The organism is Amycolatopsis sp. NPDC049252 (genome assembly GCF_043197175.1).
GTDB lineage: Bacteria > Actinomycetota > Actinomycetes > Mycobacteriales > Pseudonocardiaceae > Amycolatopsis.
The window spans coordinates 1-57,671 of sequence record NZ_JBICSQ010000007.1; the positions used below are offsets into that span (position 1 = coordinate 1).

15 protein-coding genes and 2 tRNA genes (1 of these 17 running past the window's edge) are annotated in these 57,671 nt (G+C 73.0%); 4 read left to right on the top strand and 13 right to left on the bottom strand.

Features of this window, described 5'->3' with window-relative positions; genetic code table 11:
- The 5 genes from ACGFMK_RS12150 to ACGFMK_RS12170 form a co-directional block, all read right to left on the bottom strand.
- Positions 1–25,256, bottom strand: a 25,256-nt coding sequence (locus ACGFMK_RS12150; RefSeq protein ID WP_392761098.1) for a type I polyketide synthase, incomplete at its 3' end; no start/stop codon positions are given.
- A gap of 43 nt (positions 25,257–25,299) precedes the next feature.
- Positions 25,300–34,692, bottom strand: coding sequence for a type I polyketide synthase (locus tag ACGFMK_RS12155; RefSeq protein ID WP_392761100.1), 9,393 nt, complete (start codon positions 34,690–34,692; stop codon positions 25,300–25,302).
- A gap of 37 nt (positions 34,693–34,729) precedes the next feature.
- The gene (locus tag ACGFMK_RS12160) at positions 34,730–42,856 is read right to left on the bottom strand and encodes a type I polyketide synthase (RefSeq protein ID WP_392761103.1); all 8,127 of its coding nucleotides are present in this window, start codon (positions 42,854–42,856) and stop codon (positions 34,730–34,732) included.
- 207 nt (positions 42,857–43,063) lie between these two features.
- Positions 43,064–43,720, bottom strand: a complete 657-nt coding sequence (locus ACGFMK_RS12165) for a response regulator transcription factor (RefSeq protein ID WP_323331878.1) — start codon at positions 43,718–43,720, stop codon at positions 43,064–43,066.
- Entirely contained in the window at positions 43,684–45,021 is a 1,338-nt protein-coding gene (locus tag ACGFMK_RS12170; protein ID WP_392761106.1) for a histidine kinase, read from the bottom strand. Before ACGFMK_RS12170 ends, ACGFMK_RS12165 begins: the two co-directional genes overlap by 37 nt.
- Positions 45,022–45,206: 185 nt before the next feature.
- Between ACGFMK_RS12170 and ACGFMK_RS12175 the strand changes: the two genes are divergently transcribed.
- Both ACGFMK_RS12175 and ACGFMK_RS12180 read left to right on the top strand, forming a co-directional pair.
- The gene (locus ACGFMK_RS12175) at positions 45,207–45,878 is read left to right on the top strand and encodes a VC0807 family protein (RefSeq protein ID WP_392761109.1); all 672 of its coding nucleotides are present in this window, start codon (positions 45,207–45,209) and stop codon (positions 45,876–45,878) included.
- 57 nt (positions 45,879–45,935) lie between these two features.
- A complete protein-coding gene (locus ACGFMK_RS12180; protein ID WP_392761112.1) occupies positions 45,936–47,141 on the top strand; it encodes a macrolide family glycosyltransferase in 1,206 nt (401 codons plus the stop codon).
- Between the two features lie 95 nt (positions 47,142–47,236).
- Here the strand turns inward: ACGFMK_RS12180 and ACGFMK_RS12185 are convergent, their stop codons facing one another.
- Both ACGFMK_RS12185 and ACGFMK_RS12190 read right to left on the bottom strand, forming a co-directional pair.
- Positions 47,237–49,966: an AAA family ATPase gene (locus ACGFMK_RS12185; RefSeq protein WP_392761114.1), complete on the bottom strand. Its 2,730-nt coding sequence runs from the start codon at positions 49,964–49,966 to the stop codon at positions 47,237–47,239.
- Positions 49,963–50,262 carry a hypothetical protein gene (locus ACGFMK_RS12190; protein ID WP_323331883.1) on the bottom strand — a complete coding sequence of 100 codons (300 nt, stop codon included), beginning with the start codon at positions 50,260–50,262 and terminating at the stop codon, positions 49,963–49,965. The genes ACGFMK_RS12185 and ACGFMK_RS12190 overlap by 4 nt, the downstream gene beginning before the upstream one ends.
- Positions 50,263–50,613: 351 nt before the next feature.
- On the opposite strand from ACGFMK_RS12190, the gene ACGFMK_RS12195 reads away from it, so the two are divergent.
- Entirely contained in the window at positions 50,614–51,591 is a 978-nt protein-coding gene (locus tag ACGFMK_RS12195) for a LuxR C-terminal-related transcriptional regulator (RefSeq protein ID WP_392761117.1), read from the top strand.
- A gap of 500 nt (positions 51,592–52,091) precedes the next feature.
- Here the strand turns inward: ACGFMK_RS12195 and ACGFMK_RS12200 are convergent.
- The 4 genes from ACGFMK_RS12200 to gltX all read right to left on the bottom strand — a co-directional run bounded on the left by ACGFMK_RS12200 (position 52,092) and on the right by gltX (position 54,816).
- Positions 52,092–52,167, bottom strand: a tRNA-Glu gene (locus ACGFMK_RS12200).
- 101 nt (positions 52,168–52,268) lie between these two features.
- Positions 52,269–52,340: transfer RNA gene (locus ACGFMK_RS12205), tRNA-Gln, on the bottom strand.
- 60 nt (positions 52,341–52,400) lie between these two features.
- Complete coding sequence (locus ACGFMK_RS12210) at positions 52,401–53,135, bottom strand: HAD family hydrolase (protein ID WP_392761494.1); 735 nt, start codon at positions 53,133–53,135, stop codon at positions 52,401–52,403.
- 202 nt (positions 53,136–53,337) lie between these two features.
- Positions 53,338–54,816 carry a glutamate--tRNA ligase gene (gltX, locus tag ACGFMK_RS12215; RefSeq protein WP_392761120.1) on the bottom strand — a complete coding sequence of 493 codons (1,479 nt, stop codon included), beginning with the start codon at positions 54,814–54,816 and terminating at the stop codon, positions 53,338–53,340.
- Between the two features lie 105 nt (positions 54,817–54,921).
- Here gltX and ACGFMK_RS12220 point away from each other — a divergent pair, with 105 nt between their 5' ends.
- Positions 54,922–56,163 carry an FAD-dependent oxidoreductase gene (locus ACGFMK_RS12220; protein ID WP_392761122.1) on the top strand — a complete coding sequence of 414 codons (1,242 nt, stop codon included), beginning with the start codon at positions 54,922–54,924 and terminating at the stop codon, positions 56,161–56,163.
- On the opposite strand, the gene ACGFMK_RS12225 is transcribed toward ACGFMK_RS12220, so the two are convergent.
- Both ACGFMK_RS12225 and cimA read right to left on the bottom strand, forming a co-directional pair.
- The gene (locus ACGFMK_RS12225; RefSeq protein WP_392761124.1) at positions 56,160–56,930 is read right to left on the bottom strand and encodes a fumarylacetoacetate hydrolase family protein; all 771 of its coding nucleotides are present in this window, start codon (positions 56,928–56,930) and stop codon (positions 56,160–56,162) included. The genes ACGFMK_RS12220 and ACGFMK_RS12225 overlap by 4 nt on opposite strands.
- A 31-nt stretch (positions 56,931–56,961) precedes the next feature.
- Positions 56,962–57,671, bottom strand: partial view of a citramalate synthase gene (gene cimA, locus ACGFMK_RS12230; RefSeq protein WP_392761126.1) — the 3' portion only. 895 nt of this gene lie beyond the right edge of the window; only the last 710 of its 1,605 coding nucleotides appear in the window; its start codon lies beyond the right edge, outside the window — the gene reads right to left on this strand; its stop codon occupies positions 56,962–56,964.

Genomic DNA, 57,671 nt, shown 5'->3' on the forward strand with positions numbered 1-57,671 from the left:
CCGATCGAGTGGCCGACCAGCACGTCCGGCCGCAGGCCCCACGACTCGTACAGCCGGAACAGGGCGACTTCCAGGGCAAACAGGGTCGCCTGGGTGTACTGCGTCCGGTCGATGTCCCCGTCGAGATCCAGTTCGGCGGCGATCGCGTCGAACGCGGCCGCGAACACCGGGTAGGTCTCGTACAGCTCGCGGCCCATGCCGAGCCGCTGGCTGCCCTGGCCGGTGAACAGGAACGCCGTCCCGCCCGTCCCGGCTTCGACGGCCTCGGCCGTGGCCAGGCCGGTCAGCAGCTCGTCGGGGCCGGTGCCGGTGATCACGGCGCGGTGCTCGAACCGCGTGCGGACGTGCAGCGAGGCCGCGACGTCCGCCGGCTCGAAACCGGCCGCCAGGTGCTCACGCAGCCGCGCGGCCTGCTCGGCCAGGGCGGCCGGCGACTTCGCCGACAGCACCAGCGGGACCACCGCCGGCGCCGGGACCTGCGGCTTCGGCGCGGGTTCCGGGGCCTGCTCGATGATCGCGTGGGCGTTGGTGCCGCTGAACCCGAAGGACGACACCGCCGCGCGGCGCGCCCGGCCGGTCTCCGGCCAGGCCCGCGCCTCGGTCAGCAGCTCGACCGCCCCGGACGTCCAGTCGACGTGCGGCGACGGCTCGTCGGCGCGCAGCGTCTTGGGCAGTTCACCGCTGCGCAGTGCCATGACCATCTTGATCACGCCGCCGACCCCCGCGGCCGCCTGGCTGTGCCCGATGTTGGACTTCAGCGAGCCGAGCCACAACGGGTCGCCGGTGCGCTCGGCGCCGTAGGTCGCGAGCAGCGCCTGCGCCTCGATCGGGTCGCCGAGTGACGTCCCGGTGCCGTGCGCCTCGACGACGTCCACATCGGACGGTGCGAGACCGGCGTTGGCCAGCGCCTGCCGGATCACCCGCTGCTGCGAGGGACCGTTCGGCGCGGTCAGGCCGTTGGAGGCCCCGTCCTGGTTGATCGCGCTGCCGCGCACGACCGCCAGTACCGGGTGGCCGTTGCGCTGCGCGTCCGACAAGCGCTCCAGCAGGATCATGCCCGCGCCCTCGGACCAGCCCGTGCCGTCGGCGTCCGCGGAGAACGCCTTGCACCGGCCGTCGGCGGCGAGACCGCGCTGGCGCGAGAACTCGATGAACGCGTTCGGCGTCGCCATGACCGTCACACCTCCGGCGAGCGCCATGGTGCATTCGCCGTTGCGCAGCGCCTGAAGCGCCCAGTGCAGCGCGACCAAAGAGGACGAACAGGCGGTGTCCACCGTGACCGCCGGGCCTTCCAGCCCGAAGGTGTAGGCGACCCGGCCGGAGGCGATGCTGCCCGCATTGCCTGTGCCGAGGTGGCCTTCGTAGTCCTCGTCCGCGCCGTCGAGCAGCGCGGAGTAGTCGTGGTACATCACGCCGGCGAAGACGCCGGTCCTGCTGCCGCGCAACGCTTCCGGCGCGATGCCGGCCCGTTCGAAGGCCTCCCACGACGTCTCCAGCAGCAGCCGGTGCTGCGGGTCCATCGTGACCGCCTCGCGCGGCGAGATCCCGAAGAACACCGGGTCGAAGCCGCCCGCGTCGTGCAGGAACCCGCCTTCCCGCGAGTAGCTGGTGCCGGGGTGGTCGGCGTCCGGGTGGTACAGCGCGTCGAGGTCCCAGCCGCGGTTGTCCGGGAACGTCGTGATGGCGTCCCCGCCGGCCGCGACGAGGTTCCACAGCTGTTCGGGGGTCGTGACACCGCCGGGGTACCGGCAGCTCATCGCGACGATGGCGATCGGGTCGTCGGAGCCGGTGGCCGCGACGACCTCCGCCGCGTCTTCGCCACCGAACAGTTCGGTGTGGACGTGCCCGGCGAGCGCGTCCGGGGTCGGGTAGTCGAACACCAGCGTCGCGGGCAGCCGCAGCCCGGTGGCCGCGTGCAGGCGGTTGCGCAGCTCGATCGCGGTCAGCGAGTCGAAACCGGCGTCGCGGAACGCCTTGGCCGGGTCGACCTCGGCACCCAAGTCGTAGCCGAGCACACCCGCGACCTCGCCGCGGACCAGCGTCACCAGCCGGTCGAGCTGCTCACCGGCGGCCAGCCCGGACAGGGTGTCCGCGAACGCCCCGGCCGCGCCGGTCGTCGCCGCGACCCGCCGCGCCGGAGCGCGGACCAGGCCGCGCAGCAGCGGCGGGACCTCGCCGGTGGCGGCGCGGATGGCCGCCGGGTCGAGGTGCACCGGCAGCAGGACCGCGCGGTCCGTCGCCAATGCCGCGTCGAACAGCGCCAAGCCGTCCTCAGTGGACAGTGGTGCGGTGCCCGCCCGGACCAGCCGGGCGAGGTCGGCCTCGCTGAGGCTGCCCGCCATGCCGCCGTCCCACAGACCCCAGGCCAGGGACGTCGCGGGCAGCCCAGCTTCGCGACGCTGCTCGGCGAGCGCGTCGAGGTAGGCGTTGGCCGCGGCGTAGTTCGCCTGCCCCGCGCCGCCGAACGTGCCGGCGACCGAGGAGAACAGGACGAACGCGTCGAGGTCGGTGGTCAGGTCGTGCAGGTTCTGCGCCGCGTCCGCCTTCGCGGCCAGCACGGCCGCGAGGCGTTCGGGGGTGAGGGATTCGACCAGGCCGTCGTCGAGGACACCGGCGCTGTGCACGACCGCCGTCACCCGGTGTCCCGACAGCAGCGCCGCGAGGGCGTCACGATCGGCGACGTCGCAGGCCGCGAGCGTCACCGTGGCGCCGAGGTTCTCCAGCCGTTGGACGAGTTCGGTCGCGCCGGGCGCGTCCACGCCGCGACGGCTGGTGAGCAGCAGGTCCCGGACGTCGTGCCGGGTGACCAGGTGCTCGGCGAACAGCGCGCCAAGCGCTCCGGTGCCGCCGGTGACCAGGACCGTGCCGGCTCCGAAGTGGACGTCCGTTTCGGACAGTGCGGCCCGCGCGAGGCGGGGCACCGTGAGCACGCTGTCACGCACCGCGATCTGCGGTTCGCCGGTGGCCACCGCGGCGTACAGCTCCGCGGGACCGGCCGTCGCGTCCAGGTCGACCAGGACGAACCGGCCCGGGTGCTCGGCCTGCGCCGAGCGGACCAGGCCGTGGGCCGCCGCGGCGGCCGGGCCGGCGTCGCGGGTCACGACGACGACCGTCGTCTCGGTCGGCAGCCACGTCTGGACCACGGCGAGCGCGGACGCGGCGTCGGTGACCGGCTCGATGACCAAGCCGTCGACCTCCGGCCAGCCCTCCGGGACAGCCGTCTCCGGTGTCGGGACAGCCGTCCAGTCGAGCTGGAACAGCGAGCTCCGTGCCACCCCGCCGGCGAGCTGAACGGCGGAAACCGGGCGCAGCACCAGGGAGTCGGCCGAGAACACCGGCGCCCCGGCCGGGTCGGCGACGCGCACCGACACCGCCTCGGCGCCAGTCGCGGCCAGGTGGACGCGCAGGGCGCGGGCACCGGAGGCGTGCAGCGAGACGCCGGACCAGACGAACGGCAGGCGCGCGCCGCCCTCGGCCGGGAGCGCGCCGAGGCCGATGCCGTGCAGGGCCGCGTCGAGCAGCGCCGGGTGCAGGCCGAACCCGGACAGTTCGACGTCTTCCGGCAGGCTGACCTCGGCGAACACCTCGCTGCCGCGGCGCCAGGCCGCGGTCAGGCCCTGGAAAAGCGGGCCGTAGGACAGGCCGGCCGACAGCAGGCCGTCGTACAGCTCGGTGACGTCGACGGCTTCGGCACCGGCGGGCGGCCATTCGGCCGGGGTCGCCGGGACCGGGGCACCGGTCGCGGCGAGCACACCACCGGCGTGCCGGACCCACGGTTCGCCGTCCGGTCGCGAGTGGACGGACAGGGTCCGGCGCCCGGACGTGTCGGCCGCGCCGACGGTGATCTGGACGGCGACGCCGCCCTGGGCCGGGATGACCAGCGGCGCTTCGAGCGTCAGCTCTTCGAGTCGGTCGCAGCCGACCTCGTCACCCGCGCGGATCGCGAGCTCGACGAAGGCCGTCCCCGGCAGCACGGTCACACCGTGCACCGCGTGCTCGGCCAGCCACGGGTGCGTCTGCGCGGACAGCCGCCCGGTGAAGACCAGGCCATCCCCTTCGGCCAGCTCGACCGACGCGCCCAGCAGCGGGTGGTCGGCCTTGCCGAGCCCGAGGCCGGAGGCGTCCGCGGCGGACGCCGCGCTGTGCAGCCAGTAGCGGCGACGGCGGAAGGCGTAGGTCGGGAGGTCGATCGTGCGCGCTCCCGAGCCGGCCCACAGGCGAGTCCAGTCGACGTCGGCGCCGCGGACGTCGGCCTCGGCCAACGCCGTGAGCAGGGTGTCCGGCTCGGTCCGGCCCTTGCGCAGGGCCGGGACGAACGTCGCGTCCGGAGTGATTTCCTGGCCGAGCGCGGACAGCACGCCGTCCGGGCCAAGTTCGACGAACGTCTTGACCCCACGGCTTTCCAGCGTGCGCACCGCGTCGAGGAACCGGACGGCGCCGCGGACCTGGTCCACCCAGTAGCCCGGCGACGTGGGATTTCCATCCACAGTGGACACAATCGGGATGCGCGGTTCGGCGAAGGTCAGCGTCTCCGCGACCGCGCGGAACTCCTCGAGCATCGGGTCCATCAGCGGCGAGTGGAACGCGTGGCTGACCGTGAGCCGCTTGGTCTTGCGGTCCGCGAACTGCGCCGCGACCGCCAGCACGGCATCTTCGTCGCCGGAGACCACAGTGGACATCGGGCCGTTGAGCGCGGCGATGCTCACCGCGTCCGACAGGTGTGGCGTGATCTCGTCCTCGGTCGCCTGGATCGCGACCATCGCACCGCCGGTCGGCAGCGCCTGCATGAGACGTCCTCGGGCCGACACCAGCTTGACCGCCTCGGCCAGGGAGAAGACGCCGGCGACGTGCGCCGCAGCCAGCTCGCCGATCGAGTGCCCGGCCACGAAGTCCGGCCGCACACCGAAGTGCTCGAAGAGCCGGAACAGTGCCACTTCCAGGGCAAACAGCGCGGCCTGGGTGTGCTGGGTCTGGTTTAGTTCGTCGGTGTCGAGGGCCACATCGAAGTCGAACGCGGCGCGGATCTCGTCGAACGCCGCGGCGAACACCGGGTAGGTCTCGTACAGCTCACGGCCCATGCCGAGCCGCTGGCTGCCCTGACCGGTGAAGAGGAACGCGAGCGAACCCGGCGACACCGCACCCGTCACGACACCGCCGGCTTCCCCGGCGGCCAGCGCGGCCAGGCCGCGCAGCAGCTCGTCACGGTCCACACCGGACACCACCGCGCGCAGCGGCATCCGGCTGCGCGTGGTCACCAGCGAGTGGGCGACGTCGAGTGCGTCCTGCTCGGTGGCGACGGCGTGCAGGCGCGACGCCTGCTCGCGCAGGGCGTCCGCGTCGCGTGCCGACAGCACGAACGGCGTGGCGATCGCGGGCGTCTCCCCCGCGACCGGCTCGGCGAAGTCCGGGGCCTGCTCGATGATCGTGTGCGCGTTGGTCCCGCTGATGCCGAAGGACGACACCGCGGCGCGCCGCGGCCGTCCGGTCTCCGGCCACGGGGTCCGCTCGGTGAGCAGCTCGACCGCGCCCGCTTCCCAGTCGACGTGCCGCGAGGGCTCGTCGACGTGCAGGGTGGCCGGCAGTTCGCCGTGCCGCATGGCCATGACCATCTTGATGATCCCGGCGACACCCGCGGCGGCCTGGCTGTGGCCGATGTTGGACTTGATCGAGCCGAGGTACAGCGGGTCGCCGGTGCGCTCGGCGCCGTAGGTGGCCAGCAGCGCCTGGGCTTCGATCGGGTCGCCGAGCGTGGTGCCGGTGCCGTGCGCCTCGACGGCGTCGACGTCCGATGTGGACAGTCCGGCGGAGGCGAGGGCCTGCCGGATCACGCGTTGCTGCGACGGGCCGTTGGGGGCGGTCAGGCCGTTGGACGCGCCGTCCTGGTTGATCGCGCTGCCGCGGACCACCGCGAGGACCTGGTGGCCGTTGCGGCGGGCGTCGGAAAGCCGTTCCAGCAGCAGGAGGCCGGCCCCCTCGGACCAGCCGGTGCCGTCCGCCGCCTCGGCGAACGACTTGCACCGGCCGTCGGCGGCGAGGCCGCGCTGACGGGAGAAGTCGACGAACGTCGTCGGCGTGGACATCACCGTGACACCGCCGGCCAGCGCCAGTTCGCACTCGCCGTTGCGCAGGGCCTGCGCCGCGAGGTGCAGCGCCACCAGCGAAGACGAGCACGCAGTGTCGACCGTGACGGCCGGACCTTCGAGCCCGAAGGTGTAGGCCAGCCGTCCGGAAAGGACACTGCCCGCGTTGCCGGTGCCGAGGTAACCCTCGACCTCCTCCGGGATCTCCGGCAGGCGCGCGGCGTAGTCGTGGTACATCAGGCCGGCGAACACACCGGTCCGGCTGCCCCGCAACGCTTCCGGCGCGATACCGGCGCGTTCGAAGACCTCCCAGGACGTCTCCAGCAGCAGCCGCTGCTGCGGGTCCATGGCGAGGGCCTCACGCGGGGAGATGCCGAAGAACTCGGCGTCGAACTCGTCCGCCTCGTGCAGGAACCCGCCCTCGCGGGCGTAGCTCGTGCCGCTGTGGCCGGGCTCGGGGTGGAACAGTTTCTCCAGGTCCCAGCCGCGGTTGACCGGGAACGGCGAGATCGCGTCGGCGCCGGTCGACACCAGCCGCCAGAGGTCCTCCGGCCCGCGGATGCCGCCGGGGTACCGGCAGCTCATCGCCACGATGGCGATCGGCTCGTCGACGTCCACCGCCCGCACCGGCGCCACCGCGACCGGCTCGGCCGCGCCGAGCAGTTCGGTGCGCAGGTACGCGGCGAGCGTCGTCGCGTTCGGGTAGTCGAACACCAGGGTCGCGGGCAGCCGCAGGCCGGTGGCGGTGTTGAGGCGGTTGCGCAGGTCGACCGAGGTCAGCGAGTCGAAACCGAGCTCCTTGAACGCCTTCCCGGCGTCCACGGCGTCGGCCGAGTCGTAGCCGAGCGCGGCCGCGACGGTCTGGCGGACCACACCGAGCAGGGTGCGCTCGCGTTCCGCTTCGTCCATCGTGGACAGCCGGTCGGCCAGCGCCGAGCCGCCCGCGACGGTTTCGGCCGTCACCACCCGGCGGGTGGTGGTCCGGACGAGACCGCGCAGCACGGCGGGCACCGTGGTGCCCGGGTCGCGCAGGGCGGCGGCGTCCATCCGCATCGGGACGAGTGCGGCCTCGCCGGACGCGAGCGCGGCGTCGAACAGCGCGACGCCCTCGTCCGCGGTCAGCGCGGCGACGCCGGCGCGGTTCATCCGCCGCCGGTCCGCCTCGCCGAGGCCGCCGGCCATGCTGCCGCCGTCGGCCCACAAACCCCAGCCCAGCGACGTCGCCGGCTGCCCGGCGGCACGACGGCGCGCGGCGAGGGAGTCGAGGAACACGTTGGCGGCCGCGTAGTTCGCTTGGCCGGCGGCGCCGAACACGCCGGAGGCCGAGGAGAACAGCACGAACGCCGTGAGGTCGGTGGTGAGTTCGTGCAGGTTGAGGGCCGCGTCGACCTTCGGCCGCAGCACGGTGTCGATCCGCTCGGGGGTGAGCGTGCCGACGACGCCGTCATCCAGCACACCGGCGGTGTGCACGACGGCGGTCAGCGGGTGCTCGGCCGGGATCGCCGCGAGGACCGCGGCGAGGGCGTCGCGGTCGGCGGCGTCACAGGCCGCGAACCGGACTTCGGCGCCCAGCTCGGCGAGTTCCGCGGCGAGGGCGTCCGCACCTTCGGCGGCGCCACCGCGGCGGCTGAGCAGCAGCAGGTGCCGCGCGCCGTGACGCGTGACCAGGTGGCGGGTGAACAGCGAGCCGAGCGCACCGGTACCGCCGGTGACCAGCACCGTGCCGTTGACGTCCACAATGGACTCTTCGGTGACCGGGAGCGCGGCGCGGGCCAGGCGCGGGACGTACGTCTCCCCCGCGCGCAGGGCGAGCTGCGGTTCGCCGGTCGCCAGGGCGGCGGCAACGGCCTGCTCGTCATCGTCATCGGTGTCCAGCAGGACGAGGCGGTCCGGGTTCTCGGACTGCGCCGACCGGGCCAGGCCCCACACGGTGGCGGCGGCCAGGCCGGGGACGTCGTCCTCCGGCTGGACGGCGACCGCGCCGCGGGTGACGAGCACGAGCTTCGCGTCGTCGGAGCCGTCGATCCACTCCTGGACCAGGGCCAACGCCCGGTGTGCCGCTTCGTGGGCTCCGGCTGCCGAGTCCTCGGCGTCCACGGTGGCCAGCACGAACTCGGGCCGGGTGTCGCCGAGCCGGCCGAGGTGGCCGATCTCGGCCGTCCCGGACGGCTGGACCGGCGTCCACTCCAGACGGAACATCGACTCGGTCCGGGCGGTGTCGAGCGCGTCGGCCGAGACCGGGCGCAGCACCAGGGAGTCGACCGTCGCGACCGGCTGCCCGGCGGCGTCGAACAGTTCGAGCGAGACGCCGCTGCCGGACGGGGACAGCTTGGCCCGCAGCGCGGACGCGCCCGAGGCGTGCAGCGTGACGCCGGTCCAGGCGAACGGGATGCCCGTGCCTTCACCGGTGAGCCGGCCGCTCAGGCCGATCGCGTGCAGGACCGAGTCGAACAGGCCCGGGTGCAGTCCGAAGGCTTCATCCACTTCGGACTCAAGCGAGACTTCGGCGTAGACGTCGTCACCGAGCTGCCACGCGGAACGCAGGCCGCGGAACGCCGGGCCGTAGCCGAAACCGGCTCCGGCGAGGTCGTCGTAGAGCCGCGACGTCTCCAGTGCAGTGGCTCCGGCGGGCGGCCATTCGGCCAGTTCGGCGGGCGGCGCGGTGCCGGTGGTGCCGAGCAGACCGGTGGCGTGGGTCGTCCACGGATGACCGAACGTGGTGCCCTCCGGTCGCGAGTGGACGGTCACCTCGCGGCGGCCGTCCGCGTCCGGTTCGCCCACGGTGACCTGCAGCTGCACCCCGCCGTCGGCGGGCAGCACGAGCGGCGCCTGCAGGGTGAGTTCTTCGAGGTGGTCGCAGCCGACCTGGTCGCCGGCGCGGACGGCCAGCTCGACCAGCCCGGTGCCGGGCACGAGCACGGTGCCGTGCACGGCGTGGTCGGCCAGCCACGGGTGGGTCAACGTCGACAGCCTGCTGGTGAACAGCACGCCATCACCGCCGGCCAGCGAGACGGCCGCGCCGAGCATCGGGTGCCCGGCCGCGTCGAGGCCCAGCCCGGCGGCGGCACCTCGGCTCGACGCGGTCGGCGTCGGCCAGAAGCGGGTCCGCTGGAAGGCGTACGTGGGCAGGGAAATCCGGCGCGCGCCGGTGGTCAGCGCGGCCCAGTCGACGTCCGCGCCGTGGGTGTGGACGGTGGCGAGCGCGGTGAGCAGGGTCCGGCGTTCCGGCCGGTCGCCGCGCAGGACGGCGGTGAACACGGCGGGTTCGTCCAGGCAGTCCTGGCCGAGCGCGGACAGCACGCCGTCCGGGCCCAGCTCCACGAACCTGGTCACACCCTGGGCGGCCAGCGTCCGCATGCCGTCGACGAACCGGACGGCCTCGCGCACGTGGCGCACCCAGTAGTCCGCGTCGAACTCGCTGATCAGCCGCCCGGTGACGTTCGAAACGATTGGTATAACCGTCTTACCGTAAGACAGAGACTCGGCTATACCGCGGAACTCGTCGAGCATCGGGTCCATCAGCGGTGAGTGGAATGCGTGGCTGACCGTGAGCCGCTTGGTCTTGCGGTCCGCGAAGTGCTCCGCCACGGCCAGCACTTCAGCCTCGTCGCCGGAGATTACGATCGAGATCGGGCCGTTCAGCGCGGCGATGGTCACACGGTCAGACAGATATACCGAAACCTCGGCCTCGGGCGCCTGGATCGCCACCATCGCGCCACCGGACGGCAGCGCCTGCATCAACCGGCCACGGGCGGCGACCAGCGTGACGGCGTCAGTCAGCGTCAGCACGCCCGAGACGTGCGCGGCCGCCAGTTCGCCGATCGAGTGGCCGACCAGGAAGTCCGGCCGGACGCCCAGGCTCTCCACCAGCCGGAACAGCGCCACCTCGATCGCGAACAGCGCGGCTTGGGTGTAGGCGGTCTGGTCGAGCAGGCCGGAGTCCTCGAACACGACCGTCCGGAGTGGACGGTCCAGGTGGGTGTCGAACTCCGCGCACACCGCGTCCAGCGCGTCCGCGAACACCGGGAACGCCGCGTACAGCTCGCGGCCCATCCCGGCGCGCTGGCTGCCCTGGCCGGTGAACAGCAGCGCGGTGGCGCCGTCGGCGACGACGTCGGTCACCAGCTGCGCGGCGGGTTCGCCGCGGCCCAGCGCGCCGAGGGCGGCGAGCAGCTCGGCCCGGTCCCCGGTCAGCACCGCCCGGTGCTCCTGCCGGGCGCGGGACGTGGCGAGCGAGAAGGCGACGTCGTCGACCTCCCAATCCGTGCCGTCGAGCCGCGTCTGAAGACGGATCGCCTGGTCACGCAGGGCGTCGGCGTCGCGGGCGGAAAGCACCCACGGTGCCGATTCCCCAGCGGGCACGCGCTCCGTCTCCACGACCTCGGGCGCCTGCTCGAGAACGACGTGGGCGTTGGTGCCGCTCATGCCGAACGACGACACCGCGGCGCGGCGCGGGCGGTCCACCGCCGGCCACTCGCGTGCCTCGGTCAGCAGCTCGACCGCACCCGCGGCCCAGTCCACCTTGGACGACGGCTCGTCGACGTGCAGCGTTTTCGGCAGCAGACCGTGCTGCATCGCCTGGACCATCTTGATGATCCCGCCGACACCGGCCGCCGCCTGCGTGTGACCGATGTTGGACTTGAGCGAACCCAGCAGCAGCGGGTCACCCGCCCGGTCCTGCCCGTAGGTCGCCAGCAACGCCTGCGCCTCGATCGGGTCACCCAGTGTCGTGCCGGTGCCGTGGCCCTCGACCGCGTCGACGTCCGAAGTGGACAGACCGGCACTCGTCAGCGCCTGCCGGATCACGCGTTGCTGCGCGGGTCCGTTGGGCGCGGTCAGGCCGTTGGAGGCGCCGTCCTGGTTGATCGCGCTGCCGCGCACGATCGCCAGGACCGGGTGGCCGTTGCGCTGCGCGTCGGACAGCCGCTCCAGCAGGAGCATGCCGACGCCTTCACCCCAGCCGGTACCGTCGGCGGCCTCGGCGAACGGCTTGCACCGGCCGTCTTCGGCCAGGCCGCGCTGGCGGCTGAACTCGATGAACGCGTTCGGTGTCGACATAACGACAACGCCGCCCGCCAGGGCCAGCGAGCACTCGCCCGCCCGCAGGGCCTGCGCCGCGAGGTGCAAGGCGACCAGCGAAGACGAGCACGCCGTGTCGACCGTGACCGCCGGGCCTTCGAGCCCGAAGGTGTAGGAGAGCCGGCCGGAGACGACCGCGGCCGCGTTGCCGGTGGCCAGGTGCCCTTCGAGGCCGGGCTGTCCGGTCAGCAGGGTGCCGTAGTCCTGCAGGTTCGTCCCGGCGAAGACGCCGGTCCGGCTGCCGCGCACGGCGTGCGGGTCGATCCCGGCGCGCTCGAACGCCTCCCAGGTCGTCTCGAGCAGCAGCCGCTGCTGCGGGTCCATGGCGAGGGCCTCGCGCGGGCTGATCCCGAAGAATCCCGCGTCGAAACCGTCGACCCCGTCGAGGAACCCGCCGGTGCGGGCGTAGCTGGTGCCGGTGTTGTCCGGGTCCGGGTCGAACAGCGCGCCCAGGTCCCAGCCGCGGTCGGCCGGGAAGTCGCCGATCGCGTCGACACCGTCGGCGACGAGGCGCCACAGCTCCTCCGGCGACCGGACACCACCGGGATACCGGCAGCTCATGGCCACGATCGCGATCGGGTCGTCGGCCACCACGGACACGACGTCCGCGCCGGCGGTTTTCTGGCCACCGGTGAGTTCGGTGCGCAGGTGACCGGCGAGGACAGTGGCGTTCGGATAGTCGAAGACCAGCGTCGCGGGCAGGCGGATGCCGGTCGCCGCGGTGAGCCGGTTGCGCAGCTCGACGGCGGTCAGCGAGTCGAACCCGAGCTCCTTGAACGCGCGGCCGGGCACGACCGCGTCGGTGCCGGTGTGGCCGAGCACCGCGGCGGCCTCGGTCCGGACCAGGTCGACGAGCAGCCGGTCCTGCTCGGCCTCCCCCAGCCCGGCCAGGCGGCCGGCCAGCTCGGAGACGTCGGCGGACGTCGTGTCCACAGTGGATTCCGCCGGCACCCGGCGCACCTCGGGCACGCCGTCGAGCAGCGGCCGTGGCCGGGCGGCGGTGAACGCGGGAGCGAACTTGGCCCAGTCGACGTCGGCGACCACCACGGCGGTCTCGTCCGCGCCGACCGCGCGGCCGAGTGCGGAGATCGCCGAGGCCGGTGCCAGCGGCTCGAGACCGCGGCGGCGCAGCTGGTCGATCGCGTCGCCGCGGGCGGCCATACCACCCCCGGCCCATGGACCCCAGGCCACAGCGGTGGCGGCGAGCCCGCGGGCCCGCCGGGCCTGGGCGAGGGCGTCGAGGTAGGCGTTCGCCGCCGCGTAGGCGGCCTGCCCACCCGAGCCCCAGATGCCCGAGATCGACGAGAAGAGCACAAAGGCGTCCAGTTCGGACGCGCCGAGCACGGCGTCCAGGTGGGCGGCGCCGGTCACCTTCGCGGACAGCACGTCGGCGAACCCGGCGACGTCCACAGTGTCCAGTGGCGTCGCCCATTCGACGCCGGCCGCGTGCACAACGGCGTCGGCCGGGTACTCGGCGACGAGCGCCGCCAGGGCGTCACGATCGGTGACGTCCAGCGCGGTGATGACGACGTCCACACCGGACTCGGCGAGTTCGTCACGCAGTTCTTCGGCGCCCGGCGCGGCGAGTCCGGCGCGGCTGGTCAGCACCAGCCGCTCCGCACCACCCACGGCCGCCCAGCGGGCGACCTCCGCACCCAGCGCGCCGGTGCCCCCGGTGATCAGCACGGTGCCGCGCGGGGTCCACGACGTGCTTCCGGCCGGCAGCGGCGCGGGCACGAGCCGGCGCACGTAGACGCCGGAGCCGCGGACGGCGACCTGGTCTTCGGTGCCGGCCAGCGCGCCGGCGACCCGGGCGAGCACCCGGTCGTCCAGCTCCGCGGGCAGGTCGAGCAGGCCACCCCAGCGGTGCGGCAGCTCCAGGCCGGCGACCTGGCCGATGCCCCAGACGAGCGCCTGGGACACCGAGCCGAGGACGTCGGCGCGGCCGGTCGAGACCGCGCCGCGCGTCACCATCCACAAGGGAGCGTCGATCCCGGCCTCGCCGAGCGCACGGACCAGCGTGAGGTTCGCGGCGGCGCCGAGCGTGACGCCCGGGTGTTCGGGGTGCGGCCGGTCATCGATTCCGAGCAGCGAAACCACACCGTCGAACGCGGTGTCCGACGGGATCTCGCCGCCGGTGACGACGACGTCGGCTCCGGCGCGGGTGAGCGCACCGCACAGCGGGTGCTCGGCGTCGCCGACGACCAGCCAGGTGCCACGTAGCACGGGGGCCGCGAGGTCGGTCACCGGCTGCCAGGTGACGCGGTAGCGCCAGCCGTCCACAACGGACTCGACGCGTTGCTGCCGGTGCCAGGCGGAGAGGGCGGGCAGCACGGCGCTGAGCGGCTGGTCGCCGTCCAGGGCCAGGGTGCCGGTGACGGCGGCGAAGTCGGCGTTCTCGACCGCGGCCCAGAACTCGGCCTCGGCCGGGCTCGCCGACCCCGTCGCGATGACGGCGTCCGGCTGCTCCGGCCAGTAACGCCGCCGCTGGAAGGCATACGTCGGCAGTTCGACACGCCGGGACGGGACCCCCGCGAACACGGACGTCCAGTCGACGTCGGCACCGTGCACGTGGGCCTCGGTCAGCGCGGCCAGCACCGACGCGGTCTCGGCGCGGCCACCACGCAGCGTGGCGGTGAAGTCGCCGGGCACGCAGTCCTGGCCCGCCGCGGTGAGCACGCCCTCGGGGCCGAGTTCGACAAACGTCGTCACGCCGCGGCTTTCCAACGTGCGCATCGCGTCGAGGAACCGGACCGTGCCGCGGACCTGGTCCACCCAGTAGCCCGGGTCGGTCAGGCCGGTCGCCAGCTCACCGGACACAGTGGACACGATCGGGATGCGTGGTGCGTGGAAGGTCAGGGTTTCGGCCACCGCGCGGAAGTCGTCGAGCATGGCGTCCATGCGCGGCGAGTGGAACGCGTGGCTCACCGTGAGCCGCTTGGTCTTGCGGCCTTCGAACCGCGCCACGAGGGCCAGGACGGCGTCTTCGTCGCCGGAAACGACCGTCGACTCGGGGCCGTTCAGGGCCGCGATGCTGACCGCCTCCGACAGGAACGGCGTGATCTCCTCCTCGGTCGCCCGGATCGCGACCATCGCACCACCGGTCGGCAGCGCCTGCATGAGACGTCCGCGAGCCGAGACCAGCTTCACCGCGTCCGCCAGCGAGAACACCCCCGCGACGTGCGCGGCGGCCAGCTCGCCGATCGAGTGCCCGGCCAGGAAGCCCGGCCGCACGCCCCAGGACTCGAAGAGCCGGAACAGCGCCACTTCCAGCGCGAACAGGTTCGCTTGGGCGTACTGCGTCTGGTCGAGGTCGCCACCGTCGAGGTCGAAGTCGAACGCGGCGCGGATCTCGTCGAACGCGGCCGCGAACACCGGATAGGTCTCGTACAGCTCACGGCCCATGCCGAGGCGCTGGCTGCCTTGACCGGTGAACAGGAACGCGAGGCCACCGCCGGTCGCGGTGCCGTGAGCGCCCTCGCCCCGGGCGACGGCGGCGAGTCCGGCCAGCAGTTCGTCGCGACTCGCCGCGACGAACGCGGCGCGGTGCTCCAGCGCGGAGCGGGTGACGGCGAGCGCGGCGGCGGCTTCGGCCGGCTCGAAGTCGTCGAGGTGGGCGGCCAAGCGGCGAGCCTGGGCGCGAAGTCCGTCTTCGTCCGCGCCGGAGACGACCACCGGCACCAGTGCGGGTAGCGAGTCCGCCGCCGGTTCCGGTGTGGTTTCGGGGGCCTGCTCGATGATCGTGTGCGCGTTGGTGCCGCTGAACCCGAACGACGAGACACCGGCCCGGCGCGGGCGGCCGGTCTCCGGCCAGGCCGTGGCCTCGGTGAGCAGCCGGACGGTGCCGGCCGACCAGTCGACGTGCGGGGTCGGCTCGTCGACGTGCAGGGTCGCGGGCAGGACGCCGTGGCGCATCGCCTCGACCATCTTGATGATCCCGCCGACACCGGCGGCGGCCTGGGTGTGCCCGATGTTCGACTTGACCGAGCCGAGCCAGAGCGGCGTCTCCCGGTCGGTGCCGTAGGTCGCGATCAGGGCTTGCGCCTCGATCGGATCGCCTAGGGTCGTGCCGGTGCCGTGCGCTTCGACGGCGTCGACGTCCGAAGTGGACAGACCCGCGTTGGCCAAAGCCTGGCGGATGACGCGCTGTTGCGCGGGGCCGCTGGGGGCGGTGATGCCGTTGGACGCGCCGTCCTGGTTGATCGCGCTGCCGCGCACGACGGCCAGCACTTGGTGACCGTTGCGCTGGGCGTCGGAAAGCCGTTCCAGCAGCAGCATGCCGGCGCCTTCACCCCAGCCCGTGCCGTCGGCCGCGGCGGCGAACGCCTTGACGCGGCCGTCCTCGGCGAGGCCGCGCTGGCGTGAGAACTCGACGAACGTGGTGGGTGTCGCCATCACGGCGACACCACCGGCAAGCGCCAGGGAGCACTCGCCCGAACGCAGCGACTGCGCGGCGAGGTGCAGGGCCACCAGCGAAGACGAACACGCGGTGTCGACGGTGACCGCCGGGCCCGTGAAGCCGAAGGTGTAGGACAGCCGGCCGGACACCACGCTGCCCGCGTTGCCGGTGGCCAGGTAACCCTCGACGTCCTCGCCGGAGCTCTGCAGCAGCGTGGCGTAGTCCTGGCTGTTGGTCCCGGCGAACACACCGATTTCCTGGCCGCGCACCGACTTCGGGTCGATGCCGGCGCGTTCGAAGGCCTCCCACGACGTCTCGAGCAGCAGCCGCTGCTGCGGGTCCATGCCCAGCGCCTCGCGCGGCGAGATGCCGAAGAACCCGGCGTCGAAGTCGGCGACGTCGTAGAGGAACGCGCCGTGCCGCGCGGCGGAGGCACCCAGGCCGTCGCCGAACAGCGCGTCGAAGTCCCAGCCGCGGTCACCGGGCAGCTCGGAGACGGCGTCGCGGCCGTCGACGATCATCCGCCAGAGGTCTTCGGGCGAGTGGATGCCGCCGGGGTACCGGCAGCTCATCGCGACGATGGCGATCGGGTCGTCGTCCTCGGCCGCGTGCGCCCGGACGACCGCGCCGGCGGTCTCGCCGGCCAGCTCCGCGCACAGGTGCTCGGCGAGCGCGGCGGGCGTCGGGTGGTCGTAGACGAGGGTCGAGGGCAGGGTCAGGCCGGTCGCCGCGGTGAGGCGGTTGCGCAGCTCGACCGCGGTGAGCGAGTCGAAACCCAGCTCGGTGAACGCCTTGTTCTCCGGTACGTCGGCGATCCCGGCGTGGCCGAGAACAGCCGCGACACCGCCGCGGACGAAGTCGACGACCAGCAGCCGGCGCTCGGTTTCGGGCAGTCCGGCGATCCGCTCGGTGAGCGATTCCGGTTGCGCTTCGTCCACTGTGGACTTGAGCGCGCGGACCTCCGGGAGGTCCCCGATGAGCGGGCTTGGCCGCGCGGCCGTGAAGCCGGGCGCGAACTTGGCCCAGTCGACGTCGACGACGCAAACCGTCGCCGCGTCCGACGCGACCGCGCGGTCCAAAGCGGACAGCGCCAGCTCCGGGTCCATCTGCGGGACACCGCCGCGGCGCAGGCGTTCACTGACGCCGTCGTCGGTGGCCATGCCGCTGCCCGCCCAGGCACCCCAGGCGATGGACGTCGCGGGCAGGCCGTCGGCGCGGCGGCGTTCGGCGAGGGCGTCGAGCCCGGCGTTGGCCGCGGCGTAGTTGCCCTGGCCGGCCGCGCCGAACACCCCGGCGGTCGAGGAGAACAGCACGAACGCGGTGACGGGCAGGTCGCGGGTGAGCGCGTCCAGGTGCCCGGCGGCGGTGACCTTGGCCCGCGCGACCGTGGCGAACCGGTCGGCGTCGAGCGAGTCGACCACACCGTCGTCGAGCACGCCGGCGGTGTGGACCACGGTGGTCAGCGGGTGCTCGGCCGGGATGGCGGCGACGACCTCGGCGAGGGCGTCGCGGTCGGCCACGTCGCAGGCGGCGACGGTGACGGAGACCCCGAGCGCGATGAGTGCGTCGCGCAGCTCGGCCGCGCCGGGGGCGTCGAGGCCGCGACGACTGGTCAGCACCAGGTGGTCAACACCGCGTCCGGCCAGGTGGCGGGCCACGCGGGCGCCGAGCGCGCCGGTGCCGCCGGTGATCAGCGCGGTGCCCGTGGGCTGCCAGTCGGCGGCCGGGGCACCGGTCGAGCGGACGATCCGGTGGCCGAAGACGCCGTGGTCGCGGACCGCGACCTGGTCTTCGTCGTGGCCGCCGGCCAGCACCGCGGCCAGCCGGGTGCCGGTCCGGTCGTCGAGCCGTTCCGGCAGGTCGAGCAGGCCGGCCCAGCGCTGCGGCTGCTCCAGGGCGGCGACCCGGCCGAGGCCCCAGACCTGGGCCCGGCCGGCGTCGCGCAGGATTTCCCCGCAGGTGACGGCCCCGGACGTGACGGTCCAGAGCCGCAGGTCGGAGCCCGCCTCGGCGAGCGCTTGCAGAGCGACGACCGTGTCCGGCAGACCGGCGTCACCCAGGGCCAGCAGGGAAAGCACACCGGCGGCCGGGGTTTCGGCGAGCGCGACACGGACCTGCGTGGCCAGGGTGTCGCGGTCGGTCACCACGATCCGGCGCACGGTCGCGCCGTTCGCGGTCAGCGCGGAAGCGACGTCGTCGACCAGGTCGTGCGCGGTCTCGGGGGTCAGCAGCAGCCAGCCGCCGGTGAGGCGGCCGTCGAGGTTCAGCGGGGCCCAGTCCGTGCCGTACCGCCAGTTGTCCACTGTGGACGCGGCGAGGCGGCGACGGCGCCAGCCCGCCAGCGACGGGACGAGGTCGGTCAGGGCGTCGGCGGGGAGGTCGAGCGTGTCGGAGACGGTGTCGAGGTCGCCGGACTCGATCGCGGCCCAGAACGCGGCCTCGATCGGATCGACGACCGCGTCGGCCACGCGCTCACGCGGCCAGAAACGCCGGTGCTGGAACGGATAGGTGGGCAGCTCGACGCGGGTGCCGGCGCCGCCGAGCACGGCGTCCCAGCTGACCGGCACCCCGCGGACGTACGCCTGGGCCAGCGCCGTGACGGCGGCCTGCGGCTCGGGGCGTCCCCGGCGGGTGGCCGCGGCGAAGGTGCCGCCGGACACGCAGTCCTGGGCCATCGCCGACAGCACGCCGTCCGGGCCCAGCTCGACGTAGGTCGTGACCCCGGCGGCTTCGAGGGTCCGCATCCCGTCGAGGAAGCGCACCGCGTCGCGGACGTGCCGGACCCAGTACTCGGCGTCGAACTCGGTCACCAGTTCGCCGGTGACGTTCGAGACAATCGGTATAACCGTCTGACCGTAAGACAGAGACTCCGCTATACCGCGGAACTCCTCGAGCATCGCGTCCATCAACGGCGAGTGGAACGCGTGGCTCACCGTGAGCCGCTTGGTCTTGCGGTCGGCGAACTGCGCGGCCACGGCCACGACGGCGTCTTCGTCACCGGAGATCACCGTCGACATCGGGCCGTTCAGCGCGGCGATGGTCACACGGTCAGACAGATATACCGAGACCTCGGCTTCGGTCGCCTGGATCGCCACCATCGCGCCACCGGTCGGCAGCGCCTGCATCAACCGGCCGCGCGCCGCGACCAGCTTGATGGCGTCAGTCAGCGTCAGCACGCCCGAGACGTGCGCGGCCGTCAGCTCGCCGATCGAGTGGCCGACCAGGTAGTCGGGCGTCACGCCCCAGTGCTCGAAGAGCCGGAACAGCGCGACTTCCAGCGCGAACAGGGCGGCCTGGGTGTAGCTCGTCTGGTCCAGCAGGGCTGCGTCGGGCGAACCGGCGTCGGCGAACATGACCATCCGCAGCGGCCGGTCCAGGTGCGCCTCGAACCCGGCGCAGACCTCGTCCAGGGCGTCGGCGAACACGCCGAACGCGTCGTACAGCTCACGCCCCATCCCGGCGCGCTGGCTGCCCTGTCCGCTGAACAGGAACGCCGACGCGCCGGCCGTGGCCGTGCCCGACACCCCGGCCCCGGCGGCCAGCGCGGCCAAGCCGTCCAGGAGTTCGTCCCGGTCCGCACCGGCGACGACCCCGCGGTGCTCGAACCGAGCCCGCGTGGTCAGCGACGCGGCGACGTCCGCCGACGCGACGTCGGGGTGTTCGGCCAGGTGCGCGTGCAGGCGCCCGGCCAGTGCGTACAGCGCGTCCTCGGTCTTGGCCGAGAGCGTGAGCGGCACGATCGACGGCGCCGCGACGTCCTCTGCGACCTCCGGTTCTTCGGCCTGCTCGAGGATGACGTGCGCGTTTGTCCCGCTGATACCGAACGACGAGACACCCGCGCGGCGCGGCCGTCCGGTCTCCGGCCACGGCGTGGCCTCGGTGAGCAGCGCGACCGTGCCGTCACTCCAGTCGATGTGCGGCGATGGCTCGTCGGCGTGCAGGGTCTGCGGGAGCAGGCCGTGGCGCATGGCCAGGACCATCTTGATCACGCCGGCGACACCCGCGGCGGCCTGCGTGTGCCCGACGTTGGACTTGATCGAACCGAGCCACAGCGGGTCACCCGCGCGGTCGGCGCCATACGTCGCGATCAGGGCCTGGGCCTCGATCGGGTCACCCAGCGAGGTTCCCGTGCCGTGCGCCTCGACGGCGTCGACGTCCGAAGTGGACAGTCCAGCAGAAGTCAGCGCCTGGCGGATGACCCGCTGCTGCGAAGGGCCGTTGGGGGCGGTGAGGCCGTTGGACGCGCCGTCCTGGTTGACCGCGCTGCCGCGGACCACGGCGAGCACCGGGTGGCCGTGGCGGCGGGCGTCCGACAGGCGCTCCAGCACGAGCATGCCGACACCCTCGCCGGAACCGAACCCGTCGGCGGCCGCGCCGAACGCCTTGCACCGGCCGTCGGCGGCCAGGCCGCGCTGCCGGCTGAACTCGACCAGCATCTCCGGCGTCGACATCACGACCACACCGCCGGTGAGCGCCATCTCGCACTCGCCGTTGCGCAGGGCCTGAGCGGCGAGGTGCAGGGCGACCAAAGAGGACGAACAGGCCGTGTCCACAGTGACCGCCGGGCCTTCGAGTCCCAGGGTGTAGGAGATCCGGCCCGACGCGACACTCGCGGTGTTGCCGGTGCCGAAGTAGCCCTCGACGTCCTCATCGGACGCGTGCAGCCGGGTGCCGTAGTCGTGGTAGGTCAGGCCGACGAACACACCCGACCGGCTGCCCCGCAGCGTCGCGGGGTCGATGCCGGCGCGCTCGACCGCCTCCCAGGACGTCTCCAGGAGCAGCCGCTGCTGCGGGTCCATCGCCATCGCCTCGCGCGGGCTGATCCCGAAGAAGGCGGGGTCGAAGTCGGCGGCGCCGTCGAGGAAACCGCCCTCACGGACGTAGCTGGTGCCGGCCGCGTCGGGGTCGGCGTTGTACAGGGCGGCCAGGTCCCAGCCGCGGTCGGCCGGGAACGGCCCGATGGCGTCACCGCCGCCGGCGACCAGGTTCCACAGGTCGTCGGGGTTCCGGACGCCGCCGGGGAACCGGCAGCTCATCGCCACGATGGCGATCGGCTCGTCGGTCGTGGCGGCCACGGCCACCGCGGTCGTCGGCGCGGGGGCGGCACCGGCCAGCTCGCCGCGGATGTGGCGGGCCAGCACGTCGGCCGTCGGGTAGTCGAACACCAGCGTCGCGGGCAGCTTCAGCCCGGTGGCCGCGGTCATCCGGTTGCGGAAGTCGACCGCGGTCAGCGAGTCGAACCCGAGGTCGCGGAAGGCCAGCCCGGCGTCGATCGTGTCGGCGGACGCGTGCCCGAGCACCCCGGCCGCCTGGCCGAGCACAACCTCGAGCACGGCCGCGTGCTGGTCCTTTTCGGACAGTCCGGCGATCCGCGCGGCCAGCCCGGTCGGAGCCTCGGCCGCGGCGGCCGGCTTGGCGGCCAGGATCGCGGCCGCTTCCGGGATTTCGCTGATCAGCGGCCGGGCGCGGCCGGCGCTGAACGCGGGCACGAACTTGTCCCAGTCGATGTTCGCGATCGCCAGGAACGTGTCGTCGTGGTCGAGCGCCTGCTGGACGGCGCCGATCGCGACGTCCGGCGCCATGTCGGCGCTGCCGCGGCGGCGCAGGACCTCTTCGACGACGCCTTCGGCCATGCCGCCACCGGACCAGTGCCCCCAGGCGAGCGACGTCGCGGGCAGGCCGAGCGCCCGCCGCTGTTCGGCGAGCGCGTCGAGGAAAGCGTTGCCCGGCGCGTAGTTGCCCTGTCCGGCCAGGCCGAACGTGCCGGCGAACGAGGAGAACAGGACGAACGCGGACAGGTCGAGCTCGCGGGTCAGCTCGTCGAGGTTGACCGCGGCGGTGACCTTGACCCGCAGGGTGCGCTCGTACTGCTCGACGGTCAGCTCGTCCAGGATGTTGTCGTCGAGCACCGCCGCGGTGTGCACCACCGCGGTGAGGTCGGGAACGGACGCGATCAGGGCGGCCAGCGCGTCGCGGTCGGCGACGTCGCAGGCCGCGGTGGTGACGCGGGCGCCGAGCGCGACGAGTTCGGTCTCCAGCTCGGGTGCGCCCGGGGCGTCGAGGCCCCGGCGGCTGGTCAGCAGGATGTGCTCGGCACCGGCCCCGGCGAGCCAGCGGGCGACGTGCCCGCCGAGCGCCCCGGTCCCGCCGGTGACCAGCACCGTCCCTTCGGGACGCCACTGGCGCGCGGCCGGCGGCCGAGCGTGACTCGGGTCGCGGACGAGCCGCCGCGCGAACGCCCCGGCGGCGCGCAGCGCGACCTGGTCCTCGCCGTCGTTCGCGGCGAGCACCCCGGCGAGGCCGCGCAGGTCGGTGGCCCCGGCCAGGTCGGCGAGGCCGCCCCAGCGCTGAGGGTGCTCCTGGGCGACCACACGGCCGAGGCCCCACAGCAGGGCTTGGTGCGGGTGGGTCAGGGCGTCCGCCGGGTCGACCGAGACCGCGCCGTTCGTGGTGATCCACAGTGGAGCGTCGATCCCGGCATCGCCGAGGGCCTGGACGAGGGTCAGCGTGCCGGCCACGAACGCGGGCACGGCGGGGAACCCGGGGTGCGGCCGGTCGTCGGCCGCGAGGAAGGAGACGACACCGGACGGCACGGCGTCCGGGCAGGCGTCACGCAGAAGCTCGGTCAACGTGGCGCGGTCGATCGTGGCGGCGTCGACGACGACTGGCACGACCGTGGCGCCGTCGAGCGCGGGGGTCTCGCCGGCCTCCGGGACGACGGCGATCCAGATCCCCTTCGGAGTCGTTCTCTTCTCCGGTAACGGTTTCCAGGTGACGCGGTAGCGCCACGAGTCCAGCTCGGACCGTTCCTGCTCCTGGCGCCGCCAGGACGACAGCGCGGGCAGGAGTGCCCCGACAGCACCGTCGTCCACAGCGAGGGTCCGTGCGAGCGCGTCGACGTCACCGGCGTCCACCGCGGACCAGAACCGGGCCTCCGGTTCGGAGACGGTGACCGGCGCGACGGCATCCGGGTCCTCCTCCAGCCAGAACCGCTCACGCTGGAACGGGTAGGTGGGCAGGTCGTGTTCCGGCGCGGGCCGCACGCCGAACGTATGTGCCCAGTCGGGCGTCGCGCCGTGCACGTGGGCCTGCGTCAGCGCGCCGAGGAACTGGTCGGCGCCGCCTTCGTTGCGGCGCAGCGTGCCGACGGCCGTCGCGTCCGCGCCCAGGTCGTCCACGGTGTCCTGGACGCCGACGGTGAGCACCGGGTGCGGGCTGCACTCGACGAACACCGAGTGTCCACGCGCGATGAGTTCGCGGGTGACCGGCTCGAAGCGGACGGTGTTGCGGAGGTTCTCGTACCAGTACCGGGCGTCCAGGCCGGTGGTGTCGATCGGCTCGCCGGTCACCGTCGAGTAGAACGGCACGTCGGCCTGCCGCGGCCGGATCGGCGCGAGCAGGTCGAGAAGTTTGGTCTCCAGAGACTCGACGTGCGCGGAGTGCGACGCGTAGTCGACGGGGATCTTCTTGGCCCGGATGTCCCGCTCGGCGCAGTGGGCGACCAGTTCGTCGACCGCGTCGGCGTCGCCGGAGACGACGGTGGAGCGCGGGCCGTTGACCGCGGCCACCGACAGGCGCCCATCCCAGGTCGCGACCAGTTCGACAACGGCGTCGTGCCCGAGCGGCACCGACACCATCCCGCCCCGGCCGGCCAGCGCGAGGATTGCCTTGCTGCGCAACGCGACGACCAGCGCACCGTCCTCAAGAGACAGCCCACCGGAGACGACCGCGGCCGCGATCTCACCCTGCGAGTGCCCGACCACAGCGGACGGCTCGACGCCGTGCGCACGCCACAAAGCGGCCAGCGAGACCATCACCGCCCAGAGCACCGGCTGGACGACGTCCACCCGGTCGAACCCCGGTGCACCTTCGACACCGCGCAGGACGTCGAGCAGCGACCAGTCCACATGGGACGCCAGCGCCGCTGCACATTCCTCGATCCGTGCGGCGAACACCGGCGACGCGTCGATCAGCTCGACGGCCATGCCGGCCCACTGCGAGCCCTGGCCAGGGAAGACGAAGACGGACTTGACGTCACCTCGCGCGGTCCCGGTGCCCAGTTCGCCGCGGACGGCCGCGTCGAGGGCGGTAAGCGCTTCCTGGTGGTCGGCCGCCAGGAAGGCGGAGCGGTGTTCCAGAGCTGCCCGCGAGACGGCGAGCGCCCGGCCCACCGACGTCAGGTCGGCGTCCGGGTGGCGGGTCAGGTAGGTGCGCAGCTGCGCGGCCTGCTCGGCCAGCGCGGCGGGCGTGCGGCCGGACAGCACCAGCGGCACGGCCCCGCCGACCAGGCCTGGCTCGGCCAAGACCGGCTCGGTCTCCGGCGCCTGCTCCAGGATGATGTGCGCGTTCGTGCCGCTGACGCCGAACGCGGAGACCGCGCCGCGCCGGGCGCGCCCGGTCTCCGGCCACGGCGTCCGCCCGGTGAGCAGGGACACCGCGCCCGAGTTCCAGTCCACATGGGACGAGGGCTGGTCGACGTGCAGCGTCTGCGGGAGCACGCCGTGTTCGAGGGCCTTGACCATCTTGATCACGCCGGCCACGCCGGCGGCGGCCTGGGTGTGCCCGATGTTCGACTTCACCGAGCCGAGCCACAGCGGGTCGCCCGGCCGGTCCTGGCCGTAGGTGGCCAGCAGGGCCTGGGCCTCGATCGGGTCGCCGAGCACCGTGCCGGTGCCGTGCGCCTCGACGGTGTCCACATCGGACGGGCGCAGCTTCGCGTTGCCCAGCGCCTGGCGGATCACGCGCTGCTGCGACGGGCCGTTGGGCGCGGTCAGGCCGTTGGACGCGCCGTCCTGGTTGATCGCGCTGCCGCGGATCACCGCGAGGACGGGGTGGCCGAGCCGCTGGGCGTCCGAAAGCCGCTCGACGAGCAGCATGCCGACACCCTCGCCCCAGCCGGTACCGTCGGCGCCCTCGGCGAACGCCTTGCACCGGCCGTCCGGGGAAAGCCCGCGCTGGCGGGAGAATTCGACGAACGCCCGCGGCGTCGACATCACCGTCACACCACCGGCCAGGGCCAGCGAGCACTCGCCGGTGCGCAGCGCCTGGACCGCGAGGTGCAGCGCCACCAGCGACGCCGAGCACGCGGTGTCGATCGTCATGGCCGGGCCCTCGAGCCCGAAGCTGTAGGCAAGGCGGCCGGAAACGACCGCAGCCGAGTTGCCGGTGGCCAGGTACCCCTCGATCTCGTCGGCGACGCTGTCGACGACGCCCGCGTAGTCCTGGCCGTTGGTGCCCACGAAGACCCCGGCCCGGCTGCCGCGCACGCTGTCCGGATCCACCCCGGCGCGCTCGAACGCCTCCCACGAAAGCTCGAGCAGCAGCCGTTGCTGCGGGTCCATCGCCACGGCTTCCCGCGGCGACACCCCGAAGAACCCGGCGTCGAAGCGGTCCGCGCCGGAGATGAACCCGCCCTCACGGACGTAGCAGGTGCCCGCGTGGTCGGGGTCCGGGTGGTACAGCCCGGGCAGGTCCCAGCCGCGGTCGGCCGGGAACCCGCCGATCGCGTCGCCGCCGGAGTCCAGCAGCTCCCACAGGTCCTCGGGGCTGCGGACCCCGCCGGGGAACCGGCAGCTCATCCCGACGATCGCGATCGGTTCCCTGGCCTTCTCGTCGGCCAGCCGCAAGCGGTCCTGCGCCTCCTGCAGGTCACGGGTGACCCGCTTGAGGTATTCGCGCAGCTTCTGCTCGTTCGCCATGTTCAGTCCTGTCGCAGTTCGTGGGTACGCCGGGCCGCCTCGGTCACGAGGTGCCGAACTTCTTGTCGATCAGCGCGAAGATCTCGTCGTCGGTCGCGTCGTCCAGCTCGTCGCCGAGGGCGGCGGGGACGTCCGCGGCCTGGTGCCAGGCCGTGCCCAGGTCCTTCAGCCGGGTGCCGATCCGGGTGCGGGTCTCGTCGTCGGGGGCCAGGTCCGCCACCTCGTCCGGGCCGAGAGCGGCGAGCGCCGCCTCCAGCCGGTCCAGTTCGTCCAACAGGGACACCGGGCCGGGGCCCTGTGCGGGCATCAGTTCGGCCCGCAGGTGCGCGGCCAGTGCCCGCGGGGTCGGGTGGTCGAACACGAGCGTCGCGGGCAGGGACAGCCCGGTCGCCGCGTCGAGCCGGTTGCGCAGCTCCACTGCGGACAGTGAGGTGAAGCCGAGTTCTTTGAAGGGCCGGGCGGGTTCGATCGCGCCGGTGTGCCCGAGCACCAGTCCGGCGGTCTCGCGGACGAGGTCCTCCAGCAGCCGGGTGCGTTCGGCGTCCGGCACGGCGGCGAGCCGCTCGGCGAACCCGCGTTCGTCCACTGTGGACACCTCGGGTTGTGGCGCGAGGTCGGCCAGCAGCGGGCTGGGCCGCGACGCGGTGAACCCGGGCGCGAACACCGGCCAGTCGATGTCCGCGACGGCGACGAGCGCGGACGGCTCGGCGACGCCCAGCGCGGTGACGGCGACCCGCGGATCCATGGCGGTGAACCCCGCGCGCCCAAGCCGGTCGCCGACCGCGCCGGCGGCCATGCCCTCCCCGGCCCAGGCACCCCAGGCGATCGAGGTGGCGGGCAGGCCGTCCGCGCGGCGCTGTTCGGCGAGCGCGTCGAGGTAGGCGTTTGCGGCGGCGTAGGACGCCTGGCCGGCGTTGCCGACCGTCCCGGCGAACGCGCTGAACAGCACGAACGCGCTCAGGTCGCCGGTCAGCTCGTGCAGGTTCGCGGCGGCGGTCGCCTTCGCCCGCAGGACGTCGGTGAACCGGTCGGCGGTCAGCGCGTCGAGCACGCCGTCGTCGAGCACGCCGGCCGTGTGCACCACCGCACCGACGGCGTTCTCGGCAAGGAACGCGGCCAGCTGCGCGCGGTCCCCGGCGTCGCACGCGGCGATGGTGACGTCGGCGCCGAGCGAGGTCAGTTCGGCTTCGAGCGCGGCCGCGCCGGGGGCGGCGGGGCCACGACGGCTGATCAGCAGGAGACGTCCGGCCCCTTGCCCGGCCAGGTACCGGGCGACGGCCGAGCCGAGCGCGCCGGTGCCGCCGGTGACCAGCACCGGACCCGCGCCGGCCCAGTCGACGTCACCGCGTCCCGGCCGGGCCGGGGTGAGGCGGCGGGCGAAGAGGCCGTTGGCGCGCAGGGCGAGCTGGTCTTCGCCGGTGTTGCCGGTCAGGAGGCCGGTTAGGCGGGAGGCGGTCCGGTCGTCGGCTTCGGTGGGCAGGTCGATCAGGCCGCCCCAGCGGCGCGGGTGCTCGAGGGCGGCGGTGCGGCCGAGGCCCCAGAGCATGGCCTGGTCCAGGTTGGACACCCGGTCGGCCGGGTGGGTGGCGACCGCGCTGCGGGTGGCAACCCACAGCGGTGCGTCGATGCCCGCGTCGCCGAGGGACTGCAGCAGCGTCGTGGTCACCTGCGGGCCGAGGCTGCCGAGGGCGAGGACGCCGTCGACGTCGTCGAGCGAGGCCAGGCGGATGGTCAGGGTTTCGCGGTCGGTGTCGTCGGTTTCGAGGACGATCACCGACGCGGCCTTGGCGAGTGCGTCGATCGCCGGGTCGTTCGTCTCGCCCGGTGGGACGACCACCAGCCATGCGCCGAGGTCGCCGGGCACCGGCTCGTCGATCGGGCGCCAGGCGATGCCGTAGCGCCAGGAGTCCACTGTGGACACCTTGGCCGCGCGGGGTGCGGTGGTTTCGAGCCAGAACCGTTCACCCTGGAACGGGTAGGTGGGCAGGTCGAGCAGCGGGCGCGCGCCGCCGAAGACCGCGGCCCAGTCGGGCTCGGCGCCCGCGACGAACAGCGTCGCCAGGGCGGTCCGCAGCGCGAACGGTTCTTCGCGGTCACGGCGTTGCGCGGCGACGAACACCGCGGGTCCGGTCACGCAGTCCTGGGCCATCCCGGTGAGCACGCCGTCCGGTCCCAGCTCGACGAACGTGTCCACGCCGGAGGCTTCCAGCGTGCGGACGCCGTCGAGGAACCGGACGGCCTCGCGCACGTGCCGGACCCAGTAGTCCGCGTCGAACTCGGTGATCGGCTCGCCGGTGACGTTGGAGACGATCGGTATAACCGTCTTACCGTAAGACAGAGACTCCGCTATACCGCGGAACTCCTCGAGCATCGGATCCATCAGCGGCGAGTGGAATGCGTGGCTGACCGTGAGCTGCTTGGTCTTACGGTTGGCGAAGTGCTCCACCACGGCTTCTACGGCAGCTTCATCACCGGAGATGACCGTCGAGTTGGGACCGTTGAGCGCGGCGACGGTCACACGGTCTGACAGATATACCGAAACCTCGGCTTCGGTGGCCTGGATCGCGACCATCGCGCCGCCGGAGGGCAGCGCCTGCATGAGCCGGCCACGTGCGGCGACCAGGGTCGCGGCGTCGGCCAGCGTCAGGACCCCCGCGACGTGCGCCGCGGCCAGCTCGCCGATCGAGTGGCCGAGCAGCTGGTGCGGGGTGACGCCCCAGTGTTCGAGCAGGCGGAACTGGGCCACTTCCAGCGCGAACAGCGCGGCCTGGGTGTAGACGGTGCGGTCGAGCAGCGCGGCGGCTTCGGTAGCGCCGGCGACCTCGGTCTCGGCGCGCGTGCCAGCGGCGGCGGTGCCGGTGCCAGCGGCGGCGTCGGTCCCAGCGGCGGTGCCCGTGCCAGCGACGGCTTCGGTGCCGGAGGCGGCCTCGGCGCGGGTGCCGACCTCGGCGCTGGTACCAGCGACGGCGCCAGTGCCAGTGCCGGTGCCAGCGGCGGCGGCTTCGGTGCCGGAGGAGGCCTCGGTGCAGGTGCCGACCTCGGCGCCGGTACCAGCGACGGCGCCAGTGCCAGTGCCGGTGCCAGCGGCGGCGCCGGTGTCAACGGCAGCGCCCGTGCCAACGGCAGCGCCCGTGCCGGTGGCAACGGCGGCGTCGGTGCCGGTGCCGGAGGCGGCCTCGGTGCGGGTGCCGACCTCGGTGCCGGTACCGGTGCCAGCGACGGTGCCGGTGCCGGTGCCGGTGCCAGCGGCGGCGTCGGTACCGGTCTCGGCGAACATGACCTCCTTCAGCGGCCGGTCCAGGTGGGCGTCAAGGTGGGCGCAGACGTTGTCGAGCGCGTCGGCGAACACCGGGAACTCGCGGTACAGCGCCCGGCCCATCCCCGGCCGCTGGCTGCCCTGGCCGGTGAACAGGAAGCCGATCCGGCGACCTTCCGAAGCTTCGCCGGTGGGCACGGAAGCCGACCCCTCGGCGAGGGCGGTCAGCCCGGCCAGCAGCTCGGCCCGGTCGGCCGCGACCAGCGCGGCGCGGTGCCGGTGCGCGGCGCGGGTGGTGCTCAGCGCGTGCCCCAGCTGAGCCGGCGAAAGGTCCGGCGACGCGGTCACGTACGCGGCGAGCCGGGCCGCGAGGGCACGCAAGGCCGGGGCCGATCGTGCGGAGAGCACGACCGGACCGTCCTCAAGGGACTCGTCGGTGGCTTCGAGCGCCGGAGGCGCTTCCAGGACCACGTGCGCGTTCGTGCCGCCGATGCCGAACGACGACACACCCGCGCGGCGCGGGCGTCCGGTGTCCGGCCACGGCGTCGCCTCGGTGAGCAGGGCGACCGTGCCGTCGCTCCAGTCGACTTCCGGGGTCGGCTCGTCGACGTGCAGCGTCTTCGGCAGTACGCCGTGGCGCATCGCGAGGATCATCTTGATCACCCCGGCCACGCCGGCCGCGGACTGCGTGTGCCCGAGGTTCGACTTCACCGAGCCGAGCCACAGCGGCGCGTCCGCGCGGTCCCGCCCGTAGGTCGCGATCAGGGCCTGGGCCTCGATCGGGTCGCCCAGCGAGGTACCGGTGCCGTGCGCCTCGACGGCGTCCACATCGGACGGTGCCAGTCCGGCGTCGGCCAGGGCCTGCCGGATCACGCGCTGCTGTGACGGGCCGTTCGGGGCGGTCAGGCCGTTCGACGCGCCGTCGGAGTTCACCGCGCTGCCGCGCAGCAGCGCGAGGACGCGGTGGCCGTTGCGCTGCGCGTCGGACAACCGCTCCAGCAGGATCAGGCCGACACCCTCACCCCAGCCCGTGCCGTCGGCACCGGCGGCGAACGCCTTGCAGCGGCCGTCGGCGGAAAGGCCGCGCTGGCGGGAGAACTCGACGAACGCGCCCGGCTTGGACATCACCGTCGCGCCGCCGGCCAGGGCCAGCGAGCACTCGCCGTTGCGCAGTGCCCGGGTCGCGAGGTGCAGGGCCACCAGCGACGCCGAGCAGGCGGTGTCCACCGTGACCGCGGGGCCCTCGAGCCCGAAGGTGTAGGCGACGCGGCCGCAGACGACCGAGGCCGCGTTGCCGGTCAACAGGTAACCCTCGACGCCTTCCGGCGACTCGTGCAGACCGGGTGCGTAGTCCTGGCCGTTCGTCCCGACGAACACGCCGGTTTCGCTGCCCCGCAACGAGTCCGGGTCGATCCCGGCGCGTTCGAACAGCTCCCACGAGGTCTCCAGCAGCAGCCGCTGCTGCGGGTCCATCGCCAGCGCCTCGCGGGGCGAGATGCCGAAGAAACCGGCGTCGAACTTGTCGGCGTCGTAGAGGAACCCGCCTTCGCGGGCGTAACAGGTGCCCTTGTGGTCGGGGTCCGGGTCGTAGAGCGCGTCGAGGTCCCAGCCGCGGTTGGCCGGGAACGGCGCCATCGCGTCCCGCCCCGCCGCCAGCAGCTCCCACAGGTCCTCGGGGCTGCCGACCCCGCCGGGGTACCGGCAGGTCATCGCGACGACGGCGATCGGGTCGTCGGTCACGGCCTTGACGACCGGCGCGAAGTCGCTCTCCCCCGCTTCGCCGCCGAGCATCGCGGCCAGCTCGGCCGGGGTGGGGTGGTCGAACGCGACGGTCGCGGGCAGTTTCCGCCCGGTCGCGGCGCTGAGCCGGTTGCGCAGCTCGACCGAGGTCAGCGAGTCGAAACCCAGCTCGCGGAACGCGCGGCGCGGCTCGATCGCGCTCGGGGAACCGTGCCCGAGCACCCCCGCGACGTGGCCCAGCACGAGGTCGAGCAGGAACCGCTCGCGGTCGGCGCCGGTCAGCGCGGCCAGCTGCCCGGCGAACCCAGCGGGTGCGGGAGTGTCCGTTGTGGACGGTGCGAAGCCGCCGAGCAGCGGGCTCGGCCGGGACGCGGTGAACGCCGGGACGAACCGCTCCCAGTCGACGTCGGCGACCACCGAGACGGGGTCACCCTGCTCGATCGCCCGCGTGATGCCGGTGACGGCGAGCGCGGGGTCCATCGCGACGAGTCCGTCGCGGCGGAGGCGGTCGCCGCGCAGGGTGTCGTCGGCCAGGCCGCCGCCCGCCCAGTGCCCCCAGCCGATCGCGGTGGCCGGGAGCCCGTCGGCCGCGCGTTGCTCGGCAAGGGCCTCCAGGAACGCGTTGGCGGCGGCGTAGTTGGCCTGGCCCGAGTTGCCGACCGTGCCCGCGAAGGAGGAGAAGAGGACAAACGCGTCGAGGTCGCCGGTCAGCTCGTGCAGCGCGAGGGCCGCGTCAAGCTTGGGACGCAGGACGCCGTCGAAACGGTCGTCGGCCAGGGACGTGATGACACCGTCGTCGAGGACACCGGCGGTGTGGACCACCGCGGTCAGGTCGAGGCCGTCGAGCAGGGCGGCGAGGGCGTCGCGGTCGGCGACGTCGCACGCGGCGATCGTCACCTCGGCTCCGAGCGCGGTCAGCTTCTCGCGCAGCTCTTCGGCCCCCGGCGCGGCCGCACCGCTGCGGCTGGTGAGCACGAGGTGCTCGGCGCCGTTCGCCGCGAGCCACTCGGCGACCTGGCCGCCGAGCGCACCGGTACCGCCGGTGACCAGCACGGTTCCGCGCGGCTGCCAGCCGCCTACGGCCGGACGCGCCTTGGCCCGCACGAGCCGGCGGGCGAAGACACCGGAGTCGCGCACGGCGAGCTGGTCCTCACCGGTCCCGGCGAGCACCGCGGCGAGCCGGGCCGCGGCCCGGTCGTCGAGGGTCTCCGGCAGGTCGAGCAGACCGCCCCAGCGGTCCGGCTGCTCCAGCGCGGCCACCCGGCCAAACCCCCAGGCCAGAGCCTGGTCCGGGTGCCGGACGCGGTCGCCGCGACCGGTGGTGACCGCGCCGGAGGTGATCGTCCACACGGGAGCTTCGAGGTCGGACTGCAGCAGCTTCGTCGTCGCGGCGAGCGCTTCCCGGCCGTCACCGACCAAGGAGACGATCCCGGCCAGCGGTTCGCCGGTGGGCTCGCGACGGACGTCGGCACCGTGCGCGGTCAGCGCCTCGGCGACGCCGAGGTCGTCCTCCCCCAGCACCAGCCAGACACCGGACAGCTTCGTGCGCTCGACGTCGACCGGCTCCCAGCTGACGCGGTACCGCCAGCCGTCCACGGTGGACGAATCCAGGTGACGCCGGCGCCACGCGGCGAGCGCGGGCAGCACGTCGCGGAGGGTGTCCTCGGGCAGGCCGAGGTCGAGGTCCGCGCGGTCGACGGCGGCCCAGAACCCGCCGTCCGAGCCGCCGGCACTGGGCGCGGGGGCGTCGAGCCAGTACCGGTCGCGCTTGAAGGCGTAGGTGGGCAGGTCGACGACCCGGCCGCCGCCGAACACCTTCGCCCACTCCGGCGAGACGCCGTGGACGTGGGCGTCGGCCAGCGCGGTCAGGAACCGGCGGAGGCCGCCTTCGTCGCGGCGGAGGGTGCCGAGCGCGACGCCGAGATCGTCCACAGTGTCCTGAAGACCGATCGTGAGCACCGGGTGCGGGCTGCATTCGACGAACACCGAGTGGCCACGGGCGAGCAGGGCGCGGGTGGCGTCCTCGAACCGGACCGTGGTGCGGAGGTTGTCGTACCAGTAGCGGGCGCCGACGATCGTGGTGTCGATCGGCTCGCCGGTCACCGTGGAGTAGAAGGGGATCTCGGACGTGCGGGGCCGGATCGGGCCGAGCACGTCGAGGAGTTCGGCTTCCAGGGACTCGACGTGCGCCGAGTGCGACGCGTAGTCCACCGGGACGCGCTTGGCGCGGATCTCGCGGTCCGCGCAGCGGTCCATCAGCTCGTCGAGGGCGTCCGCGTCACCGGAGACGACGGTCGAGCGCGGCCCGTTGACCGCCGCGATCGAGATCCGGCCGTCGATCAGCTCGGTGACCTCGGCGTGCGGCAGCGGGATCGAGACCATCCCACCGCGTCCGGCGAGCGCGAGGATCGCCTTGCTGCGGAGGGCGACCACGCGGGCACTGTCCTCGAGGGACAGCGCACCGGCGACGACCGCCGCCGCGATCTCGCCCTGCGAGTGGCCGACCACGGCCGACGGCTCGACGCCGTACGACCGCCAGAGCGTCGCCAAGGAGACCATCACCGCCCACAGCACCGGCTGCACGACGTCGACCCGGTCGAACCCGGGCGCACCCTCGACGCCACGCAGGACGTCCGTCAGCGACCAGTCCACAAAGGACGACAAGGCGGCTTCACATGCGGCCATCCGGGCCGCGAACACCGGCGACTCGTCGAGCAGCCCGACGGCCATGCCGGCCCACTGGGAGCCCTGGCCGGGGAAGACGAACACGGACTTGGCGCCGCCACGGGCCAAGCCGCGCACCGCGGCCGGGACGACGTCGCCGCGGCCCAGACCGGCCAAGACGTCGTGAGCTTCCTCGCGAGAGGCGGCCACGAACGCGACCCGCTCCGGCAGCGCCGCGCGGGTCGTCGCCAGCGACCAGGCGAAATCGGGCAGTTCGAGGTCCGGGTCGGCCAGTCGCTCGGCGAGCCGGGCGGCCTGTTCGGTAAGCGCTTCCGCCGTCCGGGCCGACAGCACGACCGGAACGACACCGGCGGCTTCGGACCGGATGCTCTCGACGGCCGGCGCCTGCTCCAGCACCGCGTGCGCGTTCGTGCCGCTGACCCCGAACGACGACACCGCCGCGCGGCGCGGCCGGTCGGCCTCGGGCCACGGCCGGGCTTCGGTGAGCAGTTCGACGGCGCCGGTGGACCAGTCGACGTGCGGCGTCGGCGCGTCGACGTGCAGGGTCCGCGGCAGGGCGCCGTGGCGCATCGCCATGACCATCTTGATCACGCCGCCGACACCCGCGGCGGCCTGGCTGTGCCCGATGTTGGACTTCAGCGACCCCAGCCAGAGCGGCGTCTCACGCTCACGGCCGTAGGTGGCGATCAGGGCCTGCGCCTCGATCGGGTCGCCCAGGGTGGTTCCGGTGCCGTGCGCCTCGACCACGTCCACTTCGGACGGTGTGAGCCCCGCGTTGGCCAGCGCCTGCCGGATCACCCGCTGCTGCGCGGGGCCGCTCGGCGCGGTCAGGCCGTTGGACGCGCCGTCGGAGTTCACCGCGCTGCCGCGGACGACGGCGAGCACGCGGTGCCCGTTGCGCTGCGCGTCGGACAGCTTCTCCAGCACGAGCATGCCGGCGCCCTCGGCCCAGCCGGTGCCGTCCGCGGCGGCGGCGAACGGTTTGCAGCGGCCATCGGCGGAGAGCCCGCGCTGGCGGGAGAACTCGATGAACGTCGCGGTCGTGGACATCACGGCGACACCGCCGGCGAGCGCGAGCGTGCACTCGCCGGACCGCAGGGCCTGGCCGGCCAGGTGCAGGGCGACCAGCGAAGACGAGCACGCCGTGTCGACGCTGACCGCGGGCCCTTCGAGGCCGAGGGTGAAGGCGACCCGGCCGGACGCGACGCTGCCCGCGCTGCCGTTGCCGAGGTAGGCCTCGACGTCGGCGGGCGCGTGCGGCAACCGGGAGCCGTAGTCGTGGTACATCACCCCGGCGAACACCCCGGCGCGGGTGCCGCGCACCGACTCCGGCGGGATGCCCGCGCGTTCCAGGGCTTCCCAGGAGATCTCGAGCAGCAGGCGCTGCTGCGGGTCCATCGCCAGTGCCTCGCGCGGCGAGATGCCGAAGAACTCGGCGTCGAACTCGTCGGCATCGTGCAGGAACCCGCCCTCACGGGCGTAGAACGTGCCCGCGTGGTCGGGGTCCGGGTGGTACAGCTCGCCGAGGTCCCAGCCGCGCCGCTCGGGGAACGCGCCCACGGCGTCGCGGCCCTCGTCGACCAGTTCCCACAGGTCTTCAGGCGAGCGGACGCCGCCGGGGTAGCGGCAGCTCATCCCGACGATGGCGATCGGTTCGGCGTCGCGCTCCCGCTCCTCGCGCAGCTCCCGCCGGACCTGCCGGAGATCGGTGGTCACCCGCTTGAGATAGTCCCGCAGTTTGTCCTCAGTGGACATTCAGCTCACCCCAGCCCGTCGGCATGTCGCCCATCCCTCACACAGTCCCGAGTTCGCTGTCGATCAGCGCGAACATCGCATCGTCGTCGGCGGTGTCGATCTCGACGTCGTCCGCCGGGTGCTCGTCTTCGGTCCATTCGGCCAGCAGGGTCCGCAGCCGCGCGGTGATCCGCGCGCGGTCGGGGTCGCCGGAGTCCACCGTGGACAGTGCGCCGCGCAGGTGGTCCAGCTGCGCCAGCACCGGCAGGTCCGAGACCGACGGCGCGGCCGGTGCCAGCTCGGTCAGCACGTAACCGGCCAGGGCGCGCGGGGTCGGGTGGTCGAAGATCAGCGTCACCGGCAGGCGCAGGCCGAGCGCCGCGGTGAGCCGGTTGCGCAGCTCGACCGCGGTCAGCGAGTCGAAGCCGATCTCCTTGAACGCCTGGTCGCCGTCGATCGTCGCGGCCGAGGCGAAGCCGAGCACGGTCGCGGTCTCGGCCAGCACGGCGTCCAGCGCCAGCTGCGGCCGGTCCGCGTCCGGGGCCGCCGCCAGCCGGCCGGCCAGTGACGCGGTCTCCACCTGGTCGTCGGCACGGCGAGAGCGGGTCCGGATCAGCTCCCGCAGCAGCGGCGGGACGTCCCCGCCGGCGCGCGCCCGGAGCGTGGCCAGGTCCAGCCGGGCCGGGACCAGCGCGGCGTCGGCTTGGCGCAGCGCGACGTCGAACAGCGCGAGTCCTTCGGCGCTGGGCAGCGCGCCCACGCCGGACCGCGTCATGCGGCTGAGGTCGGCGTCGGCGAGGTGCCCGGTCATGCCGCTGCGCTCGGCCCAGAACCCCCAGGCCAGCGCGGTGCCGGCCCGGCCGCGAGCCCGCCGCCGCGCGGCGAGCGCGTCCAAGAACGCGTTGGCGGCGGCGTAGTTGCCCTGCCCCGCGGTGCCGAGTGTCGCGGCCACCGAGGAGAACAGCACGAACGCCGTGAGCGGCCGGTCCGCGGTCAGCTCGTCCAGGTGGACGGCCGCGTCGACCTTCGGGCGCAGCACCGTGGCCAGGCGCTCGGGGGTCAGTGAGGCGAGGACGCCGTCGTCGAGCACCCCGGCCGCGTGGACCACGCCGGTGAGGTCGGGCAGCCCGTCGAGCAGGCCGGACAGCGCTTCCCGGTCGGCGGCGTCGCAGGCGGCGATCGTGACGTCGGCGCCGAGTCCGCGCAGCCGCTCGGCCAGCTCCGGCGCACCCGGTGCGTCCAGACCCCTCCGGCTGGTCAGGACCAGCTTGCGGACGCCGTGCCCGGTGATCAGGTGCTCGGCCAGCAACGCGCCGAGCGTGCCGGTGCCGCCGGTGACGAGGACCGTGCCGTCGAGCACCGGCAGGTCACCCTCGGCGGGCTTGACCCGGCGCAGCCGCGGCACGTACGTCGTACCCGCGTGCACGGCGACCTGCGGCTCTCCCGAGGCGAGGGCCTGCGGCAGGAGGTCTTCCTCCGCCGGTGAGACGTCGGCGAGCACGAACCGGCCGGGGTGCTCGGACTGCGCCGCGCGGATCAGGCCCCAGACCGCCGCCCCCGCCGGGTCGTCCGCCCGGGCACCCGAGGTTAGCAGCACCAGCTTGGCCGCCGCGAACCGCTCGTCGGACGTCCACCGCCGGGCCAGGTCCAGCGCCCGAGCGGCGGCCGCGTGGGTTCGCTCCGCCAGCTCGTCCACCTCCGGCGCGACCCGGACGGCGACAAACCCTTCCGGCGTTTCCAGCTCGTCGAGATCGTCACACCGAAGGACAGCAGAGTCTGCTTCGGACAGTTCGAGTTCGGTCCAGTCCACCCGGAACAGTGAGTCGGGCGCGGCACCGGTGAGCGTCCGCGTCAGCGGTCGCAGCAGCAAGGAGTCCACTGTGGCCACCGGTGCGCCGGTCTCGTCGGCCACGGCGAGCGCCAGCTCCCCCTCACCCACGGTCAGCCGGACGCGCAACGCGGCCGCGCCAGTGCGGTGCAGGGTGATGCCACGCCAGGAGAACGGGATGCTGCTCGTGCCGTCGGCGCCGATCAGGACGTCGTGCCCGGCGCCGTGGAGCGCGGCGTCGAGCAGGGCCGGGTGCAGCCCGAACCGGGCGGCGTCGTCGGTCGGCAGGACCACCTCGGCGTAGACCTCCTGGCCGGAGCGCCAAGCCGCGCGCAGGCCCTGGAACACCGGGCCGTACCCGAACCCGGCGTCCGCGAGGGCCTGGTAGAGCGCGTCGACGTCGATCGGTTCGGCCGCGGGCGGCCACTCGGTCAGGGCGGTACCGGCGGCCGACGAGGTGCCGAGCACGCCGGTCGCGTGCCGGGTCCAGTCGCCCTGATCGTCCTGGCGGGAGTGGAAGGTGATCGCGCGGCGGCCGTCGTCGTCGGCCGGGGCGACCGCGACCTGCACGGTGACCGCACCGCGCTCCGGCAGGAGCAGCGGGCCCTCCAGGGTCAGCTCTTCGAGCGCGTCGCAGCCGGTGTCCTCGGCCGCGCGCAACGCCAGTTCGACGAACGCGGTCCCGGGCAGCAGCACGGTGTCGAACACCGCGTGGTCGGTCAGCCACGGGTGGGTCCGCTGGGCCAGCCGCCCGGTGTAGAGCAGACCACCGGTGCCGGCGAGCCGGACGGCGGCACCGAGCAGCGGGTGCCCGGCCTCGCCCAGCCCGGCCGAGGACAGCTCGCCCGCGCCCGCGTCGGCTTCGAGCCAGAACCGCTGCCGCTGGAACGGATACGTCGGCAGGTCTTCGACGACCCGGCCGCCGGGCAGCACCGTGTTCCAGTCCGGGGTGGCGCCGCAGACGTGGGCCTGCGCCAGCGCGTTCAGGAACCGGGCCGGGCCACCGTCGTCACGCCGCAGGGTGCCGACGGCGACCGCGTCCGCGCCGAGTTCGTCCACAGTGTCCTGGACGCCGATGGTGAGGACGGGGTGCGGGCTGCACTCGACGAACACCGAGTGGCCCCGCTCGGCCAGCTGCCGCACGACCGCCTCGAACCGGACCGTGTTGCGCAGGTTCTCGTACCAGTACCGGGCGCCCATCACGGTCGTGTCGAGCGGGTCGCCGGTGACCGTCGAGTAGAACGGCACCTCCACGGCGCGTGGGCGAATCGGGGCCAGGACGTCCAGCAGCTCGGCTTCCAGGGATTCGACGTGCGCCGAGTGGGACGCGTAGTCCACCGGGATCCGCTTCGCCCGGATTTCCCCGGCCTCGCAGCGGTCCATCAGCTCGTCGAGGGCGTCGGCGTCGCCCGAGACGACGGTGGACCGCGGGCCGTTGACCGCCGCCACCGAGATCCGGTCGTCGATCAGCGCCGTCACCTCGTCGTACGGCAACGGGATCGAGACCATTCCACCGCGTCCGGCCAGGGCCAGGATCGCCTTGCTGCGCAACGCGACGACCAACGCACCGTCCTCAAGGGACAACGCTCCCGCGACGACGGCCGCCGCGATCTCGCCCTGCGAGTGTCCGACGACGGCGGACGGCTCGACCCCGTGCGCACGCCACAACGCGGCCAGCGAGACCATCACCGCCCACAACACCGGCTGCACGACGTCCACCCGGTCGAACCCCGGCGCGCCCTCGACACCCCGGAGGACGTCGAGCAGGCACCAGTCCACATGGGACGCAAGGGCGTCCGCACACTCGTCGAGCCGTGCCGCGAACGCGGGCGACGACTCGGCCAGCTCGACCGCCATCCCGGCCCACTGCGAACCCTGGCCCGGGAAGACGAACGCCGTCCGCCCGGAACCGCGCACCGAGCCCGTGACGACGTCGGGCGAACTGCCACCATCGGCCAGGGTGCGGAGCTGGTCGCGGAGGTCGGCGCCGAGCAGCACGGCACGCTGGGGGAACCGCGCCCGCGTCGAGGTCAGTGTGTGCGCGATGTCCACATCGGACACGGACGCGTCGGTCAGGTAGGCCAGGAGGTTCTTCGCCTGGTCACGCAGTTCGCTTTCGGTCCGCGCGGACAGCACGACCGGCGCCGGGCCCGGTGTGGACTCCGGCGCGTCGGTCGCCGGGGCCTGTTCGAGCACGGCGTGGGCGTTGGTGCCGCTGACGCCGAAGGACGACACGGCGGCTCGACGCGGCCGGCCGGTCTCCGGCCACGGTCGCTGCTCAGTGAGCAGGGCGACGCTCCCGGCGGACCAGTCGACGTGCGGGGTCGGCTCGTCCACGTGCAGCGTGCGCGGGAGGACACCGTGACGCAGGGCCTGGACCATCTTGATCACGCCGCCGATGCCCGCGGCCGCCTGCGTGTGCCCGATGTTGGACTTCAGCGACCCCAGCCACAGCGGCGTCTCGCGGTCCCGGCCGTAGGTCGCGATCAGCGCGTCGGCCTCGATCGGGTCGCCCAGGGTCGTCCCGGTGCCGTGCGCCTCCACAGCGTCGACGTCCGATGTGGACAGCCCGGCGGCGGCGAGCGCGCGGCGGATGACCCGTTGCTGCGAAGGGCCGTTGGGTGCGGTGAGACCGTTGGACGCGCCGTCGGAGTTGACCGCCGAACCGCGCAGCACGGCCAGGATCTGGTGGCCGTGGCGCTGGGCGTCGGAAAGCCGTTCCAGCACCAGGACTCCGGCGCCCTCGGCCCAGCCGGTGCCGTCCGCGGCGGCGGAGAACGCCTTGCACCGGCCGTCGGCGGACAGCCCGCGCTGGCGCGAGAATTCGATGAACATGCCGGGCCGCGACATCACCGCGGCCCCGGCGGCCAGCGCCAGCGAGCATTCGCCGGCGCGCAGGGCCTGCGCCGCCCAGTGCAGGGCGACCAGCGAAGACGAGCACGCGGTGTCGACCGTGACGGCCGGCCCTTCGAGGCCGAACGTGTAGGCCAGCCGGCCCGAGACGACGCTGCCGGTGGTGCCGGTGAGCAGGTAGCCGTCGGCGCCGCCGGCCGCTTCGTGCAGCCGCGGGCCGTAGTCGGTGGCCATCGCGCCGACGAAGACCCCGGTGGCCGTGCCGCGCAGCCCGGCCGGGTCGAGGCCGGCGCGTTCGAACGCCTCCCAGGTCAGCTCCAGCAGCACCCGCTGCTGCGGGTCCATCGCGACGGCCTCCCGCGGCGAAATGCCGAAGAACGCGGGATCGAAGTCCGCGACGCCGTCGAGGAACCCGCCACCGCGGGCGTAGGTCGTGCCGGCGTGTTCCGGGTCGGGGTCGTAGAGCGCGTCGAGGTCCCAGCCGCGGTCGGCCGGGAAGTCACCGATCGCGTCGACGCCTTCGGTGACCAGCCGCCACAGATCCTCGGGGGTCCGGACACCGCCGGGGTACCGGCAGCTCATCGCCACGATGGCGATCGGCTCGTCGCTCGCGGCGACGGCCTCCGCGGCGGCCTCGGGAGCGCCGGACAGCTCGGTTTCGAGGTGCCGGGCCAGCGCGGCCGGCGTCGGGTGGTCGAACAGCACGCCGCTGCCGAGCCGGAGGCCGGTCACCTGGCCGAGGTGGTCGCGCAGCTCGACCGCGGTCAGCGAGTCGATGCCGAGCTCCTTGAACGTCCGGTCCGCGTCGACGTCGTTCGCCCCGGCGTAGTCGAGCACCGCCGCGACACCCGCGCGGACGACGTCGACGAGCCGGCGGTCGCGCTCGGCGGCGGGCAGGTCCGCGACGCTCTGCGCCCACGACCGCTCGGCGGCCGGGGCCGAGGTGCGCGCCGGGCCGTCGAACCAGTGCCGGACGCGCTGGAACGGGTAGGTCGGCAGGTCGACGCGGTTGCCACGGTCGCCGTAGACCGCGGCCCAGTCGACGTCGGTGCCGTGGACGTGCAGCTGCGCCAGGACGTGATGGAACGTGAAGGTCTCGTCGCGGTCCCGGCGCAGGGCGGCGGCGAAGGTGCCGGAAACGCTCTCGCGGGCCATCGCGCACAGGACGCCGTCCGGGCCCAGCTCGACGAACACGGCGTCGCCGACAGCGCTTACAGCGTCAGCGAAACGGACCGCCTCGCGCACGTGCCGCGTCCAGTACGCCGGGTCGGCGAGTTCCTCGGCGGTGGCGATCCGGCCGGTGAGGCCCGAGACGATCGGGATCCGCGGCGGCGCGAAGCTGAGCCGCGCGGCGACCGCGCGGAAGTCGTCGAGCATCGCGTCCATGTGCGGCGAGTGGAACGCGTGGCTCACCTTGAGGCGCTTGGTCTTGCGCCCCAGCCCGGCGAAGTGCGCGGCCAGCGCGGAGACGGTGTCCGCGTCGCCGGACAGCACGACCGCCCGCGGCCCGTTGACCGCGGCGATCGAGACGGTGGAGGTCGTCAGGGCGGAAAGCGCTTCCGCTTCGGTGGCCTCGACGGCGAGCATCGCTCCCCCGCCGGGCAACGCGTCCATCAACCGGCCGCGGGCGGCCACCAGCTCGGCCGCGTCGTCGAGGGAGAGCACCCCGGAGACGTGGGCCGCGGCCAGCTCGCCGACCGAGTGTCCGATGAGGATGGACGGACGCACGCCACGGCTTTCCAGCAAGCGGAACAGCGCGACTTCGAGGGCGAACAACGCGGGTTGCGTGTACCGGGTCTGGTCGAGGAGTTCCGTGGGCTCGAACAGGACGTCGCGCAGTGGGACGTCGAGGTGGCGGTCGAAGCGGGCGCAGACGTCGTCCAGCGCGGCGGCGAAGATCGGATCGGTCGCGTAAAGCGCTTTCCCCGCACCGGTTCGCTGGCTCCCCTGACCGGAGAACAGGAAGACCACCGGACGCGCGTCCCGGGTGGTCCCGCGGACCACCGATCGCGACGATCCCCCGGCGGCGAGGACGTCGAGCGCCCCCGCGAGATCGCCGTCCGGCACGACCACCGCGCGGTGGTCGAGGGACGCCCGCGTCGTCACCAGGGAGTACCCGACGTCGACCGGGTCGTGTGCCGCAAGCTGGTCCCACAGCGATTTCGCTTGCGCGGCCAGTGCTTCCGGCGACCGGGCCGACAGCACCAGCGGCAGCGGGTCCCCGCCGCCGGCCCGGTGCTCCGGTGCCGGGGCCGCGGCGAGCACGACGTGGCAGTTGGTGCCGCCCATGCCGAAGGAGCTGACCCCGGCCAGCCGGTGCGGCCCGGTCCACGGCGTCGGCTCGGTCGTCACGCGCAGGTTCAGCGCGTCGAGGGGGATGTCCGGGTGGGGGGTGGCGAAGTTGAGGCTCGGCGTGATCTCGCCGTGCCACAGGCACAGCACCGCCTTCAGCAGCCCGGTGATGCCCGCGGCGCCTTCCAGGTGGCCGACGTTCGTCTTGGCCGAACCGACGAGCAGCGGCGTGCCGGCCGCGCGGGCCGTACCGATGACCGCGCCGAGCGCGGCGGCCTCGATCGGGTCGCCGACGCGCGTGCCGGTGCCGTGCAGCTCGACGTACTCGACGTCACCCGGCTCGGTGCCGGCCCGTTCGTGCGCCAGCCGCAGCACCTCGCGCTGCGCGGATTCACTCGGTGTGGTCAGGGTTTCCGCGGTACCACCGTTGTTGACGGCGGTGCCGCGGATGACGCCGTAGACGCGGTCGCCGTCGGCGAGGGCGTCGGCGAGCGGGCGCAGCACGACCAGGCCGCCGCCTTCACCGCGCACGTACCCGTTGGCGCGGGCGTCGAAGGTGAAGCAGCGGCCGTCCGGGGACAGCCCGCCGAAGCGGGACGCGCCGACCGCGCTCTCCGGGATGAGGTTCAGGTTGACCCCGCCCGCGAGCGCCACCGCGGATTCGCCGCGGCGCAGGCTTTCGCAGGCCAGGTGCACCGCGACCAGCGAAGACGACTGTCCACTGTCGACAACGAGGCTCGGTCCGCGCAGGCCGAGGGTGTAGGAGACGCGGTTGGCGATCACCCCGCGGTGCGAGCCGGTCAGGGAGTGCTGGGTGCTCACACCGTGCTCGGTGAGCAGGTGGGCGTAGTCGTCCCAGATGGCGCCGAAGAAGACACCCGCGTTCTCGCCGTCGAGCCGGGACGGCGGCAGGCCGGCGTCCTCCAGTGCCTCCCAGCTCAGCTCCAGCATCAGCCGCTGCTGCGGGTCCATCACCGCGGCCTCGCGCGGGGAAATCCCGAAGAAGGCGGCGTCGAAGCCGTCCACGTCGTCGAGGAAGGCACCAAAGCCGGTGCCGGGCGCATCGTCTGTCCCGGTCCAGCGCTCGGGCGGGGTCTCGGTGACCGCGTGCCGGCCGTGGCGCAGCAGGTCCCAGTACGCCCCCGGTCCCGGCGCGGCGGGCAGGCGGCAGGCCATTCCGACGATCGCGATGCCGAACTCAAGCTTGGACAAGGCGAGTCCTCCACAGATCGCGGACGGGCGGGAGCTGCCGCGACGAGCCCGTCACGCGGCGTGCGAACGCCCGACGTTCGTCGTGAACAGGAAAAACGCTACTGAGCCCCGACCAGGCCAGAAACCCCTAGCGGGGCCCCTAGGCACCCTGCACGTCACCCTGCGGTACAAGGGAAAACGCCCTCGGACCCCGAGGGCGGAGCTGGGTCAGACGGCCTTGCCGCGGTTGAGGTAGGTCAGCACCGCGAGCACCCGCCGGTTGTCGTCGTTGGACGGTGGCAGGTTCAGCTTCGTGAAGATGTTCGAGATGTGCTTGCCGACGGTGCCGTCGCTGAAGTTGAGGCTCTGCGCGATGCCGGCGTTGGACCGGCCCTCGGCCATCATCTCCAGCACCTCGCGCTCGCGCGGGCTGAGCGTCTCGAAGGGCTCGTTGCGCGCCTGGCGCGCCAGCAGCTTCGCGATCACCGTCGCGTCCATCGCCGTGCCGCCGGCCGCGACCCGCCGCACCGCCTCGACGAACTCCTCGGCGTCGCCCACGCGGTCCTTCAGCAGGTAGCCGACGCCGCCGGCGCCGTCCTGCAGGAGTTCGTTGGCGTACAACTGTTCCACGTGCTGGGACAACACCAGCACCGGCAGCCCGGGCACCTGCTTGCGCGCGGCCAGCGCGGCCTGCAGCCCTTCGTCGGTGAAGCTCGGCGGCAGCCGGACGTCGACCACGGCCACGTCCGGGCGGTGCTCCAGCAGCGCCTTCAGCAACTCGGGCCCGGTTTCCACCGCGGCGACGATGTCGAAACCGTGCGACTGCAGCAGCAGTGTCAAGCCGTCCCTCAGGAGAGCGAGGTCTTCGGCGAGCACAACGCGCACGGGATCTCCAAACTCACGCGGGTCGGTCCGCCGGGCCGGCTGACGACGCTCAGACTACCGTCGAAGGCTTCGAGCCTTTGGGTGATCCCGCGCAGCCCGGACCCGGCGGCAAGATCGGCGCCGCCGCGGCCTTCGTCCACCACCGCGCCGGTCAGCAGCCCGTCGGCGAACCGCAGCCGCACGGTGACGTCCCGGGTTTCGGCGTGCTTGACGACGTTGGCCAGCGCCTCGCACACGCTGAAGTACACCGCCGCCTCCACCGCCGGTTCGAACCGGCCGGGCAGCTCGATGTCCATGGTCGCGTCCAGCGGCAGGTCCAGCACGAACGCCCGCAGCGCGTCGCGCAGACCGCGCTCGGCGAGCACCGGCGGGTGGATGCCGTGCACCAGGTCCCGCAGCTCCTGCAGGGCCTTGCTCGAGGAGTCCCGCAGCTCGGTCACCAGCTCCTTGGCCCGGCTCGGGTCGCGGTCGATGAACTGGGACAGCGCGGCCAGCTTCATCCGCATCGCGACCAGCCGCGCCTGGGCGCCGTCGTGCAGGTCGCGCTCGATCCGGCGCAGCTCGGCGGCCTGCGTGGCCAGCGCGTCCGCGCGGGTGCGGGTCAGCTGCTGGACGCGGTCGTTGAGCTTTCCCCGCCGTCCCGGCTTGAGCAGCAGCGACGTCCATTCGCCGCGCAGGCGCAGCAGCGGTCCGGCGAAGGCCACCCCGGCCGCGACGCACGCCAGCCCGACGGCGATCTGCAGCGGCACCTCGGTGCCGCCCAGCCACGAAAGCTCGCCGACGATCCCCGCCGCCTGGCCCACGGCCAGCAGCACCGCGGCCAGCCCGGCCAGCACCAGCAGCACCGGGAACAGCGCGAGCGCGCCGCCGACCACCGGGTCGGCCAGCAGCCAGGCCAGGTCGCGCCAGGTCGCCGGGTCGCCCCAGATCCAGCGGACCCGCAGCGAGACCGCCGCGAACCAGCGGCGCTTGTGGTAGTCCTTCCCACTCCAGTACCAGCCGTGCTCGGTGCGCTCGAGGGTCGGCCGCGGCCGGTACGGCACCGCCACGGGCACCCCGGACCAGCGCCCGGACAGCTCGCGCGCGGTGTTCGCGATCCGCCGGATCAGCACCGTGACCAGCAGGAACAGCGGGAACATGCCGAGCCCGAACCACAGCACCAGCGAAAGCAGGGTGGCGATCGCGAGCGCCGCCTCCCCCACGTTGAGCAGGCCGAGCGCGGCCCCGCGCGCGAGGTCCCGCGGCGCCTGCCGCAGCCGGGTGGCCGCCGGCGCGCCCACGGCGACCGCCGTGTCACTCATGTCGGTTCCTCCTCCGGGCGTGCCCACCCGGTCAGTCTGACTCACGGAGTGTGTCCGGGCGGAGACGGATACCACCCCTGCTTGCCTAAAGAAAACTCCACCCAGGTCGGGGTAGAAGAGGGGTTCTGACGAGATCCACGGGCTTCTACGTTGGAAACACACCACCGACGACCTGGGAGAACCCGATGACCACCACCGCTCCGAAGACCAGCGCCGCCGGCGCCATCGTGACCAACCTGGTCGTCGACCTGGTCGCCCCGATCGCCCTCTACTACGGTCTCCGCGCCGCCGGCGTCGACCAGCTGCTCGCCCTGCTCGCCGGCGGGGCCGCGCCCCTGGTCCACGTGATCTGGCAGGTCGCGAGGACCCGCAAGGTCGGCGGCCTGGCGCTGTTCACCCTGACCATCCTGGTGCTCAGCGTCGCCGCGTCGTTCCTCACCGGCAGCGAGCGGTTCCTGCTGGCCAAGGACGGCTGGCTGACCGCCGTCGCCGGCCTGTGGCTGCTCGCCACGCTCCGCACGAACCGCCCGTTCATCTACGAGGCCGCGCGGCCGATCGCCGACGCCAAGGCGAAGGCGCCGGAGGACACCTGGACCCACCGCTTCGCCACCTCGGAGAGCTTTCGCCACGGCATGCGCGTCGTCACCGCCGCCTGGGGCATCGCGCTCGTGCTTGACGCCGTGGTCCGCGGGGTCATGGCCTACACCCTGCCGGTCGACCTGGTCCCGGGGCTGGGTGGCGCGCAGTACGCCGTGTTGTTCGTCGGGCTGCAGATCTTCGGCCAGGTCTACGGCCAGCGCACCGGCCTGATCGGCGACAAGAAGAAGAGCGGCCCGGCCGGCGCCGTCGCCGCCTGAACCACCCCGCCCCGCCCGCCGGAGATCCGGACGAAACCTCCGAAAAGGAAGCAGACCATGTCCCGCCATTTCGCGTTCGTCACCATCCCCGCCCACGGGCACGTCAACCCCACCATCGCCGTCGTGGCCGAGCTCGTCGGCCGCGGCCACCGGGTCACCTACGCCGCCACCGCCGAGTTCGCGCCCGCCCTGCGGGCCGCCGGCGCCGACGTCCTCGTCGTCGACACCACGCTCACCTCGGCCCACCCCGGCAAGAAGGTCACCGCCGACGACGTCGCGTGGCTGCCGCTGATCCTGCTGCGGGAGAGCGCGCAGCTGGCCCCGGCGCTGCTGGCGCACTTCGACGGCGACCTGCCGGACGTCATCGCCTACGACGTCACGATGTACCCGCTCGCCCGGATGCTCGGCCGCCGCTGGGACCGGCCGACGCTGGAGCTGTTCCCGACCTTCGCCGCCAACACCGAGTACTCCGTCGCCGAAGAGGCCGAGCGCATCGCCGGTGTGGCCGCCGAGCACCCGGCCACCGCCGCGTTCCGCGCCGAGTTCACCGACTTCTTGTCCCACAACGGTTTTGAAGACGTCACACCCGAGGACATCACGCGCGGCGAGCCGGACGAGCCGCGGCTGGTCTTCCTGACCCGCGAGTTCCAGTACGCCGGCGACACCTTCGACGAGCGCTTCGGCTTCGTCGGGCCGTGCCTGTCCGAGCGCGGGTTCCAGGGTGACTGGACGCCGCCGGAGACCGAGCTGCCGATCGTCTACGTCTCGCTGGGCACGGCGCACAACCTGCGTCCCGGCTTCTTCCGCGCCTGCGTGGCCGCCTTCGCGGGCCGGCCGGTGCACGTCGTGATGGCGATCGGCGACCGCGTCCCGGTGGCCGAGCTCGGGCAGCTGCCGCCGAACGTCGAGGTGCACGCCCGGGTCCCGCAGCTTTCCGTGCTGCGTCACGCGTCCGCGTTCGTCTGCCACGCCGGGATGGGCAGCACGATGGAGTCGCTGTACTTCGGCACGCCGCTGGTCGCGGTGCCGCAGATGCCCGAGCAGGACGTCGTGGCCCGGCGGATCGCCGAGCTGGGCCTCGGCCGGGCCCTGGACCGCGACGAGGTCACGCCGGAGAGCCTGCGCGAAGCCGTCGAAGCCGTGCTCGCCGACGACGCGCTGCACGCCCGGCTGCGCGCCGAAAGCCACCGCGTCCGCGAAGCCGGGGGTACCCGGACCGCCGCGGACAAGCTGGAAACCTACGCCGAAACCGCGTCCCGCTGACACTCCACCAGCCGACCGCTCAAGTCCGTGAGGGCCACATCGAGGGACTCTAGGTCCCTCGATGTGGCCCTCACGGACTTTCGGGTGGTGGCGGGTCAAGCCGTACCGGCGATCGACGGTTCGAGCCCGGCGGGCAGGTCGGCGCGGTTGCCGACCTTCAGCTTCCGGTAGGTGCGGGTGAGGTGCTGCTCCACAGTGGACACCGTGATGAACAGCTTCCGCGCGATCTCGCGGTTGGTGTAGCCGTGCCGCGCCAGTGCGGCGGTGCGGTACTCGGCCGAGGTCAGCAGGGCCAGCCGGTCCGTGTCGCCGGTTTCGGACGCCGGCTTGAGGTCCTCGGCGGACATGTGCGGCTGCAGCTCCCGGCACACGGCGTCGGCCCGGCAGTCCTGGGCCACGTGCCAGGCGCGGCGGACCACCATCCGGGCGCGGCTGGTCTCGTTCAGCTCGTGGTGCGTGCGGCCCAGGTCCGCCAGCACCTTCGCCAGCTCCAGCCGGTCGCCCCCGGCCTGGATCTCGTCGACGGCCTTCTTGAGCATCGGCGGCCGGTCGGCCAGTTCGTGCGTGTTCGCCAGCACGCGCAGCGTCGCCCCGAGCGCGGCGGCGTTGCTGTCGCTGACCAGGTTGAGCTGGGCGTCCACCAGTTCGGCGGCCTTCGCCCGGTCGCCGATCCGCTGGTACGCCTCGGCGCAGCCGGCCCGCCACGGGACCAGCGACGGCAGGTCGATGCCCCACGCCGTCATCAGCTCACCGGCGGCCATGAAGTCCCGAAGCGCCGCGTACACCTGGTCCGTGGCCAGGTGGTGCCGGCCGCGGGCGTAGAGGTACGGCAGCGCGTGCACGGTCCGCATCATCGCGGCCGGCACGGGCTGGGCCTGCAGCGCCTCGGCCTCCTCGTGCGCACCCATCTCGGTGCGCGCCAGGATCAGGCTCGCCAAGGGCGACCCGATCGCCACGCCCCAGCTCGGCGCGGAGATCAGCGCGAGGGCCTTCGCGCCGTGCTCCACGGCGGCCGGGAGACCGCCCTGCCGCACGGCGATCTCCGCCCGCAGCGCGCTGAACACCGCCTGCCACGCCGGCGCGCGCCGCTTGGCCGCCTCCTCCAGCAGCCGTTCGCACCACGGCAGGGCGCGGTCGGTGCTGCCCGCGTACATCAGGGCCCGCAGTGCGAAGGTCAGCGGCTGGACGGTGGCGTCCGCCAGCCGCGTGCTCTGCAGGATCTGCTCGACCGCGACGACGACGTTGTCCCCGTAGCGGCCCCGCAGGACCGCCCTCAGGATGCGGGCCGAGCGCCACTGGGTGTCGACGACCGTGCCGCTGGGCACCGGGCGGGTGCCGGCGGGCCGGGCCGGGACCGGCAGCCGCTTCGCCAGCGCCGGATGGGTGCACGCGACGGACAGGCACAGCGCCTCGGCGTCGAGCGACATGCCGGTGTTTTCGATCTGCTTGCCGAACCCCTCGGCCGCTTCCTCGGCTTCGCCGTGCCACAGCAGGTGACGCACGGGCCCGGGGGCGCTCGCGACGACCCCGAGGTCGGCGGTCAGCGCGCGGATCCGGCGTTCGGCCGCGACCGGGGAGACCCGCCATTCGGCGTCGGCGAGCAAAGTCGTGACGGCGATCCGCTGGGCGTCGTCGCCCAGCCGGCTCACCGGTTCGAGGTAGCGGACGACCTTTTCGACGTCGTCCTCGGCCAGTGCCTGCTCCGCGGCGGTGCGGAGCACGGTGGCGACCCACGGCTCGTCGAGGTCTTCGGAAGCGACCAGCATTTCCGCGACGCTGCGGCTGTCGGCGCCTTCTTCGTAGAGCAGCCGGGCGGCCCGGCGGCGCAGCCGGCCCCGCCGGCCCGGTTCGATGGCCTCCAGCACCGCGGCCGCGCCGGCCGGGTGCCGGAACCGGCCGCCGCTCAGGATGCCGGCGGATTCGAGGTCGCCGAGCACACGGACCGCTTCGTCCGCGCCGGCTCCGGCCAGATCGGCGGCCCGTCCCGCGTCGCCCAGCACGGCGACCGCCGCGGCCAGGTCCAGCGCGAGCGGATCACTGCTGCGCAGGCAGCTCAGGACCGCGTTGCGGAAGGCGAAGCCCGGTGACGGCTCGGCCGGGCCGCCCGCGGTGCGGTGGTCCTCCAGCAGAGCGTGCACCAGCAGCAGGTTGCCGCCGGTGAGCTCGTGGTAGCCGGGCGCCAGCAGCCGGGCGGCGTCGATGCCCAGCTCCCCGGTGACCAGTTCGACCACACCGTCCGCGGGCAGGGTGGTCAGCCGGATGCGGCGGCAGTGCGGCAGCCGCACCAGCTCGGCGTGGAACGCCGGGCCGACCGACCGGTCGCTGGTGCGCTCCCCCAGCGCGACCAGGATCCGGGCGGTCCGGATGCGCAGCATCAGGAAGAGCAGGCAGTGCAGCGAATCCTCGTCGGCGTGGTGCAGGTCGTCGACGACCAGCAGCACCGGCGCCGTGCGGGACAGCTTGAGCAGCGCGGTGGCCACCGCCCGGGACGTGTGCTGCCGCGCCGCGTTCGGATCACCCGCGAGGGTGGTTACGCCGCTCTCGAGGAGGGCGGCGAACTCGTCGGCCATCCCGGCCGGGACCGCCGGGCTCTGCACCAGCTGCCCGAGCACCCCGAACGGGAGGTCCCGCTCGGAGTCGGACGCGATGGCTTGCAGGACGACGGCGCCGGCGTCCAGGGCGTGGTCGGCCAGCCTGCCGAGCAGGCTGGTCTTCCCGCTCGCGACCGGGCCGCCGATGAGCGCGACCCGGCCCCTGCCCTGCACGACACCGTCGTACATTTCTCCTAAAATGGACATTTCGGCTTGATGGTGGACGAACTTCATTGCAGACCAGGCCCCTCATTCCCGGCGAGCGGCACGACGAACCAGCCGCGCAATTGCGGGGCGGATGACGCGGCGGTTTCGCAGAGATGAATTCCGGTGACCGCGACCGAATGTGCGTCCGGTGCGGTGGAGAAGAAAACGACTTCTATGCGACCCGGGCTGGTGGCGACACGCATGTGTTCGATTCCCAGCCCTGGTTCGGCGAGCGCCCAGAGCAGGTCCACCAGCAGGTGCGGGTCCAACTCACGGTGTGTGGCCTCGCCCGACGCGGCAAGTGTGACGCTTGCCATGTACACGGGCAGTCTCCATGACTAAGGGCAGCCGGAGGCCAGCCCGCCGATGATGTTCTTGATGGTGTCCCAGTCGAAACCGCCGGGAGCCTGGGCCGTCTGTGCGATTTCTTGAACGTTCATGATGCATCCCCAGTGTGTTGTTCGGCTTTCGCTGACCACAGCTTGGCTCGGATCGCGGGTGTCCCGGAAGGGGTCCGGGGTGGCACCAAATGACCTCGCACCTTGGTGCCAGAGCGGCCCCGAACGGCCTCCGACCACCGGGTACGTCACTGGTCGGGGTGTTAACCACCGTGTACGATCCGACCCGGAGGGGGTTACAGAGCAGGGAGCAGAGACTGGGGGTCGCAGCCTTCCATGCTGAAGCCACTGGGGGTGGACGCAGCCGGCGAATTGGTCTACCGAACCATGGTCGCGCACCGTGATTGGGGTGTCGCTGATCTGGTCACGTCGCTGGGTCTGTCCGAGGAAGAAGTACGCACGACACTTGACCGTTTGGCCGATCTCGCACTGGTCCGTCCATCCCGGGAGAACCCCGACGCCCTGCGGGCCGTCGATCCCGAGTTCGGACTGCTTTCCCTGGTGCAAATGCGCCAGGCACAACTGCAACGGAGCCAGCTCGAACTGGCCGAAAGTCACGCGGCGGTCTCGGATCTGATCGCCGGTCTCCAGGAGACCGCGCCGTCTCTCGCGCCGGACGAATTGGTCGGAATCGACGAGATCCAGCGCCGTATCGAGGTATTGGCGAGCCGGGCCAGCAAGGAATGCCTTTCCTTCATGCCCGGCGGCGCCCAGTCCGAGGCGAGCATCAATGCCGGAATGCCACTCAACCAAGCCGCGCTATCACGCGGCGTGGCCATCCGGACCGTTTATCTGGACAGCGCACGCAACGACCAGCGCACGCAGAAGTACGTCGACTGGCTCGTGGAGCACGGCGGTGAGGTCCGCACCCAGCCGACCCTGCCCGCCCGGCTGCTGCTGGTCGACCGGGAGACCGCCCTGGTCCCGCTCGACGCGGACAACACCCGCCAGGGCGCCATCCAGATCACCACGCCGGGCATCGTCGCGCTGATGAGGGCCTACTTCGAGCAGCTCTGGTACAGCGCGTCGCCGTTCGGCGCCGGCCGCACCCGGGACGACGAGGGCCTGACGGGCCAGGAGCGAGCGCTGCTGTCGCTGCTGTCCCACGGCATGACCGACGAGGTGGCCGCCCGCCGCCTCGGCCTGTCCCTGCGCACGGTCCGCCGCATGATGGCCGACCTGATGGACCGCCTGGCGGCGAAGAGCCGCTTCGAAGCAGGCATGCGCGCGGCCCAGCGCGGCTGGCTGACCTGACCGGGAAGGGGACGGCGGACCACCCGCCGTTCCCTCCCCCAGCGCGGTGCTCAGGGCCGGGTCGCGGTTCGCCGTCGAAACCACCTGGATCGGGAGAGGGTGTCCGGCCGCGTGCCGATGTCCGTGTCGAGCGCCTCGGCGACGGCGGCGATGCCCTCAGCGCTCACGAAGCGAACCTGCAGGATCGCGACGTCGTCCGCCTCGTCCTTCTGCCGGCACGCAGAACCAAGGTGCCGTAGGCGAGGAACGTGGATGACGTCGTCGTGCTTGCGGCTCGCACACGGCGCCGCTCCCACCCTCATCTTCGCGACGTCAGCCCGGCCCGCGTCCCACCAGACGCGGGGAATCCGTTGACCACAAAGCAAACTGGAGTCCGCGGCTGGCCAGCACCTGGACGAATGCCGGACAGCCCGAGACGCGGCCGGACCCGGCGATGCGACGGCACCCGCAAAACCAAAAACGCAGCTGACCGGAGTCAACTGCGTTCGGGTGGATGGTGCTGGTACCCCCGATGGGATTCGAACCCACGCTACCGGCGTGAGAGGCCGGCGTCCTAGGCCGCTAGACGACGGGGGCTTAGGAACTTCCCTGGTTTCCCAGGGGCTTTTCTGTTTTTCTTGCTGGAGAGAACTTACCAGAGGCGATTACTCGCTCTGCAGGGGGGTCACTCTCCGCAGCTGGGGTACCAGGACTCGAACCTAGACTAACTGGACCAGAACCAGTCGTGCTGCCAATTACACCATACCCCAGTGAGGTACCGAGCCGATCAAGGTCAACCAGGCCGGTTCAGCACCGCACGAGGAGAAATACTAGAGCACGCCGTTCCGGACGGTGAACGCGGGGGTGTCAGTTCGGCGCTGGGCGGGGACGCCGATCGTCGCGTACTCCGAAACCAGCAGCTCAGGCAGCTCGGCCAGGCCGGCGACCGTGTGGACGCCTTCGGGGGCGCGTTCGGCGATGCCGTCGCGGTCGAGCCAGACCGCGCCGAGGCCGGCGTCGCGGGCGCCGATCGCGTCCGTGTCGAGTTTGTCCCCGACGTGAACGGCCTGGGCAGGTGCGCAGCCCAGGCCGAGGCAGACCGTGTGGAACATCACCGGATCGGGTTTCGCCACCCCGAGCTCGCCGGCGATGGCGACGTGATCGAAGAACGGGGCCAGGCCGAGATCGGCGATTTTCTTGCGCTGGTGGACACCCGACGCGTTCGTCACCGCGGCCAGCACGAGACCGGCGGCACGCAACCACTCCAGGCACTCGAGGACGTCGTCGAACAGCTGCCACGAGGTGTCGAGCAGTTCCCGGCGGCGCCGTTCGAAGGACAGCACCTGCTCGGTGTCGGCGAGGATGCCGAGCTCGGCGAGGAAACAGCCGGTGCGGCGCTCGTGCATGGTCGGGTAGTCGATCTCACCGGCGACGACGAGCGCGACGTGCTCTTCGGTGATCAGGTCCCACAGCGGCCAGAGGTCGCCGCGGCCGGTGAGGATGTGGAGGACGCGGCGGATCGCGGCGGTGCAGTCGATCAGGGTGTCGTCGATGTCCAGGCACACCAGCCGGAGCGCCGGCGGCGCCCAGGGCTCGGGCGCCGCCTCGGCGGGGGCGGTTCGCGACGGGGTCCGGGGTGCCAAAGCGAAATCCACCCAGTGAGGCTAGGGCAACCGCAGCGTTCGCGACGCTGCCAAAGAGGTGATTGCGCTTCGCCTGTTCCGGCCCTTGCGCTCTACTCCCAGTTGGTGGACCGTCTTCTTTCGGTTATCCGACCACTGCCCGGCGCAGCCGTCCCAATGAGACATCGCGGCCGAGCAGCTCCATCGACTCGTACAGCGGCGGGGAAACGGTCCGCCCGGTGATGGCGACGCGCACCGGTGCGAAAGCCTTGCGGGGCTTGAGCCCCAGACCGTCCACAAGGGCGTCTTTCAGCGCCTGCTCGATGGCGGCGGTCTCCCACGACGGCAGCGCCTCGAGCGCCGACAGCGCCGCGGTGAGCACGGGCTGCGCGGGCTCGCCGAGGTTCTTCGCCGCGGCGTCCTCCTCCGGCGCGAACGTCTCCTCGTCGGCGAACAGGAAGCGCACCATGGGAGGCGCGTCCGACAGCACCGTGACGCGCTCCTGCACCAGCGGCGCGATCGCGCTCAACCGGGCCAGCTGCTCGTCGCTGGGCGAGTCCGGCAGCACCCCCGCGGTGACGAGGTAAGGCGTGACCCGGCTCACGAACTCCGCCGCCGGCAAGGCCCGCACGTGCTGGCCGTTGATGGCTTCGGCCTTCTTGACGTCGAAGCGCGCCGGGTTGGCGCTGACCTTCGTGACGTCGAAGGCTTCGACCAGCTCCTCGACCGAGAACACGTCGCGGTCGTCGGCGATGGACCAGCCCAGCAGGGCCAGGTAGTTCAGCAGGCCCTCGCGGATGAAGCCGCGGTCGCGGTAGTTGAAGAGATTCGACGAAGGGTCGCGTTTGGACAGTTTCTTGTTGCCCTCGCCCATCACGTACGGCAAATGGCCGAACTGCGGCGTGAACTCCGCCACGCCGATCCGCTCCAGCGCCGCGTACAGCGCGAGCTGCCGCGGCGTCGAGGGCAGCAGGTCCTCGCCGCGCAGCACGTGCGTGATCTTCATCAGCGCGTCGTCGACCGGGTTGGTCAGCGTGTACAGCGGTTCGCCGTTGGCCCGCACCAGCACCGGGTCCGGGATGGTGCCGGCCGGGAAGCTGATGTCGCCGCGCACCAGGTCGGTCCAGGCGAGGTCGATGTCCGGCATGCGCAGCCGCAGCACCGGCGCGCGGCCCTCGGCGCGGTAGTCGGCGCGCTGCTCGTCGGTCAGGGCGCGGTCGAAGTTGTCGTAGCCCAGCTTCGGGTCCAGGCCGGCCGCCTTGCGCCGGGCCTCCACCTCTTCGTTGGTCGAGAACGCCTCGTACAGCTCCCCCGCTTCGAGGAGCTTCGCGGCGACGTCGGCGTAGATCGCCCGGCGCTCGCTCTGGCGGTACGGCCCGTAGTCGCCGCCGGCCTCGGGGCCTTCGTCCCAGTCGATGCCGAGCCAGCGCAGCCCGTCGAGCAGCTGCTCGTAGGACTCCTGCGAGTCGCGCGCGGCGTCGGTGTCCTCGATCCGGAACACCAGCTGACCCTGGTTGTGCCGGGCGAAGGCCCAGTTGAACAACGCCGTGCGGATCAACCCGACGTGCGGGGTGCCGGTCGGCGAAGGACAGAAGCGCGCGCGAACCACCGATGTCTCACTCATAGCCCGATCAGCGTATCCGTCGCCCCATCGCTTGACGCACGGACCGGGCCGGGTGCATCCTCGTCTTATTCAACAGGTGATGAAATAGATGGGGAGATGGTGGAGATGACCGAGCGCACGGGCTGCGTCGTCATCGGCGGCGGGCCGGCCGGGATGGTCACCGGGCTGCTGCTGGCCCGGGCGGGCGTCGAGGTGACGGTGCTGGAGAAGCACGCCGACTTCCTGCGGGACTTCCGCGGCGACACCGTCCACCCGTCGACGCTTACGCTGCTCGACGAGCTGGGGCTCGGCGAGAAGTTCGGCGCGCTGCCGCACAGCGAGATGCGCTCGGCGGGGTTCCCGCAGGAGAACGGCGAGCTGATGAAGCTGGCCGACTTCACCCGGCTGAAGGTGGCGCACCCCTACGTCGCGATGGTGCCGCAGTGGGACTTCCTCGACCTGCTGGCCGAGAGCGCGCGCAAGGAGCCGACGTTCGTCCAGCGGATGGAGACCGAGTGCACCGGCCTGGTCCGCGAGCAGGGCCGCGTCGCCGGGATCACCTACCGCACGGCCGCCGGGGAGACCGGGGAAATCCGTGCCGACCTGGTGATCGCCGCGGACGGCCGGTGGTCACTGGCCCGCCGCGAGGCCGGCCTCGTGCCGCGCGAGTACGACTGCCCGTTCGACGTCTGGTGGTTCCGGCTCTCGCGCGCGGAAGGCGACGTGTCCGGAATGCTCCTGCCGAAGATGCGGGACCGCCGCTTCGCCGTGCCGCTCCCCCGGCCGGACTTCTTCCAGGTCGCCTACCTCGGCCCGAAGGGTGACGACCTGCGCGAGCAGGGCATCGAGGCGTTCCGCGACAACGTCGCGCAGATCTGCCCGGAGTTCACCGACCGGGTGCACGAGCTCGAGACGATGGACGACGTCAAGTTCCTCGACGTGCGGCTCAACCTGCTGCGCACGTGGCACGTCGACGGGCTGCTGTGCATCGGCGACGCGGCGCACGCGATGTCGCCGATCGGCGGGGTCGGCATCAACCTGGCGGTGCAGGACGCGGTCGCGGCGGCGACGTTGCTGGCCGAGCCGCTGCGCCGGGGCCGCCCGGCGCCGGCGGACCTGGCGAAGGTGCGCGCACGGCGGTTGCTGCCCACGCTGCTGGTCCAGGGGCTGCAGCGGGTGCTGCACGGGACCGTGGTCCGGCAGGTCATGGCGGGCAGGCGCAACGGCCCGCCGGCCGCCATGATCAAGCTGTTCGCGCGGTTCCCGCGGCTGTCGTACGTCCCGGCCCGGCTGCTGGGCCTGGGCCTGCGGCCCGAGCACGCACCGGCCTTCGCCCGGCGGGCGATGGAGCCGGCGTCCCGGGGTTAGATGCTTTCGACCGGGTTGGTCAGGGTGCCGATGCCGTCGATGGTGATCGAGACGCTCTGGCCGCCCTCGATCGGGCCGACGCCCTCCGGGGTGCCGGTGAGGATGACGTCGCCGGGCAGCAGGGTCATCACGCCGGAGACGAACTCGACCAGCTCGGGGATCTTGTGCACGAGGTCGGAGGTGCGGCCGTCCTGCTTGAGCTCGCCGTCGACCTCGGAGCGCAGCGCCAAGTCGGAGGCGTCGAGCGAGGTCTCGATCCACGGCCCGAGCGGGCAGAAGGTGTCGAAGCCCTTGGCGCGGCCCCACTGGCCGTCGGACTTCTGCAGGTCGCGGGCGCTGACGTCGTTGGCGACGGTGTAGCCGAGGATGGCGCTCGCGGCGCGCGCGGCCGGCACGTTCTTCACCGGCTGGCCGATCACGATGGCCAATTCGCCCTCGAAGTCGACGCGGCCGACGCCGGACGGGCGGCGGATGGCCGCGTTCGGGCCGATGACCGTGGTCGACGGCTTGAGGAACAGCATCGGGGCGCTGGGCACCTCGTTGCCGAACTCGGCCGCGTGCTTGGCGTAGTTGCGGCCGACGGCGATCACCTTGGACGGCAGGATCGGCGCGAGCAGCCGGACGTCGGCCAGCGGCCACCGCTTGCCGGTGAAGTTGGGCTGGCCGAACGGGTGCTCGGCGATCTCCAGGACCTGGGCGTCGTCACCGTCCCCTTCGACCGAAGCGAACGCGACTCCACCGGGATGAGCAATACGGGCTAGGCGCACGCAGTCAGTCTACGTGCGCCCGGCCGGTGACCTATGCCACGGTGGTGCTCTTGTGCACGAGCGCGTCGCACAACGCCAGCCAGCTGGCCTCGACGATGTTGCCGTGCACCCCGACCGTGGTCCATTCGCGTTCGCCGTCGGTGCTCTCGACCAGCACGCGCGTCACGGCGTCGGTGCCGGGGTGGCCCTGCAGGATCCGGACCTTGTAGTCGGCCAGGTCCACACTGTCCAACCAGGACAGGTGCGGGCTCAGGGCCTTGCGCAACGCGGCGTCGAGGGCGTGGACCGGGCCGATGCCCTCGGCGGTGGCGATGACCCGCTGGCCGCCGACGTGCACCTTGACCGTCGCCTCGGAGACGACCTCGGCGTCGGCGCGGTGGTCGAGCACCACGCGGTAGGACTCGAGCTCGAACGGCGCCTCGACCGGGACGTCGGCCTCCTGGCGCAGCAGCAGTTCGAGGGAGGCGTCGGCCGCCTCGAAGGACCAGCCCTCGGCTTCGAGGCGCTTGACCTTCCGCATCGCGCTCGTCAGCGCTTCGGGCCGGCCGGCAAGGTCGACCCCGAGCTCACGTCCCTTGAGCTCGAGGCTGGCCCTGCCGGCCATCTCGGTGACCAGTACCCGCATGTCGTTGCCGACGGAAGACGGATCGATGTGGTTGTACAACAACGGATCCACCTTGATCGCGCTCGCGTGCAGTCCTGCCTTGTGGGCAAAAGCCGACGCCCCTACGTAAGCCTGGT

Bases quoted from the DNA above. Each gene is read 5' to 3' on its own strand.
- ACGFMK_RS12155 (WP_392761100.1), bottom strand. From the start codon at position 34,692: ATGTCCACTGAGGACAAACTGCGGGACTATCTCAAGCGGGTGACCACC.
- ACGFMK_RS12170 (WP_392761106.1), bottom strand. From the start codon at position 45,021: ATGAGTGACACGGCGGTCGCCGTGGGCGCGCCGGCGGCCACCCGGCTG.
- ACGFMK_RS12175 (WP_392761109.1), top strand. From the start codon at position 45,207: ATGACCACCACCGCTCCGAAGACCAGCGCCGCCGGCGCCATCGTGACC.
- ACGFMK_RS12180 (WP_392761112.1), top strand. From the start codon at position 45,936: ATGTCCCGCCATTTCGCGTTCGTCACCATCCCCGCCCACGGGCACGTC.
- ACGFMK_RS12185 (WP_392761114.1), bottom strand. From the start codon at position 49,966: ATGAAGTTCGTCCACCATCAAGCCGAAATGTCCATTTTAGGAGAAATG.
- ACGFMK_RS12195 (WP_392761117.1), top strand. From the start codon at position 50,614: ATGCTGAAGCCACTGGGGGTGGACGCAGCCGGCGAATTGGTCTACCGA.
- gltX (WP_392761120.1), bottom strand. From the start codon at position 54,816: ATGAGTGAGACATCGGTGGTTCGCGCGCGCTTCTGTCCTTCGCCGACC.
- ACGFMK_RS12220 (WP_392761122.1), top strand. From the start codon at position 54,922: ATGACCGAGCGCACGGGCTGCGTCGTCATCGGCGGCGGGCCGGCCGGG.